Source organism: [Mycobacterium] manitobense, from assembly GCF_025821665.1.
GTDB classification, from domain to species: Bacteria; Actinomycetota; Actinomycetes; order Mycobacteriales; family Mycobacteriaceae; genus Mycobacterium; species Mycobacterium arseniciresistens.
This window is the reverse complement of the sequence record NZ_JACKSJ010000093.1, coordinates 1-55705: the sequence shown is the minus strand read 5'-3', so window position 1 is coordinate 55705 and position 55705 is coordinate 1. Positions and strand designations below refer to the sequence as shown.

The window sequence follows — 55705 nt, the reverse complement described above, 5'->3', positions numbered from 1 at the left end:
TCGGCCTTTTTCTTCTTTCGGTCCGCGGCCGGGGCCGCGTCCGACGTCGCGCGCTCGGTTCTGGAACGGATCTGGTCCGTGGCTCTTTCGACGCGGTTCTTGATTCGCGTTCGAAGGTCCTTCGCCGGCTTCGCCGAATCGTCGGCCTCGCGCGCCGCATCCGCTCGGCCGGTCAACGACTTCTTCGTTTCGGCTGCGGCGCCGCGAAGTTCGTCCCGCGCCTGCTTCAGATTGCTCCTGACCTCGCCGATCACGCCGGCGGGGCGCAGAAGCTGCTTCTCCGTCTTCGGCGTCGAGGGCAGCGTGGGTGCGGGTGCGGTGTCGACGGGTGCGCCATCGAGCACGGCCGGGCCGATGTCGAGTTGCGGATCGGCCGCAGCCGCCGGCTCCGGCGTGACTGGATCGACGACGGTTTCGACGCTCGTGCCGGGTTGCGCGTCGACCAGAGTCCCGGTCGGTTCCGCCGGATCGATGGCGACGTCTTCCTTGGCCGTCGGCGCCACCTCTGTCGTCGCCAGGCTCACGTCGACCAATGTCGATCCCACCGGTGGCCGCTCTTCATCGTGATACGGAAGCAGATCCGACAGGTCGCCGAGGAAATCCCGCACCGAAGTACGAAAACCCTCATACCCCTCGGCGAATTCCGTCGACCCGGGAAACGGCGGAAGCGGGGGCAGGTTCGGCAGGAAGAAGTTCAACTCGTCGATCCCCAGCTGGATCAGCGCGTCCAAGCTCCACGACAGGCCCTCGGCGAGGTTCTGCCCGAAGCTGCCGTCGCCGTCGATCCAGTCGAGCGTGTTGTGGACGATCGCATGGACGATGCGCTCGCCGAAGTTGTAAAGGATCATCACTTGGGGTGCGAGCCACCCGACGTACGGGATCCATCCGACCGCGTACTCGCCGAGTTCGAAGCCGTACCGGACCCACGGCTCGATGATGTGGTACGCCTGCTCGAGACCGTCGGCCACAGAACCCGGCGTGGGCAGCGGCCCAGTAACCGGCGGCTGCGGTACCGGACGGGATGCGCTGGGCCAGAATGTCTGCTGCCACCACTCGTACAGTTCCGGGAACTGGCTCGTCTGCGCGGCGGGCCGGACGTCGGCCACGTACCGCACGGCGGCTGTTTCGGTCACGGGTGGCGTCACCGTCGGCGATGCGACAAGTGCACTGATTCCGACGACGGCCACTCCGGTGCAGATCGATCTTGAGACAAGCGTCATGATTGCTCCTCAAATTGACGCCGATGCAGGAAACTTAGCCCTCGACCCGGGAACATATGGCAATTGCATGAAATTGCTTCGGTCAATCGGTGACCGGTTTAGTTAGCTGCTCTCGCCGGAACGCAGCATCGGCCGCAGCCGCTCGGTCTTCTCCGGCGTCCACCCCGGCGGCTGCATGATCGCCGCCCACGCGTTGGCGACGTCCCTGACGTAGACGTGACCGTGCCCGTCGGGCACGTCGATCGCCACCGCCATGTCGGCCGAGACCTGCAGGAACGTCACCACCGGGATCCACTTCATCCGGGCGGTGCGGTCGTAGCCGGGCGGTTCCTCGAGCCAGTCGGGCCGGGCGAACAGCAGATCCGGGTTCCACCACGAGATCGGGTCGGAGGCGTGCTGCAGGTACACCGCCCGCGGCACGCCCCACGGATCGGCTGGCCGCTCGAGGTTCTCCGGCCGGGCGGCGAACCGGACGTTCTCGCCCTTGTCGTAGATCGGCAGCCACTCCGGCGATCCGGCGTCGCGGTTGAGCGTCAGGTCGGTCCAGATCGTGTTGTTGAACGTCGGCCCGCTGAACAGCGCGCCGTCGGTGCGGGCGACGAGGTTGTTCAGCGCCAGGAACGGCGCCTCGCCGCCGAAGGAACCGAGGCTCTCGCCGAAGACCACCAGTCGTGGCCGTTGCGCTTCGGGCATCTCCCGGATGAGGGCGTCGACGGCTTCGAACAGCGCCTGCCCGGCCTGGCGGGCGTTCTCCTTGTCGACGAGGAACGACAGCCAGCTCGGCAGGAACGAGTACTGCATCGAGACGATCGCGGTGTTGCCGTTGAACATGTACTCCAGCGCGGCGGCCTCCGCGCCGTTGATCCAGCCGGTGCCCGTCGAGGTGGCCACCGCGACCACCTCGCGGTCCAGGCCGCCGGTGCGCAAGAGTTCCTGCGCCGCGAGTGCGGCGGTCGCCTTGATGCCGTCCGCGGAGTTCAGTCCGGCGTAGGCGCGGATCGGCTCGACGGCCGGTGTGCCGTTGAACCGCGTGAGCCTCTCCGTCGGCGTCGCGCCCGAGACGAACACCCGCCCCTGGTGGCCCAACGACTCCCAGCTGACCAGTGACTGCGGGCCGCCGGACTGCAGTGTCGACGTGGGCGCCGCGAAGTCGGGGTCGGTCTCGTCGTTGACCGCCTCGAAGGTGTTGTTGATCGTGCTCATCGCGAAGCGCACGACCACGCCGTTGAGGATGGCGATCGTCAGCACCAGCAGCAGTGTCACCGTGACGACGGCCGAAACGCGGGGTGGGGCAACGCGTTCGAGCTGGCGCATCAGGAACAGGATCAGCCTGCGGATGAGCTGACCGACCTCCACGAGGGCGAACAGCACCACGACGGACAGCACCGCCGTCAGCGGATGGTCCCAGAATCCCAGCCGCGGCACCCCCATCAGGTCCCGGACCTGGTCCTGCCACACATGGAAGTACACGATCATCAGCACCTGGCCGATGACGCCCACGACGAGCAGCGCCAGCCACGCCCACGCCGGGGCACGCGGACTGGAGTTCCGCGAGAGCATGAAGCGGACCAGCCACACCCCGAACACACCGAGCGCGTAGCCGAATGCGCCGGCGCCGCCACTGACGAGGCCCTGGAACAGCGGCCCGCGCGGCAGCAGCGACGGGGTCATCGAGAACCACAGGAACACCAGACCGAGGGCGGTGCCGAAGAAGGTGTACCTGCGTAGCCACCAAGGTCGTTTGGCGGGCGGCTGCTCGTCCTGCGGAGGCGCCTGCGGTTCGGCCTCCGCGGTCTCGGTCACCAGAGCACTTTAGCGATGGGTGAAGTTCGGCGGGCGCTTCTCACTGAAGGCCGCCATCCCCTCCTTCTGGTCGGCCGTGGCGAAGGAGGAGTGGAAGAGCCTGCGCTCGTAGAGCAGGCCTTCGGCCAGTGAGGATTCGAACGCGCGGTTGACGGCCTCCTTGGCCATCCTGGCGGCGTTCAGTGACATGCCCGCAATGGTCTTCGCGACGGCGTTGGCCTCGTCGAGCAGCGTGTCGGCAGGGACGAGCCGCGACACCAGGCCGCTGCGCTCGGCCTCCTCGGCGCCGATCGTGCGGCCCGTCAGGATGAGGTCCATCGCCTTGGCCTTGCCGATCGCACGGGTGAGCCGTTGCGAGCCACCCATTCCGGGCAGCACGCCGAGCTTGATCTCGGGCTGGCCGAACTTCGCGGTGTCGGCGGCGATCAGCACGTCGCACATCATCGCCAGCTCGCACCCGCCGCCGAGTGCGTAGCCGGCGACGGCGGCGATGGTGGGAGTGCGGGTCGCAGCGAATGTGCCCCAGGGAGCGAAGAAGTCGGCTGCGAAGACGTCGGCGAATTCGAGGGTCGCCATCTCCTTGATGTCGGCGCCCGCGGCGAAGGCCTTCTCGTTGCCGGTGACGATGATGGCGCCGATGCCCGGGTCCTGGTCGAGTTCGATTGCGGCGGCGCCGACTTCGGTCATCACCTGGCTGTTGAGCGCGTTCAGCGCCTTCGGCCGGTTCAAGGTGATGGTGCCGACGCGGTCGTCGCGGGTGACGAGGATGGTCTCGTAGGACGTCACGGTTGTTCCTCCGGGAAGGTCAGGTCGGGGTCGGCGGGGGCGAAGTAGGCTTCGACGTCTTCTTCGGTGACGTCGGCGATCGAAGGTGGCGACCACTTCGGGTTGCGGTCCTTGTCCACCAGCTGCGCACGGATGCCTTCGACGAGGTCGTGGGATCGCAGCGAGCCGCACGACGTCCGGTACTCCTGGCGCAGCACGTCCTCCAGGGTGGCGAGTTCGCCGGCGCGGCGCACGGCTTTGAGCGTGACGGCCAGTGAGACGGGGGAGCGGCCGCTGATGAGGTCGGCCGCTTTGGCGGCCGGTTCGGCGCCGTGATCGCGCAGGGCCGCGACGATGTCGGCGATCGTGTCCCCGGCGTAGCACTCGTCGATCCACTCCCGCTGCTCGAGCAGGGGGCTCGCCGGCGGCTCGACGGTGTGGGCCTTCAAAGCGGCCTCGACCCCGTCGGCCACGAGTGTTTCTGTGAACGCTCTCAGTGAATCGTGCGGGATGTAGTGGTCGGCGAACCCCATTGCGATGGCGTCGGCGCCGGAGAACGGCGCGCCCGTCAATGCGGCGTGCAGGCCGAGCAGGCCCGGCGCGCGGGACAGCAGATAGGTGCCGCCGACGTCGGGGATGAAGCCGATGCCGACCTCGGGCATTGCCATCTTGGTGGTGTCGGTGACGACACGGACGTCGCCGTGCGCGCTGACGCCGACCCCACCGCCCATCACGATGCCGTCCATCATCGCAACGTAGGTCTTCGGATAGCGGCCGATCACCGCGTTGAGCTGGTATTCCTCGTACCAGAACTGGCGGGCCTCGGAGCCGTCGGCCTTCGCGCTGTGATAGATCGCGACGACGTCACCACCGGCGCACAGACCTCGTTCACCGGCGCCGGTCAGCAGCACGGTGTGGACGGCGTCGTCGTGTCTCCAGGCGTCGAGCGCCTCGGCCAGGGCCGTGACCATGCCGTGGTTGAGCGAGTTGATCGCCTTCGGCCGGTTCAGGGTGAGCAGGCCGACGCCGTTCTCGACGGTTACTAGGACATCCTCGTTTTCTGCCACGGGTAGCAATCTAGATCGTCGCCCGCCTCTCACGTCCGACGGGTAATGTTTTGCCACGAACCGGCCACAGGAAGTTCCCAGGATCCCTTGTCATCTCGGGAACCAACTCGGCGCCGGTGATCGTTGAGAGTGTGTTCGTCACTCGAACCACAGCACAGGAGAGGATCCGACGGTGCGCGAGAGCAGCAACCCGGTATTCCGCTCGCTGCCCAAGGGGCAGCAGGGCGGATACGCGTCATTCGGTACCGGAGCCGCTGGCTACGGTGCCCAGCAGGTACACGCTGAGCCCTATACCGCTCAGTACCCCGAGCAGACGGGCGTCGCCCGGCCGCTGACCATCGACGACGTCGTCACCCGCACCGGCATGACGCTGGCCGTGCTGACGGTCTCGGCCGTGGTCTCCTTCTTCCTGGTCACCCAGAACATCGGGCTGGCCATGCCGCTCACCCTGATCGGTGGCCTCGGCGGCCTGGCGCTCGTGATGATCGCCATGTTCGGCCGCAAGCAGGACAACCCGGCCATCGTGCTGAGCTACGCGGTGCTCGAGGGCCTGTTCCTCGGTGCGGTGTCGTTCCTCCTGACCTTCAACATCCAGGGCGCCAGCGCCGGCGGGCTGATCTCGCAGGCGGTGCTCGGCACCTTCGGCGTGTTCTTCGGCATGCTGGTCGTCTACAAGACCGGCGCCATCCGCGTGACGCCGAAGTTCACCCGCATGCTCGTCGCCGCCATGATCGGCGTGGTCGTTCTCGCCCTCGGCAACTTCGTCTTCGCGATGTTCACCGACGGTGCCGGCCCGCTGCGTGACGGCGGCCCGATGGCCATCATCTTCTCGCTGGTGTGCATCGGCATCGCGGCGTTCAGCTTCCTGCTGGACTTCGACTCCGCTGACCAGATGATCCGCGCCGGCGCGCCGGAGAAGGCCGCGTGGGGCATCGCCCTCGGCCTGACCGTCACGCTGGTCTGGCTCTACCTCGAGATCCTGCGGCTGCTGACGTACTTCCAGAACGACTAGCAGCCTTCGCGAGGGAAGCCCGGCACCGGACGAGGTGTCGGGCTTTCTGCGTTGTGGAGGCGCTTTGCGTTGACTCTGCGTACTTTGCGTACTTTGCGTGCAGGGTGGTCGCTACTCGCACTTCGTCGCCTTGAGCGCAGAGTCGCGAGGGTGGGCGGTATTCAACAGAGGGCGATCCGTCCACAGGCGGGATCGCCGCGGCAGATCAGAGGTCCTAATTGTCGGCTGCCGTCGTGACCCTGCATTCATGGACGGCGAACCCTTCATCGGCTCCGAGGCGCTCGCGGCCGGCCGACTGACCCGCCACGAACTCCGCCGGTATCACCGAGCGGTGATGCCCGACGTCTACGTCGAGCGGCGGGCCGAGCCGTCGTTGCATCGACGGACAACGGCGGCCTGGTTGTGGACGCAACGCGAAGGCGTCATTGCGGGGCTGGCGGCCGCATCACTGCACGGATCCAGATGGGTCGACGACGACGTACCCGTCGAGTTGATCTGGCGAAATGCACGCACACCAACCGGTGTCATAACCCGCGCCGACACGTTGATCGAGGACGAGGTGCTCACGCTTGACGGTCTTCTCGTCACCTCTGCCGCGCGGACGGGTTTCGATCTGGGCCGCCGCGGACCGTTCGTGACGGCGGTAGCCCGGCTCGACGCGTTGATCCGAGCGACGGACATCAAGACCGTCGACATCGAGATTCTCGCTGCAGCACACCGGCACACGCGCGGGCTGCGCCAGCTCGAGAGAGCCCTCGACCTCGTGGACGCCGGTGCCGAGTCCCCGCAGGAGACCAGGCTGCGACTCCTACTCATTCGCAACGGCTTTCCGCGACCGCGCACGCAGATCCCGGTGCTGAGTCCCGGTGGCTACAGGACCTACTACCTCGACATGGGTTGGGAGGACCGCAAGCTGGCCGTCGAGTACGACGGCGATCACCATCGCACGTCGAAAGAGCTTTACGCATACGAGATCCGGCGCGCCGAGGACATCGCAACGATGGGTTGGCACGTCATTCGCGTGGCGGCGCGCCACTCAGAAGTCGACGTCATTCAACGCGTGGAGCGCGCATGGCGGCTCTTGTCCCGTTGACTCTGCGGCCAGGGTGCTCAACACTCGCACTTCGCCGCCGTGAGCGCAGAGTCAACGGCAAGAAATCAGGAAAGGCGCTCCACGATCATCGCCATGCCCTGGCCGCCACCGACGCACATGGTCTCGAGGCCGAACTGCTTGTCGTGGGTCTGCAGGTTGTTCAGCAGCGTGGCGGTGATGCGGGCGCCCGTCATGCCGAATGGGTGGCCCAGTGCGATCGCGCCGCCGGACACGTTGAGACGCTCCTCGTCCATGCCGAGCGCGCGCGCCGAGCCGAGGACCTGGACGGCGAACGCCTCGTTGATCTCGTAGAGGTCGATGTCGCCGATGCTCATGCCCGCGTTGGCGAGCGCCTTCTTCGACGCCTCGATCGGGCCGAGGCCCATGATCTCCGGCGAGAGCCCCGACACCCCGGTCGCGACGATGCGCGCCAACGGCTTCAGGCCCAGTTCGCGGGCCTTTTCGTCGGACAGGATGACCACTGCCGCGGCGCCGTCGTTGAGCGGGCAGGCGTTTCCGGCGGTCACCGTGCCGTTTGGCCGGAACACCGGCTTGAGCTGGCTGATCTTCTCGTAGGAGGTGCCGGCGCGCGGGCCGTCGTCTTTGCTCACGACGGTGCCGTCCGGCAGCGTGACCGGCGAGATCTCCCGCTCGAAGAAGCCGCTGTTGATGGCCTCCTCCGCCCGGTTCTGCGACCGCACGCCCCAGTGGTCCTGGTCTTCGCGGCTGATGCCGGTGTGCAGCGCGACGTTCTCGGCGGTCTGGCCCATCGCGATGTACACGTCGGGCAGCGACCCGTCCTCGCGCGGATCGTGCCACTCGTCGCCGCCGGCAGCGGCCTGGTTCGAACGTTCCTGAGCCTCGGCGAACAGCGGGTTCTTGGTGTCGGGCCAGCCGTCGGCGTTGCCCTTGGCGAACCGCGACACCGTCTCGACGCCCGCGGAGATGAACGCGTGGCCCTCGCCGGCCTTGATCGCGTGGAAGGCCATCCGCGACGTCTGCAGCGACGACGAGCAGTAGCGGTTGACGGTGGTGCCGGGCAGGAAGTCGTAGCCGAGGGCGACTGCCACCGCGCGGCCGATGTTGAAGCCGGACTCGCCGCCGGGCTGGCCGCAGCCCATCATCAGGTCGTCGATGTCGTGCGGGTCCAGTGACGGGACCTTGTCCAGCGCAGCGCGGACCATCTGGGCGGCCAGGTCGTCGGGTCGCATGTCGACCAGCGACCCCTTGTTGGCGCGGCCGATCGGCGAGCGGGCGGTGGCGACGATGACGGCTTCAGGCATGACGGCTCCTCAACTTGCTGGTCACCGAAGAACCTAGCTGGCGGGCCCGACGATCGGCGCGGGCACCCCGGTGGTGGGCCGGCGCCACAGCCGTGAGACGCCGCCGATCCGCTCGAGCAGCGAACTCCCCTCGGGGGCGCGCGGCTCCAGCGCCGTGTCGGTGTCCGCGGTTGAGACGCCCAGCGCGGCGCACAACGCGGGCAGCAGCTGATTGCCCGCCAGCGCATAGCCGTCGGCGGACGGGTGGAACATGTCGTCGGAGATCATCAGGTCCGGTGCGTTGAGGAACTCGGGTGACAGCAGGTCGGCGAACGGCACCGGCATGCCGCCGGCCGCCCGCACCGCACCGGCCTGTGCGCGCGCCAACCGCAGGCCGAGAGTGCGGGTCACCGTGCGCAGCGGCTGCGGGATCGCCGTGAGCACGCCGAAGTCCGGGCAGGTGCCGACGACGACGACTGCGCCCGCGGCCCGCAACCGTCGCACTCCGTCACCGAGGCGGCGCGCGGAGGCCCTGATGCCGTTGGGCCGCGTGATGTCGTTGGCGCCGATCATGATGACCGCGGCGTCCGGCGGTGGCCCGGCGACGAACATCGCGTCGATCTGGCCCTGCAGACCCTTCGACGTGGCGCCGACGATGGCCTTCGTGCTCAGCCGGATCCGCTTACCCGACGCTTCGGCCAGCCCGCGTGCGAGGAGGACTCCCGGCACTTCGTCGGCCACCCGGCAGCCATAACCGACGGCTGTGGAGTCGCCGAAGATCATCAGGTGGATGTCGAACGGCACCCCACGCGTCCACTTCTCGACCGGTCCGCCGCCGGGGGAGTAGACGCCGTCAGCGCGCGGCGGGATGTCGAAGGCCTTCGGGATGGTCTGACGTGCCTGATCGGCCTGCCCGATCAGCAGATTGCGGGCTCCGACATAGGCGGAGCCCGTCGATGCGAGCGTGGCCGCAGCGGCGAGAGCGACGGTCGTTTTTCGCGGTGCACGTATGCCCACGCGGCCAGTTTAGGTGCCGAATCGGTCATTGACCGCGTGGCGGCGCCTACTGGCAGTCACGGTGCGGTATCAACTCCGGTACGAAATTGGTTTAACAGGCTAGGAAATCGGATACAGGTGTCAAGCTAAGTCACCGGGATTGGCTGACACAACATGCCCCCCGGGGCACTACAACGGCGTAGGAAGTGGTGGCGATGACCGCACCTAGTAAGGTTCCCAGCACTCCTCGTGCTGCCATTCATGCAGCTAGAGCCAATAAACCGCGTCGATATCCGGTCAGTGACGGGGCGCCGGTCGAGGTGCTCGAGGACGGTCCCAGCCTCGCAGGACGGCTGGTCGGACTGGTCGCGATGGCGACGATCAAGCCAACTCTGGCCATCGGTAGCTACGCCCCCAAGATGCCCTGGCCCTGGGGAATGGTGGATTTCGCCTGCCGGATCTTGCGGCCGCCGCCGGGCACGGTCCGGGCGACGATCGGGTTGACGAACTGCAATGCACAGCTGGTGCGGGCGCCGGGTGTACTGCCCGCCGATGGCAAGCGCAGCGTCATCCTGTACCTGCACGGCGGCGCGTTCATCACCTGCGGGGTGAACAGCCACCACCGCATCGTCAACTCGTTGAGTGGCTACGCCGACAGCCCCGTGCTGGTGGTGAACTACCGGATGATCCCCAGGCACTCGGTGGGCCAGGCCCTCGACGACTGCTATGACGCCTACCAGTGGTTGCGGCTCAAGGGCTACGAGCCCGACCAGATCGTGCTGGCCGGCGACTCGGCGGGTGGCTACCTGTCGCTGGCGCTCGCCCAGCGTCTGCTCGCCGAGGGCGAGGAGCCGGCCGCGATGGTAACGATGTCGCCCCTGTTCGAGATCGACAACGAGCGCCGAGCCGAGCACCCCAACGTCCGCAGCGACGCGATGTTCCCGGCGCACGCGTTCGGAGCCCTGGTCGACCTCATCGAGCACGCCAATCGGCGCAATCCCGTCGATGGCGCGGCGCCGGAGATCTACGAACCGCTCGACCACATCGAACCCGGCCTGCCGCGCACGCTGATCCACGTGTCCGGCTCGGAGGTTCTGATCAGCGACGCGCGAAAGGCGGCCCGGCTGCTCGCCGAGTCGGGTGTTCCCGTCGAGATCCGCATCTGGCCTGGTCAGATGCACGTTTTCCAGATCGCGGCTCCGATGGTGAAGGAGGCGACGCGGTCGCTGCGCCAGATCGGCGAGTACATCCGTGAGGCCACGTGGTGAGCTGACCGCGGGCCTGACACGATGGACTCATGCGCATCGCCCGGCACGTCAGTGAGCTCATCGGCAATACCCCTCTGGTACAGCTGAACTCCGTTGTCCCTCACGGCGCTGGCACGGTCGCCGCGAAGATCGAGTACCTCAATCCCGGCGGCAGCTCCAAGGACCGCATCGCGATCAAGATGATCGACGCCGCCGAGGCCAGCGGCGAGCTCAAGCCCGGCGGCACCATCGTCGAACCCACCTCGGGCAACACCGGCGTCGGCCTGGCGCTGGTCGCCCAGCAGCGCGGCTACAAGTGCATCTTCGTCTGTCCCGACAAGGTCAGCGAGGACAAGCGAAACGTGTTGCGCGCCTATGGCGCCGACGTGGTCGTCTGCCCGACGGCAGTGGCGCCCGACGACCCGGACAGCTACTACAGCGTCTCGAACCGGCTCGTCACCGAGATCGACGGCGCCTGGAAGCCCGATCAGTACTCCAATCCGATGGGACCGGAGTCGCACTACGAGACGACGGGTCCGGAGATCTGGGCCGACACCGACGGCAAGGTGACGCATTTCGTCGCGGGCGTGGGCACCGGCGGCACCATCACCGGCGCCGGTCGCTACCTCAAGGAGGTCTCCGGCGGGAAGGTGAAGATCATCGGCGCCGACCCCGAGGGCTCGGTCTACTCCGGCGGCACCGGCAGGCCGTACCTGGTCGAGGGTGTCGGCGAGGACTTCTGGCCCTCGGCGTACGACCCCGCGGTGCCCGACGAGATCATCGCCGTCTCGGACGCCGACTCGTTCGAGATGACCCGGCGGCTGGCCCGCGAAGAGGCGCTGCTGGTCGGTGGATCCTGTGGCATGGCAGCGGTCGCCGCGATCCGGGTCGCCGAGCGGGAGGGCCCCGATGCTCTCGTGGTGGTGCTGCTGCCCGACGGCGGCCGCGGATACCTGTCGAAGATCTTCAACGACGCCTGGATGTCGTCCTACGGCTTCCTGCGCAGCAGGCTCGACGGGTCGATCGAGCAGTCGACCATCGGAGATGTGTTGCGCCGCAAGTCGGGTGCGCTTCCCGATCTGGTGCACACCCATCCGTCGGAGACCGTACGCGATGCGATCGGCATCCTGCGGGAGTACGGCGTATCACAGATGCCGGTGGTCGGCGCCGAACCGCCGGTGATGGCGGGCGAGGTCGCGGGCAGCGTCTCCGAGCGCGAGCTGCTCTCGGCGGTGTTCGAGGGCCGTGCCAAGCTCGCCGACGCCGTCGCCGACCACATGGGTCCGCCGCTGCCACTGATCGGCGCCGGCGAACTCGTCAGCACGGCGGCCAAGACGTTGCGCGAATGCGACGCGGTGATGATCGTCGAGGACGGCAAGCCGATCGGCGTGCTGACGCGTCATGATCTGCTCGGTTTCCTGTCCGAGGGCAGCGGCCGCAGGTAGGCTTCGCCGCCCAGAATTCGAGCCCGGCAAACCGATACCCGGTGGTCGTTGCCCGCTGTACCAGCAGCTTCAAGATCTTGCGAGAAACGCTGCTCAAGGCGGTATCTCAGGTACTGTTAGCTCGCTTGTCGTCGGCTACCTCACCTGGAAGGTGTTCATGAGCGAACAACCGCCGCCGTCCTCTGGAAACCTCCCACCTCCACCACCGCCGGGTGGAAACTACCCACCGCCCCCGCCGCCGCAGGGTGGTGGATACCCGCCTCCGCAGGGCGGGTCCGGGTACCCGTCGCCACAGGGTTCGGTACTGCCGCAGGAGGCCTACACGTCCTGGGGAACCCGCGTGCTGGCATGGCTGATCGACTACGTGCCGGTCATCATCCTGACCGGAATCGGGTACGGGCTGCTGATGGGCACTCGGGAGACCGAGTGCATCACCGACAGTTCCGAGTACCAGATGGGCGAGTTCTGCGCCGAAGGCGCGTCGACGCTCGGCCAGCTGTCGTTCGGCCTGTTCGGCGTCCTGCTGCCGCTGGCCTACGGCGTGTGGAACTACGGCTACCGCCAGGGCACCACCGGCTCGAGCATCGGCAAGTCGGTGATGAAGTTCAAGGTGGTCAGCGAGAAGACTTGGCAGCCCATCGGTTTCGGGCTTTCGCTGGTTCGCGAGATCATCTACTGGGTGGCGTCGGCGGCGTGCGGCGTCGTCTGGCTCGTCGCCGTTCTTTTTCCGCTGTGGGACCCCAAACGGCAATCTCTTGCTGACAAGATCATGACCACCGTGTGCGTACCGCTCGACCAGACACCCGGCCAACCCACCTACTGATCCCGGAGGACACATGACTGAACAACCACCTGGCGACTACCCGCCGCCGCCTCAGGGTGGCGGGGGATACCCGCCCCCGCCCCCGCCGCCACCCGGCGGTTACCCGCCGCCTCCGCAGCAGGGTGGCTATCCGCCGCCTCCGCAGGGCGGTGGCTACCCCCCGCCCCCGCCGCAGGGCGGCTATCCGCCGCCCCCGCAGGGCGGTGGCTACCAGGGTCCGCAGGGCGGATTCGGTGGACCGCAGGGGTATCCGTCACAGCACGGTCTCGGAGTCGGTGCCATGCCGGCGGAGGCCTACACCTCCTGGGGCACCCGCGTGCTCGCCTACCTGATCGATTACATTCCGGTGCTCATACTGTTGGGCATCGGCTACGGCATCGCGTTCGCCACCGCCGACAACAACTGCTACGGCGACACCTACGGCTACGGCGGCGGTTGCACATCCGAGTTCTCCGGCATCGGCTTCGCCCTGCTGGCCCTCACGTGGATCGCCGGTATCGCCTACTGGGTCTGGAACCTCGGCTACAAGCAGGGGACGACGGGCTCCAGCATCGGCAAGGGCCGGATGAAGTTCAAGATCGTGAGCGAAAGCACCGGTCAGCCCGTCGGATTCGGCATGTCGTTCCTGCGCGAGGTGCTGTACTGGGTGGCCTCCGCGGTCTGCGGCATCGTCTGGATCGTCGCCGTGCTGTTCCCGCTGTGGGATCAGAAGCGGCAGACGCTCGTCGACAAGATCCTGAACCACGTCGCGCTGCCGCTGTCCGGTCAGGAGCAGGGCTTCCAGAGTCAGCCGGGGCAGCAGTACGGCGGACCTCAGCAGTAACCAGGACGGTTCATCGGAAGGCGCTGACGCCCGTCAGCGCCTCTCCGATGACCATCTGATGCACCTCTGAGGTGCCCTCGTACGTCAGCACAGATTCCAGGTTGTTGGCGTGCCGCAGTACTGGATACTCCAGCGTGATGCCATTGGCGCCCAATAGGGTTCGACACTGGCGGGCGATCTCGAGGGCCTCGCGCACGTTGTTGAGCTTGCCGAAACTCACCTGCTCGGGCCGGATGCGGCCGGCGTCCTTCAGCCGCCCAAGATGCAGCGCCAGCAATTGCGCCTTGCCCAGTTCGACGGCCATGTCGGCGATCTTGACCTGGGTGATCTGGTAGCCAGCCAGTGGCTTGTCGAACACCTCGCGGGTGCCGACGTAGTCGATCGCGGTCTGCAGGCAGTCGCGGGCGGCGCCGACGCTGCCGAACACGATGCCGAAGCGGGCCTCCGACAGGCAGGCCAGCGGACCCGACAACCCGCGCGCGCCGGGGAGCCGGGCGTCCTCGGGCAGGCGCACGTCGTCGAAGCTCAGTTCCGAGGTGTTCGACGCCCGCAGCGACAGCTTGTGCGTCATTTTGCGCGCCGTGAATCCATCCGTACCGCCCGGCACGACGAACCCCAGGATGCCCTCCTCGGCGCGGGCCCAGACGATCGCGACGTCGGCCTCCGAGCCGTTGGTGATCCACATCTTCGACCCGTTGAGGATCCAGTCGGAGCCGTCCCGGCGAGCCGTGGTGCGCATCCCGGACGGGTTGGATCCGAAGTCCGGTTCGGTCAGCCCGAAGCAGCCGATGGTGTCGCCGGTGGCCATCCCGGGCAGCCACTGCTGGCGCTGCTCCTCGCTGCCGTGCCGGTGGATCGCGAACATCGCCAGCGAGCCCTGCACCGAGACCATGCTGCGCAGCCCGCTGTCGACGGCCTCGAGTTCCTGGCACACGACTCCGTAGGCGGTGGCGCTGGACTCTCCGCAGCCGTAGCCCGTGAGGTGCATGCCGAGCAGGCCGAGCTTGCCGAACTCGGTGGCCAGCTCGCGCACCGGCACCTCGCCGGCCTCGAACCACTCCGCGATGTGCGGCCGCAGCCGCTGTTCACCGAACTCACGCACGGTCTGCCGGATCGCCAGTTCCTCGGGTTCCAGCATCTGGTCGATGTCGAGCAGGTCGTCGATACGCGTCGTCATGATCCATGTCTACACCCGCTCACCGCGGGCGCGGACGGGGATAGGCTCGACGCGTTATGAGTGCACACAGCAAGTGGCAGGGCCTGGCCACGACGGCCATTCACGCCGTACGGCCCGATGCCCGAACCGGCGCCGTCAACGTCCCCATCTACGCCAGCTCGACGTTCGCCCAGGACGGCGTCGGCGGGCTGCGGGACGGCTTCGAGTACGCCCGGACCGGCAACCCGACCCGCGCGGCGCTGGAGTCGGCGCTGGCCGCGGTCGAGGGCGCGGCACACGGGCGGGCGTTCAGTTCGGGGATGGCCGCCACCGACTGCGCGCTGCGGGCGCTGCTGCAGCCGGGGGATCACCTCGTCATCCCCGACGACGCCTACGGCGGCACCTTCCGGCTCATCGACAAGGTGTTCAGCAAGTGGGGGATCAGCTACACCGCGGTGGCGTTGTCGGACCTGGACGCGGTGCGCGCGGCGGTGACGCCGCAGACCCGGCTGATCTGGGTGGAGACGCCGACCAACCCGCTGCTGTCGATCGCCGACATCGCGGGCATCGCGGAGCTGGCGTCGACGTCGGGAGTGAAGGTGTTGGTGGACAACACGTTCGCCTCACCCGCACTGCAGCAGCCGCTGTCGCTGGGCGCCGACATCGTGCTGCACTCGACCACCAAGTACCTCGGCGGGCACTCCGACGTGGTGGGCGGTGCGCTGCTGACCAACGACCAGGAGCTCGACGCGGCGTTCGCGTTCCTGCAGAACGGGGCAGGCGGCGTGCCGGGACCGTTCGACGCCTACCTGACGATCCGCGGCCTGCGGACACTGGTGCTGCGGATGCAGCGGCACAGTGAGAACGCCGCCCTGGTGGCGGAGTTCCTGGACGGCCACGCGGCGGTCAAGACCGTGCTCTACCCGGGGCTGCCCGGCCATCCCGGACACGAGGTCGCCGCCCGGCAGATGAGCGGCTTCGGCGGGATGGTGTCGCTCCGGATGCGCGGCGGTGCGCAGGCGGCACGCGACCTGTGCTCCCGCACAGAGCTTTTCATCCTCGCCGAGTCGCTCGGTGGGGTGGAGTCGCTGATCGAGCATCCCGGCGCGATGACGCACGCGTCCACCGCAGGCTCGCAGCTGGAGGTGCCCGACGATCTGGTACGGCTGTCCGTCGGCATCGAGCATCCCGCCGACCTGCTTGCCGATCTGGAGCAGGCGCTAGCGTAACGCCGACCGCAGTGCCGACGCCGTGACGGCCAGGTTCATCTCGGGCAGCGCCGACGAGGACTCCTCGACCCAGCTGCCCAGCGCGATCTCGCCGGCCCGGCCGTGCACCCAGCGCCAGCCGCGGTCGTTGAGGCTGAGCAGGGCGCCGAGACCGTCGACGGCGTGCAGCAGGAAGATGATCGCGGCGGTGGACGGCGCCGGTGCGGTGCGGTCGAACAATGCCGACAACACCGCCGCCCTGGCGTGGCCCACCCGGTCGCGATTGAGCAGCGGCCACGCGTAGGCGTGCCCGAAACCCTTGGCGGGCAACTCGACCCGGTCGATCTGCCCGGTGCGGTGCAGGTACTCGGCGAGGTTGTCCTCGGTGTGCTTCCGCAGCTTGCCGACCACGGCGGCCGGACGCATCGGCCGCTGCTGAAGCAGCCGGAAGGCGGGCTCGGTCACCGGATCGAGCGGCGCGTTGGCCGTCAATGCGATCAGTCGGCCCTCTTCGACCGGTTCGCCGGGCATGGTGGGCCGGATGTGGCAGGCGTACGCCAGATCGAGCAGTACGGCGGCCGTCAACACCCGCTCACGGCGCGCACGGTCGAGCCCAGGCTGGCCGGACGCGTTGTCCAGCAGCAGGAGAAAGAGGTCCTCGGCGATCTTCGCCACGGTCGGAGGGTAACCCGGCACGTACGCGGCCCGCGATCCCGAGCGGATGCGCCGGCGTCGTCGTCAGGAGTGGTAAGGCTCGGCCTTGACGAGGGTGACCTTGACGGTCTTGCCGCTCGGCACCGTGTATGAGCGCGTCTCGCCCTCTTTGGCATCGAGCAGGGCGCCGCCCAGCGGCGACACCGGCGAGTAGACCTCGAGCTTGCCGTCGTTGACGCCCTCCTGCCGGGTGGCGATCAGGAACGTCTCCTCGTCGGACTTGTTGCCGTCGTAGTAGACGGTGACGACCGAACCCGGCAGCGCGACGCCGGACTGCTTGGGGGCCTCGCCGACCTTGGCGTTGTTGAGGAGCTCCTGCAGCTGACGGATGCGGGCTTCTTCCTGGCCCTGCTGGTCACGTGCGGCGTGGTAGCCGCCGTTCTCGCGCAGGTCGCCCTCTTCGCGGCGGTCGTTGATCTCGGCCGCGATCACCGGCCGGTTGGCGATGAGCTGGTCAAGCTCGACCTTGAGCCGGTCATAGGACTCCTGGGTCAACCACGTGACCTGGGTGTCAGTCATGTCCTCGCGCTCCTGTCGTCGTTGTCTCGCGCTGTTCGCATACGAAGTTGTGGGGTTCGCCGGGATTCACACGCGTATCGCAGCGCTTCGCGAGCCCTCGAGATATCCCCCCGCAAATGCAGCAATACACGGTCCCAGCGGGAACCGTGTACCGACCGATCATACCACCGGCACGACGTGTGGTTTTCACGAATTCGCTGGTTGGCGTTTGTTGCGGGGCCCGATCGGCGGTGTTCTAGGACGCCTTCAGGTAGGGCGGGACATCGGTGCCGCAGCCGTAGACGTCGCCGACCGCCGGCGTGCGCGTCGACTTGACGATCGTCGTCACCTGCACGGTGGCCTGCGACGATGGCAGGATCAACACCTCGCGCCGGCCCGTCTCGCCACCGTCCTTGGCGCGGGCCCGCACGATGCACACCGCGGGCAGCGACGGATCGGGGCGGGTGACGCCGATGGTCACCTCGACGGTCTCGTCGTCGATCAGGCGGTAGGCGCTGAGTTCGCCCTCCACCTCGTTGGATCCGAACCGCGCAAACGCCACCAGAGCGACGATCACGCCGACCACGAGTGCTCCGGCCAACGCCGCGACGCCGAGCCAGCGGCGGTTGCGGCGCGGCGACCGCTGCCGCCCGTAGCGGTCGGCGGGACGTTCGATCATCTCGTTTTGGCAGCCCGTCGGTCGGAGAGAACAATCAGAACTGGAACTATAGGGCGACAGAAGTGATCGACACCGCGGCATAGGTTCGCCGGCGCCGTAGTTAGATGAGATGAGATGAGTGAACTGCGGTTGATGGCGGTGCATGCGCACCCCGACGACGAATCCAGCAAGGGCGCCGCGACGATGGCGCGCTATGCGGACGAGGGCGCGCGCGTGCTGGTGGTCACCCTGACCGGCGGCGAGCGCGGCGACATCCTCAATCCCGCGATGGACCTGCCCGAGGTGCACGGCCGGATGGCCGAGATCCGGCGCGACGAGATGGCCCGCGCCGCGGAGATCCTCGGCGTCGAGCACCACTGGCTGGGTTTCATCGATTCCGGTCTGCCGGAGGGGGACCCGCTGCCGCCGCTGCCCGAGGGCTGCTTCGCGGCTATCCCGCTGGACGGGCCCACCGAGGCGCTGACGAAGGTGATCCGCGAATTCAAGCCGCATGTGATGACCACCTACGACGAGACCGGTGGCTATCCGCATCCGGACCACATCCGCTGCCATGAGGTGTCGGTCGCGGCGTACGAGGCGGCCGCGGACTACCGGTTGTTCCCCGACGCCGGCGAGCCGTGGGCCGTGTCGAAGCTGTACTACAACCACGGCTTCCTGCGGCAGCGGATGCAGCTGCTGCAGGACGAGTTCGCCAGACGCGGGCTCGAGGGGCCGTTCGCCAAGTGGCTGGAGCACTGGGACGCCGACAAGGACATCTTCGCCGACCGGGTGACGACGCGCGTCGAGTGCGCGAAGTACTTTTCGCTGCGCGACGACGCGCTGCGCGCCCACCAGACGCAGATCGACCCCACCAGCTTCTTCTTCGCCACCCCGATGGATTGGCAGCAGGAGTTGTGGCCGACCGAGGAGTACGAGTTGGCACGCTCGCGCGTCCCGGTCGAGCTGCCGGAGACGGATCTGTTCGCCGGGATCGAGACGGACGGATGACCGACACCGTGCTGCTCGCCATGACCATGCTGGCCCAGGAGCAGCCGCGGGAGACCGGGCCGGACTTCGGCAAGGCCAGCCCGTTCGGCCTGATCGTCGTGGTGCTGCTGCTGATCGGCACGTTCCTGCTGGTGTGGTCGATGAACAAGCACCTCAAGCGGCTACCGGAGTCCTTCGACCCAGAGCACCCCGAGCCCGACCAGGCCGTCGACGAGGGCACCGTCGACCTGGGCCCGGAAGGCCAGCCGCGCACCCAGGAGCCTCCCGGTTAACCGTCTCGCCGACGCGACCAGCCCGTATCTGCGCCAGCACGCCGACAACCCGGTGCACTGGCGGGAATGGACGGAGGACGCGCTGGCGGAGGCGGCCGAGCGTGACGTGCCGATCCTGCTGTCGATCGGTTACGCGGCCTGTCACTGGTGCCATGTGATGGCGCACGAGTCGTTCGAGGACGACGAGGTGGCCGCCGCGATGAACAACGGCTTCGTCTGCATCAAGGTCGACCGGGAGGAACGGCCCGACCTCGACGCTGTCTACATGAACGCCACCGTCGCGCTGACCGGGCAGGGCGGGTGGCCGATGACGTGCTTCCTGACCCCGGACGGCAGGCCGTTCTTCTGCGGGACGTACTACCCGAAGGCCGGCTTCCTCGAGCTGTTGGCGGCGGTCGGCGACACGTGGCGGTCGCGGCGCGCGGAGGTCGAGGAGGCATCCGACCACATCGCGGGCGAGCTGCGGGCGAGGGCGGCGGGACTGCCGGGCGGTGGCCCCGCGGTGGAGGCGGGCTTGTGCGACGCGGCGGCCTCAGCGGTGCTGGCGGACTTCGACGCGGTGCGCGGTGGCTTCGGCGGAGCCCCGAAGTTCCCGCCGTCGGCGTTGTCGGAGGCGCTGCTGCGGCATCACGAACGAACGGGGTCCGCCGAGACGCTGGCCGCGGTGGAGCGGACATGTGACGCGATGGCCCGAGGTGGCATCTACGACCAGTTGGGCGGCGGCTTCGCGCGCTACAGCGTCGATGCCGCGTGGGTGGTGCCGCACTTCGAGAAGATGCTCTACGACAACGCGTTGCTGCTGCGGCTGTATGCGCACTGGGCCCGGCGGACCGGTTCGGCGTTGGCCGTACGCGTCACCGCGGAGACAGCCGGCTTCCTCATTGACGCGCTGGGTGACGGCGGGATGTTCACGTCGTCTCTGGATGCGGACACCGACGGCGTCGAGGGCTTGACGTACGTGTGGACGCCGGCGCAGTTGACCGAGGTACTCGGGCCCGACGACGGCGCATGGGCGGCGGACGTTCTGGGCGTGACGGCGGAGGGGACGTTCGAGCACGGCGCGTCGGTGCTGCAGCTGCTCCGTGATCCGGACGACGTCGAGCGGTTCGCACGGGTACGGGCGGCTCTGGCGGCGGCGCGTTCGGAGCGGCCGCAGCCGGGGCGTGACGACAAGGTGGTCACCGCGTGGAACGGGTTGGCGATCACGGCGCTGGCGGAGGCGTCGGTGGCGCTCGGGCGTTCGGACCTCCTGGACGCGGCGGTGGCCGGCGCCTCCCGTCTGGTGGAGCTTCATGTGGTGGACGGCCGGTTGCGGCGGGCCAGCCTTGGCGGCCGGGTGGGGGAGAGTGCGGGCATCCTCGAGGACCACGCGATGCTGGCGACGGGTCTGCTGACGCTGTACACGGTGACGGGCGAGCCGTCGTGGCTGCGGGCGGCCTCGCGGCTGCTCGATGTGGCGGTCGAGCATTTCGCGGATCCCGAGGTGCCGGGCCGGTGGTTCGACACGGCCGACGACGCGGAGAAGCTGATGGTGCGGCCGTCGGACCCAATGGACGGGGCAACGCCGTCGGGGGCGTCGTCGATGGCGGAGGCCCTGCAATTGGCGGCGCATCTGACGGGTTCGCCGACGTATCTGGAGGCGGCTTCGGAAACTCTGGCATCAGCGACGCCGATCCTGGCGAAGGCGCCGCGGGCAGGTGGGCACTGGCTGACGGTCGCGGAGGCGGCGGTGCGCGGTCCGATCCAGATCGCGGTGGCGTGCGATCCGGCGTCGTCGGAGCTGTTGGGTGCCGCACGGAGGCTGGCACCGGGCGGTGCGGTGGTGGTCGGCGGGCCTGCGGATTCGTCGGAGTTGCTGGCGGGTCGGGACAGGGTGCGCGGTGCCGACGCGGCGTACGTGTGCCGGGGGCAGGTGTGCGACCTGCCGGTCACGACCACCGCGGAATTGGCTGTTGCGCTGGGTGTTCCCGTGTAGCTTCGAGCCCATGTCGAGTGCCGAGCACATCACCGAAACCGTCAACCGCTACCTCGAATTGGTGGCCAAGGGCAACGCCGACGGAGTGGCGGAGCTGTATGCCGACGACGCGACGGTGGAGGACCCGGTGGGCGGCGAGGTGCACATCGGCCGGCAGGCGATCCGCGGGTTCTACGGCGCGGTCGAGGGTGTGAAGGCCGAGTCCGAGCTGCTGACGCTGCGGGTAGCCGGCCACGAGGCGGCATTCCATTTCCGGCTCACGCTCGACTTCGGCGAGACGCAGATGCAGGTCGACCCGATCGACGTGATGGTGTTCAACGACGAGGGCAAGATCCAGGCCATGAAGGCGTACTGGACGCAGGAGCACATGAAGCAGCTCTGAGCGCTGTGGGGCGGTTGGGACGCTTGGGGCGCCGGATTTGGTGCTCCTGAGGTGTGATCAGCTCCGGTAGCATTTGCTATCGAACTGGTGAAGGGCTGGTCATACGCGATTTCGCGTGGGTCAGTCGCGATCTGAAGGCGGGGGCTAGCGGTGTCCGGTGAGCTCAGGGTCAACCCGGGGGAGCTGAGGAACGGGGCCACCGGACTGGAGAGTGCGGCGGACGGTATTCCGGACCCGCTGCCGCAGTTCTCGGGTGGTGGAACCGATGCACTGTCGACGGCGGCAACCAGTTATGTGCAGGGCTTCGAGGCCCCGATCGCGGAGAATCTGCCGAAGACGAAAGACGAAGCTCTCGCCGCGGCGCGCAACATCCTGAAGGCTGCCGGCCTGTACGAGCAGGCGGATCAATTGGGCGCCGAGGGTGTTCAAGGGGCGTCATCGCAGTCGGCCGCAGGCGGCTCGTCACCGGCAGGTGGTGACCCGTCGAGTCAGCTCAGCCAGATGATGAGCATGCCGATGCAGATGGCGCAGATGGCCGGCCAGATGGGTGCGCAAATGGCGCAGATGGCCGCGTCGATCCCGCAGGGAATCGCCCAGGGTGTGTCGCAGGGGATGCAGCAGATCAGTCAGCTGGCTGGTGCGGGCGGCAAGGGCGGCGACCTCGGCGAGGCGGGCAAGGTGCCCGGCGCGGAGGATGCGACACCCGGGGACGAGCGGTCCGAGGAAGAACGCCGTGGCGAGCGGGACGAGGACAAAGAGAAAGACGAGAAGAAGGACTCGACTCAGGCCGGTGCGCCCGGGCAGCCAGGTGCAGAGAAAGCGCCGGTGGGGACGCCGCAGCCGGGTCCGGGGCAGGACGCGCCGCAGTCCGGCGCGGTGCCCGAGGCGGCACCAGCGCCCAAACCGGCGCCGACCCGTCCGGCGGGCTCTGATGCTCAAATAATCGTGTGACTGTGATGCCGATCGACGTGAAGGTGTGCCGATGACTTTGCCTCCCCCGCCGGATCCGTACGGTTCGCAGCCGCCTCATGGCGGAGGGCAACCGGGCGGTGGGGTGTCGCCGCAGTGGGGGAGTCAGCAGGGTGGGGTGCCTCCGCAGGGGTTTGGCGGTGGTTATGGCCCGCCGCCGCAGGGGCCGTGGGGACCGCAACAGCAGTGGCCGGGCGGCCCGGGTGGTCAGCCGCCGAAGAGTGGCCGGGGGAAGTGGATCCTCGGAGGTATCGCTGTCGTGTTGGCGATCGCTTTGGCGGTGGTTATCACGGTGCTCGTCGTGCGGCCGGCCGACGGGGGCGGGGGGAATGGTGACCCGACCACGCAGAACGGTGACTCGGAATTCGCGAGCGCGGATGACACCGGGCCGGTGAACATCATCACGGAAGATCCGACGTGTGCGGCGTGGCTGAAGATCGCCCGGGCTTACGCCGAGAAGACCGCGGCAGTGAAATGGATTGACAGAGATCAGTCTGTGCCCGCCAGCCGTTGGACGCCAGAGGACAGGGCAATGTACGAGACGGCCAGCAATGCGTTATCGGAGGCCGCCACTTCTACCGTGCGCCTCGCGCAGCAGACTCCACATCGTACCGTGCGAGAATTATATCAGCAATTCGTTGTTTATTCGCGGGCCTTCGTCGACAGAATTCCGTCATACACTCCCGCAGACGGGCCGTTATCAGATGTGGCTCATTCGATAGCCAATGCTCTGGCTAATGCCTGCTCGGCGATCAATAGTAATGCGGCTGATGCGGTTGCGCCTCTGATTTCCGTTGCGGAAGGTCCCGCGACCGTTCCTCCGCCCAGCACCATCGACGACGTGGAGCGGGTGCTTCCGGGGCAGAAAATCTGCAGCGAGTGGGAGCAATTAAGTGTCCGCTTCAGCGAAGACACGGCGTCGTGGCGCGCCTTGGATCCGAAGATCCCAGCAAGCCAATGGACGACAGAACAGCGCAACATCAACGACGCGGCGGCGTCGGTGATGTCGGCGAACGCTGATGAGATGGAGCGCCTGGCGCGCAACAGTGGAAATCCCGTTGTGGAAGACATCGCATTACTTGCCGCGCAGTATCGTCGCGGATTTGCCGTAGCAATACCCGACTATGCTGCAGCGGACAATTTTTTGTCAGAGACATCAGTATTTCTAGCGAAGACTATCGACTGGTCATGTAGGGCGGCGCAATGATCGGTGCTGGAGTTTCGCGTGCGAACGGCGACAAGCCGTCGGGCGAGTATGCAGACGATATGACGAGTGCGGGCGCTTGGCCCGAAGCCGATGAGTCAGCATTCCAAAAGCAAGGAGAACAACATAGAGCTAATCTCACGAAACTTAACGCTGCAATCTCTTCGTGGAGTGCCCAACAGGCTCTAATTTTCAACGGTTCCTACGTATGGTCCGGTCCGAGCTCTGTCAGTGCTGCGGGGATTGTCAGCGCAGTCTCTCAAGCTCTGTCAAAGCACAAAACCCAACTCGAAGAGGCTATTGCCTCCTGTGAAAACGCAGCAACTACCATCTCCAAAGCAAAGGATGAAATTTGGAGCGCGGTAGAAGGCGCGCAAAACCGTATAACCACAGTCCGAAACAACGCCGCAGAGGACGAAGCGGATCCAACTGACGCCATCCACGCCATTGTCAACGAAACATGGGCAGCCAACAAGGGTACTGTTGATAACGCGGCAGTGAGCCTGGGAGGGCGGGCCGGTGCACCTGAAGCACCGCCGTACCCGGACGATGCCGACTCGAATGAGGCGGCAGCTCGTGACACCGGTGATAGCGCGCCATTCTCGGCCATGAGTAGGACGGATCAGCCCGCAGGGGCGGTGGGCGATAAGCCAGGCTTGGATGTCGCGGACGCAGCCCTCTCGACGACTCCAGGTGCGCCCGACGGACAGGGCGAAATTGTTACGGCTTCGAATTCAGTTCGAACTGATCAATTATCCGGGGGGACGACTGGTGTGTCTGTCACAACAGAAGAATCCCAGCCGAACGCTGCAGTAGAAGTAACACGAACCGACCAGACCCAGATGACGCCCGGGATCGTAAATGCAGCGACTGGGCAACAATCGACCGGATCACATCCCGCGAGGACTTCACCTCCGCCGGCTTCCGTCTCCGGAGATTCGGCGGCGGGGAACGGGTCCAATCCCTCAACGTCAAGTAATGCGGGCCTAGCCGCCACTAATTCGGCTGGCACGTCACTTGGCGGAAGCCAAACATCTGACGCTTCTTGGTCGGATGCGACAACAGGGTCCGATTCTTCAACGGCGGAATCGTCGTCTACCAACGCAAGCCAAGCCGGCCACACACCGACGAATCCGGTCGAAGCATTTATGCAGGGATACGCGGAGGCTGAGCCTTCGATGAACCCGGCGTCGGCGGGCAGTTCGCCAACTGCGCCGGTCGCTCAGACGGCGCCCGTTGCGCCGGATCCGACGAACACCTCAACTCAGGCAGCCGGACACAATCCATCGACCAATCAGCCGAGCAACGTTGCGCCGGTTGGTCAGTCGGCCCCTGCCGCTCCGCTGAACGCTGGCTCGCCGATGACCGGTGGCGGCATGGGTGGTATGCCGCTCGCTCCACCGCCTACAGTGTCGCCCGCTGCACCGCCGCCGATGGCTCCGCCATCCGTGGCGCCGGCCTCGGCGCCGCCGGCCGCCGCCGCGGCTGCAGCGCCCATCCCGGTGTCGACAGCTCGGCGCGAACGTGACGCCATCGCAGCGGTAAGTCGTCGCGGCAATGATCCGTCCCAAGTGGCGACGCGAATTGCTGCTGCGCTCAACGCAATTCCGACGCAGGACTTCGGCTTCTACTGGGTGACGGCGCTGACTGTCGACGGCACGATCGTGGTCGCGAACAGCTACGGCATCGGCTACATCCCCGAGGGCGTCAATCTGCCCGAGCAGGTAAAGATGGCCAGCGCCGACGAGTCGATCCCGGCGGTCGACCGTGGCAAGTGGGCGACGTATCCGATGTTGACGCTCAAGGGGTGGGCAGAGGAGCACAGCACCACTCTGCGGATGGTCATAGCGACGGAGTCACAATTCCAGGGCTTCGACCCCGGTGCGGCGAAGATGATTCTGCAACCCGACGACATCCCCGAGAACGGGCAGATGCAGGGCCGCTCGCGCCTCGAAGTGATTGCGCCTCAGGCGGCGGCGCAGTTGGCGGCGGTCAGCGACGCTGACCTTCCTGAGTTGTTGCCTGTCGCGCCGGCCGACGGGACGCCTCCTGCTGATGAGACGTTCCAAAAGTGGTTCAGCGTGATGAAACCGATGATGAGCCAGTCCGACGAGCGTGGGCAGTTCCACCTGAAGGCCTTCATCGAGTACGCGAACTACTCACAGGAGAAGGCGTTGCACTCGGCGCACACCGCCGCCGACGCGACAACACTGCGCGCCGCCATCGCCGACTGGATTTACTGGCAGCACCTCGGAGTCCTCACCTCGGATGCACTGTCCGAACTTCAACCCTCGTAAACAGGTGCGCTTCCTCCGCGGTAGCCGTTGCCTGGATCCCTTCGTTCCGCGCCAATGATTGCGTGACCGTGATGCCGATCAAGACGTGAAGGTGTGCCGATGACTCTGCCTCCCCCGCCGGATCCTTTCGGTTCGCAGCCGCCTCATGGCGGAGGTCAGCCGGGTGGTGGGGTGCCTCCGCAGTGGGGGAGTCAGCAGGGCGGGATGCCGCCGCAGGGGTTCGGCGGTGGTTATGGTCCCGCGCCGCAGGGGCCGTGGGGTCCGCAGCAGTGGTCGGGCGGTCCGGGTGGTCAGCCGCCGAAGGGTGGCCGGGGGAAGTGGATTCTCGGAGGTATCGCTGTTGTTCTGGCGATCGCTTTGGCGGTGGTCATCACGGTGCTCGTTGTGCGGCCTGCTGATGGTGGCGGCGGGAATGGTGATCCGACGCAGCAGAACGGTGACTCGGAGTTCGCGAGTGCTGATGACACCGGGCCGGTGAACATCATCATGCAGGACCCCACCTGTGAGGCGTGGGGACGAATCGCCCGCACGTACGCGGACCGAGTTAAGGCGGCAGGTTGGGGCTCAAGAGATCAATCGCTGGCGGGCAGCCAGTGGACAACGGAACAGCGCTCCATGTACGACACAGTCGGCCAAGCTATGCTCGCCGCCGCGGAGACGGCTGAGAGCTTAATAATGCATACCCCGCATCGTGTGATGCGCGAGCTGTACGGCCAGTTCGTCGCCTATGCGCGCGCCTTCGTGGACCGCATACCGTCTTATAAGCCTCAGGACGATGCCCTGGCGGTTGTTACCGACACCATCACGACAGCAACTGCCGACATCTGTTCGGCGATCGATTATGGAAGTGCAGAAGAGGTGGCACCGCTGGTCTTGCCGCCGGCAGAACCTACGTCGCTCAGTGATGCCAACGACCTTGGCGAGCCCGCCATCTTTCTCCCATCAACGAATCCTGTGTGCGTTCAGTGGGAGGAATTGGGAGCTAAATTCGCCGCTGACAGTTCGGCATGGCGTGGCATCGACGCGAACATTCCCTCAACGGCATGGAGTCCCGAACAGAGGGCGACGAACGACGCCGTCGCTCCGATCATGACCGCAAATGCCAATGAAATTGAAGGTCTTGGCCGCCAGAGCGGAAATCCGATACTGGAGGATTTAGCCGTTCTAGCCGCGCAATACCGGCGAGCCTACGTCGCAGCCCTTCCGACCTACTCCCCAGCAGATAATTTCTTATCCGAGTCGGCATCGCGGTTGGTCACTACTGTTTCCACGGCCTGTAAGGCCGCCACTTCCTAAAAGACCGCAAACCACATCGCGATGTAGTGACAGATCGCGGCGACGGCCGTGCACGCGTGGAAGAACTCGTGATGCCCGAACGTCGTCGGCCAGGGGTTCGGCCACTTCACCGCGTAGAGAACCCCACCGATCGAGTAGAGCGCGCCGCCGACGATCAGCAGCACCACCGCCGCCACACCCGCGCCGTCCATGATCGGCCCGATGAACCATGCCGCCACCCAGCCCAACAGGATGTACAGCGGAACCCCGACCCACGCCGGCGCCGACGGCCAGAACATTTTGAGTAGCACCCCGGCGAGCGCCCCGCCCCACACGATCGCCAGCAGCACCACCCCGCTGCGCTCCGGCAGCGCCAGCATCGCGAACGGCGTGTAGCTGCCCGCGATGAAGATGAAGATCATTGAGTGATCGGCCCGCTTCATCCATTTGCGAGCCGACGGCGACGTCCAGTTCACCCGGTGGTACGTCCCGCTCACCGTGAACATCGCCACGATCGTGAACGTGTAGATCAGCGTCGCGATCCCGGCCCGCAGCGATTCCAACGACCAGGACACCGACACCAGCGCCGCGCCGGCGATGAGCGCCACGATCGCCGAGTACACGTGGATCCACCCGCGCGCCCTCGGCTTGCCGATGAAGTGCGCGACCTTGTCGACGACAGCCTCGGGGAAGTCCTCCGCATACACCCGCGGCGGCTGTTGCTGGGCTTCGTCAGCGGTATCGATCTGTGCCATCTCACCTCCACCAATGCCATTGGAGTACCCGAACGTCACAGTAGTCTTGATCGTCGTGGACATCATTCCCCCGCGTCTCAAGGAGCCGGCCTACCGGGTCTACGAGATGCGGTTGCGCCAGGAGCTGGCGCGGTCCAAATCCCAACTGCCGCGCCATATCGCCGTTCTGTGCGACGGCAACCGCCGCTGGGCCCGTGACGAGGGTCACGACGACGTGTCCTACGGCTACCGCATGGGCGCGGCCAAGATCGCCGAGATGCTGCGCTGGTGCCAGGCCGCCGGCATCGAGATGACGACGGTCTACCTGCTCTCCACCGAGAACCTTCAACGCGATCCCGCCGAACTCGGCGAACTCCTCGAGATCATCACCGACGTCGTCGAAGAGATCTGCGCCCCCGCCAACAAGTGGAGCGTTCGCACCGTCGGCGATCTCGGCCTGCTCGGCGAGGATGCCGCCCGCCGGCTGCGCGACGCCGTCGAATCCACCAACGGCAACGGGAGCGGCTTCCACGTCAACGTCGCAGTCGCCTACGGCGGCCGCCAGGAGATCGTCGACGCCGTCCGCGCCCTGCTCGGCAAGGCGCTCGCCAACGGCGCCCACGGCGAACAGCTCGTCGACGCCGTCACCGCCGACGCCATCTCCGAGAACCTCTACACCTCCGGCCAGCCCGACCCCGACCTCGTCATCCGCACCTCCGGCGAACAACGGCTCTCCGGCTTCCTGCTCTGGCAGAGCGCCTACTCCGAGATGTGGTTCACCGAGGCCTACTGGCCGGCCTTCCGCCGCGTCGACTTCCTGCGCGCCCTGCGCGACTACACCCAACGTCACCGCCGCTACGGCAAGTAACCCGGCGGTCTGCTCTTCGCTCAGGCACTCATCGCCGTGACACACTGATCACATGGCTGCGCTGTCGGCAGTGGTCTTCTCGCTGAGCTGGTGGCTGGGTCTGTACCTGCTCGCCCGCGACCCCCGCAAGCCCGTTCTCGTGCTCGCCGCTCTGGGTCTCACCAGCTTCGCCGTCGTCGTCGCGCTCGACGCCGTCCGCGTGCTCACCGGGTCCGAACTGCTCGGCCGCATCGAGATCTACCTCGTCGCCTTGCCGGGCATCGCCTGGTTCGCCGTCGTCGTCGAACTGTCCCGCCCGATCGAGACCTGGCGCGGCCGCGCCGGTGAACTCGCCGCCGTCACCGTCATCGCCGCGCTCGCCCTCGTCGGCGCCGACCTGGCCGACTCCGTCGACGGGCCGCTGAACTCCGGCCACTGGATGATGTTCGCCGTTGTCAGCGTGTCCTCCCTGGGGGCGATGATCCGCGCCGTCCTGCAGGGCGTCCGGCCCGTCCCCGTCGTCGGCTTCCTCGTCATCGCCACGCTCTTCTTCGCACTCGGCAACGCGATCCTCATCATCCCGCTCGGCCTGGTGCCCAGCTGGCTCGCGCTCGCGTCCACCGGCTTCGACGTCGCTCTCCTCGGCATCGCCGTCGCCATCTGGGACGCCTTCGACGAGGGCCAGGCGCTGCGCGCGGACATGCTGCGCTCATTCACGGCCACCGCCGTGGTCGCCTTCCTGTTCGGCGGGCAGGCGCTGGTCGGCCTCGCCGCCACCGACGGCGCCGCCACCGCGCTGACCGTCCTGCTGTTCACCAGCCTCGCCATCGCCATCTCCATCAACGTGCTTGCCGACCCGCTCGCCGGCGTGCTCGACCGCCTCGCCTTCTCTCGCTCACCCGACCTGCGCGCCGATCGCGCCGCCCTGCGCCGCACCGAGGCCGCGCTGCCCCTGCGGTCGGCCAACCCACTCGACGACGTCGACGACGACACCTTCGCCCGTCTCACCCGCCGCGCGCTCGGCCACTACGGCGACCTGTCCAAGCTCGTCGCCAGCCCACTCACCGCGCTGCCCGTCATCGACGAGCGCCTCGCCGCCCGCGGTGCACCCGACCAGCCCATCGAACGCGCCAACGAACTGCGCGCCCTGCTGGCCGACCGCATCGCCGCCCTGAAACCGCGCGACGGCGGCGACTTCGGCACCACCGAACACTGGCGGCACTACAACTCGCTGTACTTCCCCTACGTCGTCGGCGTGCGCGCCTACGCCCAGAACGCCACCGCCTCAGGGCTCGACCCGGTCGCCCGCAAGGCCTGGCAGTGGTTCGTCACAGAGGTCCCGCAACGCTCCCTGCACAACTGGCAGAACGCGGCAGCCCGCGTCATCGCCGCCGATCTGCGCGGCACCCTCGTCACCGCCGACGACTGACACGCCCCTGACCTGCGGTTGGCAGCGCCTGGCAGTAGCAGGCGTCGATCTGGCAGTGCCTCGGAAGCAACATCAGTGGTGTTCCACCCCGACCTCAACGCCGAGGAGCCCGCAATGGCCACCATCACCAACCGACCACTGTCCGATTCCACCGACTCGCTACTGCGCTTCGCACTCCGCGCCGACGCCACCCTCACCGGCGTCGCCGGACTGCTCATCGCCGCCACCGCCGGCCCGACGGCCTCGCTCACCGGATTGACCGGCGCGCAGACCTACGGCCTGGGCGCCGCCCTGGTGTTCTACGGCCTGATCGTCTACGCGCTGGCCGCGGTGGAGTCGCTGCGCGGCGTGGGCATCGGCGTCGCGATCGCCAACGTGGCGTGCACCGTCGCCGCCATCGCCGTGGTGGCCGCGGGCACGCTGTCGCTCACCCAGGCCGGCGTCGCCGTCACCTTCGCGATGGCCCTCTACACCGCCTTCTTCGGCGGACTGCAGTACCTCGGAGTGCGCCGCCTCTCGGCGTGACTCCCTCCCCGCCGGTGCGGGGCGCCGCCGCAAGAGGTTACGGCGCGCCGCCCCGCACCGGTCTTCATCCGATAATCCCGAAAGGAACTGTCATGACCGCAGTCTCGACCACCACATCCGACTCCCTGCTCCGCTTTGCGATGCGTGCCGACGCCATCCCGGTCGGTGTCGTCGGCATCGTCTTCGCCGCCGCCGCACAGCCGCTGTCCCCGCTGCTCGGCCTTCCCGTCGCCGCCGCGTACGGCCTGGCCGCGTTCTTCATCGCCTGGGGCGTCATCGTCACCTGGCTGGCCTCGCGGCCGGCCGTCCGCACCGCCGGCATCGGCGCCGCGATCGCCAACGTCATCTGCACCGTCGCGGCGGTCGCCGTCGTGCTGACCGACGTGTGGCCGCTCACGACGCTCGGCGTGGTGATGATGCTCGCCAGTGGCGTCTACACCGCGGTGTTCGCCGAACTGCAGTACGTCGGCGTCAAGCGCATCGCGGCCTGATCCGCCCGACTTCGGCGCGCTCCCGTTCGCTCACCGAACGCGAGCGCGCCGAAATCGCTGGGCCGGTCAAAGCTTGCGCAGCCGCAGCCGGTTGATCTTGTGGTCGGCGTCCTTGCGCAGCACCAGCGTCGCCCGCGGCCTCGTCGGCAGGATGTTCTCGATGAGGTTGGGCCGGTTGATCGAATGCCAGATGTCGCGGGCGGCGAACACCGCCTGCTCGTCGGTCAGCGTCGAGTAGTGGTGGAAGTGCGACTTCGGATCGGCGAACGCGCCGGCCCGCATGTTCAGGAACCGCGAGATGTACCAGCCCTCGATGTCCTCGATGCGGGCGTCGACGTAGACCGAGAAGTCGAACAGGTCCGACACCATCAGCGCCGGGCCGGTCTGCAACACATTGAGGCCCTCGAGGATCAGGATGTCGGGGTGGCGGATCAACTGCTTCTCGCCCGGCACGATGTCGTAGATCAGGTGCGAGTACACCGGCGCGCACGCCTCGTCGGCGCCGGCCTTCACCGCCGTCACGAACCGCATCAGGCCTCTGCGGTCGTAACTCTCGGGAAAACCCTTGCGATGCATCAGGTTTCGCCGGTGCAGTTCGGCGTTGGGATACAGGAACCCGTCGGTGGTGACCAGGTCGACGCGGGCGTGGTTGCCCCAGCGGGCCAGTAGCGCCTGCAGCACACGCGCGGTGGTCGACTTGCCGACGGCCACACTGCCCGCGACGCCGATCACGAACGGCACCGGCCGGTCCGGATTCTGCTGCGGCTCGCCGAGGAATTCCGCGGTGGTGGCGAACAGTCGCTGCCGAGCCGCGACCTGCAGATGGATCAGCCGGGCCAGGGGCAGGTAGACCTCTTCGACCTCGAGCAGGTCGAGCTTCTCGCCGAGGCCGCGCAACTGCGCGACTTCCTGTTCCGTCAGCTTCAACGGCGTCGACATGCGCAAGTCGCGCCATTGACCCCGGTCGAATTCCACATACGGACTCGGCTCGCTCAGCCGCGGCATGGGGCCAGTCTTGCAGCACGCGCGCGACCCGTCAGAGCCTGGGTAGCGTTGACGGCCATGGAGGCCGATACGCTCATCCGTGAGTACCTGCTGCTGGGACTGCGCTTCGACCGCATCGAGGACGGCTACGTCGACTCGTTCACCGGCGATCCGGCGCTGCGCCGCGCCGTCGCCGACGAGCCCCCGCCCGACCCCGCCGACCTCGCCCGGCAGGCCCGGCGCCTGCTCGCCGAGATCCCGCAGAGCGGGGGACTGGAACAGGCGCGCGCCGACTACCTGGCCGCCCATCTGCGCGCGCTGGACTGTGCGGGCCGCAAGTTCGCCGGCGAGCAGGTCGGCTTCGTCGATGAGGTCGAGGCCTACTTCGACGTGCGCATCGGCAAGGGCGACCCGTCCCGCTACGAGGCCGCCCACGCCAAACTCGAGGAGGCACTGCCCGGCGACGGCCCGCTGGCCGAACGCGTGCAGGCCCACCGCACCGCCGACGAGATCCCGCCGGAGCGGCTCGAAGAGTGCATCCACGCGTTCTCCAGCGCCCTGCGCGACCGTGTGCGCGCCGACTTCCCGCTGCCCGACGCCGAGACCATCAACTACGAGGTGGTCACCGACAAGCCGTGGTCGGGCTTCAATTACTACCTCGGCAACTACACCTCGACGGTCGCGGTGAACGCCGACCTCAAGCAGCAGATGGCCAACCTGCCGCGACTCGTCGCCCACGAGTCCTACCCGGGCCACCACACCGAACACTGCCGCAAAGAATTCGGATTGGTGGCCGGCCAAAATCAGGTCGAGCAGACGATTTTCCTGGTGAACACTCCGCAGTGCCTGATGGCCGAGGGTCTGGCCGACCTGGCGCTGCACGCCGCGATCGGCTCCGGCTGGGGAGTGTGGGCGTCCGAGATCTACGCCGATCTTGGGCTGCGGTTCGACGGCCATCGGGCCCAGGCGGTGTCCGAGGCGACGGCCGCGCTGGCCGACGTCCGCCAGGACGCCGCGCTGATGCTGCACGACGAGCACCGCGACGTCGATGACGTCGTCGACTTCCTGCGGCACTGGCTGCTGGTCGACGACAAGCGCGCCCGGCAGACGCTGCGCTTCCTGTCGTCGCCGCTGTGGCGGGCCTACACGTCGACGTACGTGGAGGGCTACCGGTTGCTGCGGGGCTGGCTGGACGCCCGTCCCGCCGACGTCAGCCTCACCCAGCGGTTCGGCCGGCTGCTCGACGAGCCGCTGATCCCGTCGTCGCTGCGGGCCGCCTGACTTCTTCGCGTCGGCGCGCCGTCAACACATGTTGACGCGTGCGGGAGGACACGCTCTCCCGGCCAGGGACGGGTGTGGCGCATGTGAAACACCCGCGCGCCGAACGCGCGCCCAGTGCGAAAAAGCGGCGCGAATCTCGCAGTGACCGCACGTTCGTGACGCGTGGGTGGCCGGTACCGGACTGACGGCCCGCCCGACTACCCTCGACACCATGACTGCAGATCCTCTGACCTCGTCGGCAGCTCCCGGAGCCGAGTACGCCGGAACCGCCAGCGCGGCCTACCGGTCGGCGCTCGAGGTCATCGAATCGGTCGAGCCCCGCATCGCGGCGGCCACCCGGCAGGAGCTCGCCGACCAGCGTGACTCGCTGAAGCTGATCGCCAGTGAGAACTACGCGTCGCCGGCCGTGCTGCTGACGATGGGCACCTGGCTGTCGGACAAGTACGCCGAGGGCACGATCGGCCACCGCTTCTACGCGGCCTGTCAGAACGTCGACACCGTCGAGTCCATCGCCGCCGAACACGCCCGCGAGCTGTTCGGCGCGCCCTACGCCTACGTCCAGCCGCACTCCGGCATCGACGCCAACCTGGTGGCGTTCTGGGCCATCCTCGCCACCCGGATCGAGGCCCCGGGGCTGGCCGAGCTCGGCGCCAAGCACGTCAACGACCTGTCCGAGCAGGACTGGGAGAGCCTGCGCAACAAGCTCGGCAACCAGCGGCTGCTGGGCATGTCGCTGGACACCGGCGGCCACCTCACCCACGGTTTCCGGCCGAACATCTCCGGCAAGATGTTCCACCAGCGCAGCTACGGCACTGACCCCCAGACCGGCCTGATCGACTACTCCGCCGTCGCCGCCGCGGCGCGGGAGTTCAAGCCGTTGATCCTGGTCGCCGGCTACTCGGCCTACCCGCGGCGGGTGAACTTCGCGAAGATGCGCGAGATCGCCGACGAGGTCGGCGCGACGCTGCTGGTCGACATGGCGCACTTCGCCGGGCTGGTCGCAGGCAAGGTGTTCACCGGCGACGAGGACCCGGTGCCGCACGCCCATGTCACCACCACCACGACGCACAAGTCGCTGCGCGGTCCGCGCGGCGGCATGGTGATGGCCACCGAGGAGTACGCGCCTGCCGTCGACAAGGGCTGCCCGATGGTGCTCGGCGGGCCGCTCAGCCACGTGATGGCGGCCAAGGCCGTCGCGCTGGCCGAGGCGCGCCGCCCGGAGTTCCAGACCTACGCCCAGAACGTCGCCGACAACGCCAAGTCGCTCGCCGAGGGCTTCCTCAAGCGCGGTGCGAACCTGGTCACCGGCGGCACCGACAATCACATCGTGCTGCTGGACGTGCAGTCGTTCGGGCTCACCGGCCGCCAGGCGGAATCGGCGCTGCTCGACGCGGGCATCGTCACCAACCGCAACTCGATCCCGAACGACCCCAACGGGGCCTGGTACTCCAGCGGCATCCGGTTCGGCACGCCGGCCCTGACCACGCGCGGCTTCGGCGCCGACGAGTTCGACCGGGTCGCCGAGCTGGTGGTCGAGGTGCTCAACAACACCACCCCGACGCAGGCATCGTCCGGTCCGTCGAAGGCCAAGTACACGATCGCCGACGGCACGGCCGCGCGGGCGCACGCCGCGTCGGCCGACATGCTCGCGGCCAACCCGCTGTATCCGGGCCTGACGCTCTAGCCGCGACGCGCGGACGTGGGAATTTTACGATTCCCACAGGATTGGGTTAATGTAACCCCATGGCACAGATACCTGTCCCTAACGCGTTCCTGCTCGAGCTGGAGCCCGTGGTCAGCCAGGAGTTCCGTCGGCACATCGACACCGAGGACGTCTGGTACGGACACGATTACGTGCCGTTCGACCAGGGCGAGAACTTCGTCTTCCTCGGCGGCCGCGATTGGGACCCGTCACAGGTCACGCTGCCCAAGCACGTGACCGACGCGGTCGAGATCCTGCTCATCACCAAGGACAACCTCGCCGGATACCACCGCGAGATGGTGTTCAACTTCATCCTGCAGGACAAGTGGGGACGCTGGATCGGCCGCTGGACCGCCGAGGAGCACCTGCACGCCGTCGCGCTGCGCAACTACCTGGTGGTGACTCGCGAGGTGGATCCGACGGCGAACGAGGACGTGCGCGTCGAGCATGTGATGAAGGGCTACCGCGCCGAGGGCCACTCGCAGATCGAGACGCTGGTGTTCATGTCGCTCTTCGAGCGGGCGCACGCGGTGTTCACCCGCAACCTCGAGGCGCAGATCGACGAGCCGGTCCTCAAGGGCCTGATCGGCCGCATCGCCGCCGACGAGGAACGCCACGAACAGTTCTTCTCGAACCTGGTCGCCTACTGCCTGGGATCGATGCGCGACGAGACCATCCCCGCGATCGCGCGCATCGCCGGCGAGATGGACGTCGTCGGCGGTGACATCGACGCCTACCAGGACAAGGTGGCGCAGGTGGCCGAGGCGGGCATCTTCGACAAGGCGACCCTGCGCAAGGTCATCGCCGACCGCATCTCGGCGTGGGGTGTGGCCGACGAGCCGAGCCTCGCGCAGTTCACCTAGGCGTAACCCGGCGGGCAACCGACACGCGGCGCGCCGAAAGGCACGGATGCCGTTGCGGGAGTAGCGTCGCAGTCGATGGCTAGCGACATGCTCTGCTATCCGGGCGGTACCCGATGAGAGGGCCGGCCCCGGTCCTGGGACCGCAGTGTCCGCCGAGAGGTTCGTGCGGGGTCGCGCGGACTCGAGGAGCGCCACGTGACTGATTCCTCCACCCGGACCTACGTGCTCGACACGTCCGTTCTGCTGTCCGATCCGTGGGCGGCGACGCGATTCGCCGAGCATGAAGTGGTCGTCCCGCTGATCGTGATCAGCGAACTGGAGGCCAAACGCCATCACCACGAGCTGGGCTGGTTCGCCCGCCAGGCGCTGCGGATGTTCGACGACCTCCGGCTGGAACACGGACGCCTCGATCAGCCGATTCCGGTTGGGACACAGGGCGGCACGCTGCACATCGAGCTCAACCACAGTGATCCTGCGGTACTGCCCGCGGGCTTCCGCACCGACAGCAACGACTCGCGGATCCTGACCTGTGCGGCGAATCTCGCCGCCGAGGGTAAACGGGTCACGTTGGTGACCAAGGACATTCCGCTGCGTGTGAAGGCGGGCGCCGTGGGCCTGGCCGCCGACGAGTACCACGCCCAGGATGTCGTCACTTCCGGCTGGACCGGGATGACCGAGCTCGACGTCACCGCCGAGGAGATCGACACGCTCTTCTCCGACGGCGAGATCGACCTGACCGCGGCACGAGATCTGCCGTGCCACACCGGTATCCGGCTGATCGGCGGCACTTCGAGCGCGCTCGGGCGGGTCAACGCGGCCAAGCGGGTCCAGCTGGTGCGCGGTGACCGTGAGGTGTTCGGGTTGCGTGGCCGCTCCGCCGAGCAGCGCGTCGCCCTCGACCTGCTGCTCGACGAGTCGGTGGGCATCGTCTCGCTGGGCGGTAAGGCGGGCACCGGCAAGTCGGCGCTGGCACTGTGCGCGGGCCTGGAAGCGGTGCTGGAGAGGCGCACTCAGCGCAAGGTCGTGGTGTTCCGTCCGCTCTACGCCGTCGGCGGGCAGGATCTGGGCTACCTGCCGGGCAGTGAGAGCGAGAAGATGGGCCCGTGGGCGCAGGCCGTCTTCGACACGCTCGAAGGCCTGGCGAGCCCCGCGGTGCTCGAGGAGGTGCTCTCGCGCGGGATGCTCGAGGTGCTGCCGCTGACCCACATCCGCGGGCGTTCGCTGCACGACTCCTTCGTGATCGTCGACGAGGCGCAGTCGCTGGAGCGCAACGTGCTGCTGACCGTGCTGTCCCGACTGGGCGCCGGGTCGCGGGTGGTGCTCACCCACGACGTCGCCCAGCGCGACAACCTGCGTGTCGGCCGGCACGACGGCGTGGCCGCGGTGATCGAGAAGCTCAAGGGTCACCCGCTGTTCGCTCACATCACGCTGCTGCGCAGCGAGCGCTCGCCGATCGCCGCGCTGGTCACCGAGATGCTGGAGGAGTTCAGCCCCGGCGCCCTGCCATGACCTAGCGATTTCGGCGCGCTTTCGTTCGGTGAGCGAACGGGAGCGCGCCGAAATCGCGGTGCTCTTGACACGTTGACACAGAAGCCTAGTCTTTGTGTCAACGGGTCGAGGGGAGTCGTCATGACCGAGGCAGTGGCAGCGCGGGTGCGCGAGGTATCGGAGGACGCGACGGTCCGGCCGTGGGTGATGCGGCAGTTCCGCAAGCACAGCGGCAGCGTGCTCACCGGCGTCTTCGGCGCGGCGGCCTTTGACGAAGTCGCGCTGGTGCCGGTCGCCGCAGCCGTCGACCGGACCGGCCGTTTCGAGAGCAACTTCGCCGATCGCGGTGTGCGCAGCGGTTTCTCGGCGCTGTTGGCGATCTGGGGCGATCCCGCCGACCGGGAAGCCGAGGGCGAGCGCCTCAAGACGATGCACCGCGAGGTGCGCGGACGCGGCAAGGGTGACTTCGCCGACACCCGCTACAGCGCACTCAACCCGGACCTGTGGAACTGGATCGCGGTCAGCGGCATCTTCATCACCCTGAACTCGTTCACTCCGGCCACCGGCATCACGCTGAACCCGGCCGAACGCGAAGCCGCCTACCAGCAGCTCCTCGAGGCTTTCAGGTCCATCGAACTGCCCGGGAAGGCCGGCCGACTGCCCGCCACGCACGCCGACGCGGTGAGCTACTACGACCGCATGGTGGCGACCGAGCTCGCCGCCAACCCGTTCCTGGACCGTGTCGTTGACAACCTCACCCGGTTGCCGCTGCCGACGCTTCTCCTGCCGCCGCCACTTCGGGCCGGGCTGACGCCGCTGTGGGCTGCCGTCCGGCCGGTCGCCGGGCGCGTGGTCAAGGTCTGCTCGTTCGGCATCATGCATCCTGGCGTCCGCGAGCTCACCGGCTTCGACTGGCAGTCCCGCCACGACGCCGAGTTCGCGGTGTACACCCGGGTGCTGCAACTCATCTGGCGCACGCTGCCGGACCGGCTGCTGCTGATCCCGCTGGCCTACAACCGGCTGCAGTACGAGAAGCTGGTCCGGCTGCACCGCTCGGTGTCCCTCGACTCGTTCGGGCCGCCGAGCGGATGTCCCGTCGGGTGACACACTGGTGACGATGGCCCGTTCGCGCAGCACCGCCACCCCTTCCGAGCAGGAGGACGCGATCCTCAAGGCCGCCGCGGAAGAGGTCGCGCTCGTCGGCATCGGCCGCGCCAGCATGGACGTCGTCGCCCGGCAGGCCGGTGTCAGCCGCAGCACGCTGTACCGGCGCTTCCCGAGCCGCGACCTGCTGATCACCGAACTCGGCAGGCGCACGTTCGAGGCCGCGATGGTCCGGCTGCGCACGGTCGGCATCGACTCCGGTCCCAAAGACGTTGCGGTCGCGGCCTTCTGCGAGGGGTTGCGGCTGATGAGCACCGAACCCGTCATCCAACGTTTTCTGCAACCCGACACGGAGATGACCTCGGTGGCCGGCGTCTACGCCGAGGCCGTCACCTTCCTCACCAGCGCGTCCACCGCGATGGCCAAGGCGCTGCGCGCGTCGGGTGCCACGATGCCCGACGCCGACCTGCAGGCCGTCGCCGAATTGCACATCCGGCTGGCCTGCTCGCTCGCCCAGGTGCCGACGCCCGCCCTCGACATCCGCGACGACGACGCCGTGCGCTCCTACGCCCAGCGGTTCCTGGTGCCCCTCGTCTGGTGAGGGGTTGAGCCGCGGCGCGACGGGTATGGCAGGACCATGGCTACACGTGTCGTGATCACCGGTGCCAGCGGCAACGTCGGCACTGCTCTGTTGACCGCCCTCGCCGAAGCCGGCGGCTACGACGTCACCGGCATCGCCCGCAGGCGACCGCCCGACTCTGGCATCTACCGCTCGGCGACATGGCACCAGGTCGACCTCGCCGAGCGGGATGCCACGCTGCGGCTGCAGCCGATCGTCAAGGACGCCGACTGCGTGGTGCATCTGGCGTGGGGCTTCCAGCCGACCCGCAACATCGAGTACCTCGAGGCCCTCGGCGTGGGCGGCACCCGGGCCGTGCTGACCGCCGCGGACGCCGCCGGTGTCGGTCACCTACTGCACATGTCGTCGGTCGGGACCTACGCGCCCGGCCGCTACGGCCAGTACGTCGACGAGTCGTGGTCAACCGCGGGCGTCCCGTCGTCGGCCTACAGCCGGCACAAGTCCGCCGCCGAGGCCCTGCTCGACGGGTACGAGAAGCACAATCCGGACGGTGTGACCATCACCCGGATGCGGCCCGGCTTCATCGTGCAGCGCGACGCCGCAGGCGGATTGCGCCGCTATTCCCTGCCGGCATTCATCGAGCCGAGCTGGCTACGGTTCCTACCCGTGCTGCCGCTCGACCGTTCGCTGGTGGTGCCGATCGTGCATGCCTCGGATGTCGCCGCGGCGTATGTCGCTGCCATCGACCGCCGCGCGGCGGGCGCGTTCAACCTGGCGGCCGAGCCGCCGGTGCGCCGCGACGACGTCGCCGAGGCGCTCGGCGCCAAGCCGGTGCACGTCCCGTCGGGCCTGCTGCGCACCGCCGTCGCGCTGAGCTGGCGGGCGCGCCTGCAGCCCATCGACGAGGGCTGGCTCGACCTGTCGTTCACCGTGCCGCTGCTCGACACCACCCGCGCGCGAACCGAACTCGACTGGACCCCGCGGTACTCGTCGGCCGAGGCGATGGCCGACATGGGCGACGGCTTCCTCCACGGTGGGCAGACGGAGAGTCCGGTGCTTGAGTACCGGTCGATGCTGGCCAACCTGCGGCGCGACCTGACCCGCGGCCCGATCACCGACCGCCGCGTCCCCTAGCGGTTTCGGCGCGGAGACGTTCGCTCAGTGAACGTGAGCGCGCCGAAATCGCGTTGGGAGGGCTCAGTCGCCGTCCTTGACCTTCGCCATCGCCAGCACGTCGAGGCGCTTGTCGAGCTCCTCGAGTGACAGCTTGTCGCCGATCAGGCCGCGGTCGATGACCGTTTGGCGGATCGTCTTCTTCTCCTTGAGCGCTTCCTTAGCGACCTTGGCCGCCTCCTCGTAGCCGATCGCGGAGTTCAGCGGTGTCACGATCGACGGCGACGACTCGGCCTGCTCGCGGATGTGGTCCTCGTTGGCGACCAGGCCGTCGACGCACCGCTCGGCGAACAGCCGCGACACGTTCGTCAGCAGCTTGAACGACTCCAGCAGGTTGCGGGCCATCATCGGGATGTAGACGTTCAGCTCGAACGCGCCGGACAACCCGCCGACGGCGATGGCCGCGTCGTTGCCGATGACCTGCGCTGCGACCTGCGTGACCGCCTCGGGCAGAACGGGATTGACCTTGCCGGGCATGATCGAGCTGCCGGGCTGCAGGTCGGGCAGCTGGATCTCGCCGAGACCCGTCAGCGGACCGGAGCCCATCCAGCGGATGTCGTTGGCGATCTTGGTCAGCGACACCGCGATGGTCTTCAACGCGCCGGATGCCTCGACCAGCCCGTCGCGGGCGGCCTGCGCCTCGAAAGAGTCCTTGGCCGTGGTCAATTCGGCCACTCCGGTCTGGTCCACCAGCACCTCGACGACCTTGGGGCCGAATCCGTCGGGGGCATTGAGTCCGGTGCCGACGGCGGTGCCGCCGATCGCCAGTTCACCCAGCCGGGGCAGCGTCGCCTTCACCCGTTCGATGCCGGCCTCGATCTGGCGGGCGTAGCCGCCGAACTCCTGGCCGAGCGTCACCGGCACCGCGTCCATCAGGTGCGTGCGGCCGGACTTGACCGCCGTGCGCCACTGTCGCGCCTTACCGGCCAGCGACTCGTGCAGCACCTCGAGTGCCGGGATCAGATGCCGCACAGCGGCTTCGGTCGCGGCGATGTGCGTGGCGGTCGGGAAGGTGTCGTTGGACGACTGCGACATGTTGACATGGTCGTTCGGGTGCACCGTGACGCCGTTCTGCGCCGCGATGCTCGCGATCACCTCGTTGGTGTTCATGTTGGAGCTGGTGCCCGACCCGGTCTGGAACACGTCGATCGGGAACTGGTCGTCATGGCGGCCGTCGGCGATCTCAGCGGCGGCGGCGATGATCGCGTCGGCCTTCTCCGGGTCGAGCAGCCCGAGATCCTTGTTCACCTGCGCGCAGGCGCCCTTGAGCAGCCCCAGCGCCCGGATCTGGGTGCGCTCCAGGCCACGGCCCGAGATCGGGAAGTTCTCCACGGCGCGCTGGGTCTGCGCACGCCAGAGCGCGTCGATCGGCACCCGGACTTCGCCCATGGTGTCGTGCTCGATGCGGTACTCGACGTCTTTGTCGGCCATTGTGTGATGTGTCCCTTGGGTTGTCGGAGTTCTTACGGCAGGGGATAGGCGGCGGTGCTGTCGCCGGTGAAGTCGACAGCGGAGTACTCGTTGAGCTTGGACAGCCGGTGGTACGCCTCGATCATGCGGACAGTGCCGGACTTGCTGCGCATCACGATCGACTGGGTGGTGCAGCCGCCGCCGGAGTACCGCACACCCTGCAGCAGGTCACCGTCGGTGACGCCGGTGGCGCAGAAGAACACGTTCTCCCCGGACACCAGGTCCTCGGTCTTCAGGACGCGGTCGACGTCGTGTCCGGCGTCGACAGCCTTTTGCCGTTCCGCGTCGTCCGTCGGCGCCAGCTGGGCGTGGATGGCGCCGCCCATACAGCGGATCGCCGCCGCGGTGATGATGCCCTCGGGCGTGCCGCCGATACCGGCGAGCATGTCGGTGCCGGAGCCGGGCCGGCACGCCGAGATCGCGCCCGCGACGTCGCCGTCGGAGATCAGCCGGATGCGTGCCCCCGCGGCCCGGACGTCGGCGATCAGCTGTTCGTGCCGCGGCCGGTCCAGGATGCACACCGTGACGTCGCGCACCGACAGCCCCTTGACCTTGGCGACCGAGCGGACGTTCTCGCCGATCGGCGCGGTGATGTCGATGGCGTCGACCGCGTCGGGCCCGACGGCGATCTTGTTCATGTAGAAGACGGCCGACGGGTCGAACATCGCGCCGCGCTCGGCCACCGCGAGCACCGAGATCGCGTTCGGCATGCCCTTGCTCATCAGCGTGGTGCCGTCGACCGGGTCGACGGCGAAGTCGCAGTCCGGGCCGTCGCCGTTACCGACCTCCTCGCCGTTGTAGAGCATCGGCGCGTTGTCCTTCTCGCCCTCGCCGATGACGACGACGCCGCGCATGGACACCGAGTTGACCAGCTCGCGCATCGCGTCGACGGCCGCGCCGTCGCCGCCTTCCTTGTCGCCGCGGCCCACCCAGCGGCCCGCCGCCATGGCACCGGCCTCGGTGACGCGGACGAGTTCGAGGGCGAGGTTGCGGTCGGGGGCCTCTCGGCGGCGATCAGGCATGCGGTGATTGTCCCAGAAGGGGATGCACCGGTGGGAGCTGGGATACTGGCAGCTATGACGCAGCCGCAGCCCGCTCCCAAGGAGCCGAAGTCACGGCTGCTCCACGACGGCCGGGACATGTTCTGGTCGATAGGCCCGCTGGTGCTGGCGTGCGTCGTGCTGGCCGGTGTGCTGGGCATGTGTTCGTTCGCGCCCGCCGGCCCGGGCGAGGGCCGCGTACCGAACTTCGACGCGCCCGCTGCGCTGCGCGCCGATGCCGACGCGCTGCGCATTCCGGTGCGCGTGCCGGTGCTTCCGGAGGGCTGGCGGGCCAATTCCGGTGGCCGCGAGGGCATCGACGGCGGCCGCACCGATCCCGCGACCGGGCAGGCCGTGCGCGCCGTGGCGACCAGGGTCGGCTACCTGGCGCCCACCGGCATGTACCTGAGCCTGACGCAGAGCAACGCCGACGAGGACGCGCTGGTCGGCTCGATCAATCCCGACGCCTACCCGAGGGGCACCCAGGACGTGGCGGGCCGGTCGTGGGTGGTCTACGAAGGCGGCGAGGACGCGGAGCCGGTGTGGACAACCAGGCTTGACGGCGCGGGCGGGCCGGCTCAGATCGCGATCACCGGCGCGGGTGGTACAGACGAGTACCGTACGCTGGCGCAGGCGACGCAGAGTCAGCGGCCGCTGACCGTCCCCTAGCCCCAGGAGCAGCGATGACCGCGCCGGAATCGAATGTCCCCGCCGGAGCGGCTCCGGAAGCCGACCTGACCGGATGGAGCTGCGAGCCGTTCACCGCGGCGGGCTACACCCACGACGTTTACCGCAGGGGCGAGGGCCCCGGTGTGGTGCTCATTCCCGAGATGCCCGGCCTGCACCCGGGCGTGCTCGCGCTTGGCAACCACCTCGTCGACAGCGGCTTCACCGTCGCCGCGCCGTCGCTGTTCGGCACGCCGGGGAAGCCGGCACTCGGTCCCGGCGCGGTGCCCGTGCTGCTGAAGGGCTGTGTGTCCAAGGAGTTCGCGGCGTTCGCGACCAACGCCGACCGGCCGGTGGCGCACTACTTGCGCGCACTGGCCCGTGACCTCAACGGCCGCACCCCCGGCCCCGGTGTCGGCGTGATCGGGCAGTGCTTCACCGGCGGCTTCGCACTCGCCGCCGCCGTCGACGACAGCGTGCTGGCCCCGGTGCTCAGCCAGCCCTCGGTGCCGCTGGCGCTCACCGGCAGGCACAAGCGCGACCCGGGGCTCTCGGAGCGCGAACTGCGGATCGTCAAACAGCGCGCCGACGAGGACGGGCTGTGCGCGCTGGCGCTGCGGTTCAGCAAGGACCCACTGGCGCCGGGTGAGCGGTTCCGCACCCTCAAGGACCGGCTGGGCGACGCGTTCGAGGTGATCGAGATCGATGCGGGGAAGGGCAACGAGCACGGCTTCGGCGTGATGTCGCATTCGGTGCTGACCCGCGAGGTCCGCGAGGTCGACGGGCATCCGGCCTACGAGGCGCGCAAGCGGGTGGTGGAGTTTCTCACCCGGCGCCTGAAGTCGGGCTAGTTGTTCAGCTGCCAGACGGCGAAGTTCAGGGCCAGCGCGAACGTCGACCACAGCAGATAGGGCACCAGCAGCGCGCCTGCGACCACCGAGCGCCGCCAGAACAGCGCGACGGTCGCGACGAGGACGACCAGCAGCACGGTCAGTTCGGCGAATGCGACCCCCCGCCATCCCAACCCGAAGAACAGCGGCGTCCACGCCGCGTTCAGCACGAGCTGGACGGCGTACAGCGTCAGCGCGCGGCGGGTCTGCTCGGACGGCCCGGTGCGCCAGACCAGCCAGGCGGCCAGCGCCATCAGGCCGTAGAGCACCGTCCACACCGGACCGAACACCCACGACGGCGGCGCCCACGAGGGCTGCTCCAGCCGTGCGTAGTCCTGCGCCGAGGTGGCCGAGGCCAGCCCGCCGATCACCGACGCGGCGACCACGGCCAGCACCGAGATCGCCAAGGCGAGTGCCGCTCTGCTCCGGGGTGCGGCGGTGTTGGTGACCATGTGCAGGCAGACTACGCGCGCGGTTCGGCGGGCCGGGCCGGCTCGGGTGCGGGACCGTCGGCGCCGTCGTCCGCGTCGTTTTCCGGCTCGGCGGCGGGCGCCTGCCTGCGGGCGCGGGTGAGGAGCTTGCGCAGCCTGCCCGGCTTCTTCTCCTCGCCCTCCTCGTCGAACTGGTCCAGCGGCACGCCCTTGTACACCGCGAGGTAGACGGTGACGGTGGTGACGACGACGATCATCACCACCGGGCCGATCACGATGCCCCAGAAGCCCCACATGGCGATGCCGGCGAACACGGCCAGCAGCATCAGCGCGGAGTCCAGCCGGGCCTGACGCGGGACGAGGATCGGCCGCAGCACGTTGTCGATGTTCGTCACCACCAGCAGGTGGAACGCGATGACGAAGATGCCGCCGAACACGTTGCCGAACAACATCATTCCGATGCCGACCGGGATGCTGAGGATGCCGCCGCCGAGCGGGATCACCGACAGCGCGGTCAGCAGGATGGCGAAGATGAAGAACCCCTGGTGGAATCCGGCTATGTAGATCGACACGGCGCCGGCGAAGCCCTGTGCCAGCGCGATCACGAACTGGCCGAAGACGGTGCCGCGCACCATCGCGCCCATCTTCTCCAGGTAGAGGTCGGTGATCTCCTCGCCCAGCGGGTTCAGCTTGCGGATCACCATGATGACCCTGTCACGGTTGGTCAGCAGCGAGATGAACACGTAGAGGAAGAGGACGGCCGCGGTGACGCCGCCGACCAGGCCGCCGACGGCGCCCTGCAGGATGCCCAGGAGGTACTCGCCTGCGTGCTGGGCGACCGTGGCGGTACGTTCCTGCAGCAGGTCGGGCGTCACCCGGAAGTCGTCGAGGAGCGGAACTCTGGCCAGCGCTCTGTTGACCACGTCGATCGCCCTGGTGCCCAGGGCGCCGAGGTCGGTTCTGGCCATCCACGCCGACACGCTGGTCACCATGCTGGTGATCTGGACGACCGCGAAGAACACCAGCCCGCTCACCGGGACGATGATCGCGGCGATCACCGCCAGCAGCGTCAGGGTCGCCGACAGGCCCGTGCCGAACCGTCGCCTGCACCGCTCGTAGAGGGGGTTGAACAGGTAGGCGACGACGGCCGCGACCACGACGAGGATGAAGAAGGTGCGCAGGAAATAGGCGGCGAACGCCAGAGTGATCACCGTTGCGATCGCCAGCGCCCGCTTCTGCGAGTCGGTGAACTCGTGACCCCCGGTCGTCGCCATCAGTGCGCCTCGGCGAGTCTCATCACGTGGCCGAGCACGTCGGGGTAGCGCTTGAGATGCGCTCCGCCGTTGAGGTCGAGGACCTCCCCGGTCAGCCAGGACGCCTGCGGCGAGCACAGGAAGACCACGGCCGCCGCGATGTCCTCGGGCGTGCCTGCCCGTCCCAGCGCGGTGTTCTCGATGTACTCCTCGACGACGCCGGGGATCGACGCGGCGGGCTGCGTCAGCGGGGTGTGCACGAATCCCGGTGCGACGGCGTTGACGCGGATGCCCCGCGGGCCCAGCTCCAGCGCGGCGACCTGGGTGAGCATCGACAGCCCGGCCTTGGCCGCGCAGTACGCGCTCATCGCGGCGGCCGGCTGCCTGCCGTTGAGCGACGAGATCGACACCAGCGCGCCGCCTTCGGTCAGCCGCCGGCCGGCGTGCTTGGCGACGATGAAGGCACCGGTGAGGCAGACGTCGATCACCGACCGCCACTGCTCCACCGGCATGTCGACGATCAGCCCGACATTGCTGAACCCGGCGCAGTTCACCACGACGTCGACCGCGCCGAGATCGTCGAACAGCCGCTGCACCGACCCCTCGTCGGTGACGTCGACGGTCGCCGCGGTGTGCGGCTCGCCGAGCTCACCGGCCCGGTCGCGCGCGCCGTGGGCGTTCAGGTCGGCGAGCACCACCTGGCAGCCGTCGGCGGCCAGCGCCTGTGCGGTGGCCCATCCGATGCCGGAGGCGCCGCCGATGACGACGGCGGTGCGGTGCTCACTCACGAGTGCTCCTGTCCGGGCCTGCTCGGCCCCCTTGACCAGCGCTGCGTCCGAGATCGGCCTGCCCGCAGAACTGGAACGTGTTGCAACAGTAGCGAACGCGGCGACGGTCGGGGAGTGCTGCGATGGATGGCCGATCGCGGCTGGCCGTTGTTAGCCACTGCGCGGACGGCGGCCGCCGCGTACGGACATCTGTGGTGGCAGGGGCCATGGAGGCGTCGTAGGCGGAGTTTGCTCGAATTGTGCGAACGTAATTGTCTAGTTATTGGTCGGCCTGTGCGAAAAGGGAAATCACCGCTTTGGTATTTGCGTGGAATCATTACCGCCTGCGTCTCACGTCAATTTCTGTGATGTACTTCGAGGTGGTCGGGGCACTATTGGGAGGTTGTGATGACTGCGAACATCGACGAGGCGGCCAGCGGTAACGGCTCTTCCGACATTGCCGTCGACACCCGCGTGGTGGTGCATCCCGGAACTGATCATGAAATGCACGGCGTGGTCGTCGAGGATTTTGCTGATCTCGCCGGAATGGCGGTCGACGTCGCGGAGAACAGGATCGTCGAGGCGGCGCGCAGGTGGGCGGTCAGCCTCGATGACGGCGGCCTGGTGTTCGTCGACAGCGACAGTCTGGTCGCTGAGACCGCAGAGACCCAGGAATAGTCAGCGCCTGACGCAGCGGAAGCCGATGTGGCTCATGCCGGTGTCCACCGGTTGTGGCCGCCGCGCCGCGGGCCGGTATCTGCTGCAGTAGCTGTCCGCACACAGGAACGAACCGCCCTTGACCACCTTGCGGGGCACGGCGAACTGTGGCTGTGCGGGATCGTAGGAATCCTCGGCGCAGCAGGGCGTCGTGGTCCGGTCGGTGCCGTACCAGTCGGCGGTCCACTCCCACACGTTGCCCGCCATGTCGAACAGGCCGTAACCGTTCGGCGGGAAGCTGCCCACCGGCATGGTTGTCCCATAACCGGTTTCGGGTAGATACGGGAACTCGCCGTGCCAGTAGTTGGCCAGCCGCCGGTCGCGGCCCTCGGGTTCGTCGCCCCAGGTGTAGGCCGCACCGATCAGTCCGCCGCGTGCCGCGGTCTCCCACTCGGGTTCTGTCGGCAGCGCCATGTCCGCCCACTGCGCGTAGGCCGCGGCGTCCTCGAAGGCGATGTGCACCACCGGATGCTGCTCGCGGCCCTTGAGCGACGATCTCGGCCCACGGGGATGCTTCCAGCAGGCGCCTGGGGTCCACGTCCACCACTGGTAGAGGTGCCGCAGGTCCACCGGGCCTGCCGTCCTGGTGAACACCATCGACCCCGGCTGCAGGTTCTGCGGCGGCGCACCCGGGAAGTCGGAGGGGTCGAGCGGCCGCTCGGCGACGGTGAGATAGCCGGTGGCGTCGACGAAGTCGGCGAAGCGGGCGTTGGTGACCTGGTGCGCCTCGATCCAGAAGCCGTCGACGTCGACTTCCCGCGCGGGCGCCTCCTCGGGGTAGTGGTCGTCGGAGCCGAGCACCACCCGCTGCGCCGGGATTCGGATCAGGTCGTCAGTCACAGGCCTCGGTGACGACGCCGCTTCCCGCGCCGGTGCCGAACACCCCGGACCAGTCGTCGCGCATGCTGATCACCGTCCAGCCGTAGGCGGCCGCGTGCTCCAGGGCACGCTCAGCGCCTGCGGTGTAGGCGAATTCGCGTTCGGCGTCGTCGTGGTTGACCAGCAGCCGCAACCCGCGGGTGTACTGCAGCATCTCGTCGTCGCCGTTGGAATTGCCCGCGGCCAGAATCGGTCGCCGCCCGATCCGGCTCCAGATCCGCACGGGCTTCTCCGGCCCGTCGTCGAAGATGTCGAGCACCGGCTCGATCAGCAGGTCGCCCTCGCCGTCGGCGCCCGCGAAGCGCAGGCCCTGCGCACTGCCCACCACCCGTTCGGGCGGGATGCCGTAGATCGCCGACGTGACCGGCCGCATGAAGTCGCGGCCGCCACCGGAGACGATGTAACAGGTGAACCCGTTCGATTCGAGGTAGCGCAGCAGCTCGACCATCGGCGCATAGGTGCACTCGAGATACGGCCTGTCGAGGGTGGGATGGCGGGCGTCGGCGAAGAAGGCCGAGACCAGGGCGGCGTGGTCCTGCACGGTCATCGTGGCGTGCAGCGCCATCACCGCGCCGGCAAGGGTTTTCAAGTCGTTGTCGTCACCCTGGTAGTGCTTGGTGATCGCGCCGCCGAACCACGCCAGGTCACCAGACACGGCCGCCTGATAGGGCTGCTGATCGGCCAGCGAGGAGTCCGCCGCCGCCTTCTCCGCGAGCCTGCGCACGATGAAGTCGAGCTGGATGTACATCGGCTTCTCGCACCACAGGGTGCCGTCGTTGTCGAAGACGGCGATCCGGTCCTCGGGCTCGGTGTAGTCCGGCGTGCCCTTGGTCGCGACGGCGTCGACGAACGCGATGATCGCCGATTTGGTCGGCCCGTCGTTCCAGTGGTTGAGCATCAGCCCCCTCGGGTCGCGAGGAACTTGTTGAGCTCCTCCACGGCGTGGTTGATGGTGAAGGTAGCGGGCTCCTGGCGCGGTGGGAACTCCTTGAAGGTTTCCAGGAACTGCGTCGCGATCGCCGACCCGTACAGCACGAGATAGATCCGGTCGATCACCCAGTCCCAGTAGGTGTTCGACGTGATGTCGGCGCGCTCGTACGGGTCGGTGCGCAGATTGAACAGCTTGGGCGCCCGCAACTTCGTGAATGGTTCGAACCAGATCTGCAACGTGCCATCACAGCGCTGCTCCTGGAAGACCACCTTCCAGTTCTCGGCCCGGATCCCGAGCACGTCGCAGTCGTCGGAGAAGTAGATCATCCCGCGGCGCGGGCTCTTGTCCACCTCACCGGTCAGGTACGGCAGCAGGTTGAACCCGTCGATGTGCACCTTGTACTCGGTCTTGCCGTCGGCGCCTGCGGTGTGGCCCTTCTTGAGTTTCTCCACGATGTCCGGATCGCCTGCGGCGGCCAGGAACGTCGGCAGCCAGTCATGGTGCTGGACGATCTCGTTGGAGACGCTGCGCGGCTTGATCTTCCCGGTCCACCGGATCATCTCCGGGATCCGGAAGGCGCCCTCCCAGTTGGTGGCCTTCTCGCTGCGGAACGGCGTGGTCGCGCCGTCGGGCCAGCTGTTGGCATGCGGCCCGTTGTCGGTCGAGTAGATGACGATGGTGTCCTCGGCGATGCCGAGTTCGTCGACCAGATCGAGCAGTGTGCCCACGTGGCGATCGTGGTCGATCATCGTGTCGTGGTAGGGCGACTGCCACCGGCCGGCCTGGCCGACGCTCTCCGGCTTGGTGTGCGTCCGGAAGTGCATGTGCGTCATGTTCATCCAGACGAAGAACGGTGTCTGCGCCTCGTGCTGACGCCGGATGAAATCGATGCAGGCGCCGGTGGTCTCGTCGTCGATCGTCTCCATCCGCTTCTTGGTCAGCGGGCCGGTGTCCTCGATCCGCTGTTTGCCCACCGGGCCGTAGCGGTCGTCGACCTCGCCGGAATCCTCGTCGGTGGCCCAGGAGTGGATGACGCCCCGCGGGAGCAGCGCACGCCGCAGTATCGGCGCCTCCTCCTCGGTGGGGTAGTCGGCGTTCTCCGGTTCCTCCTCGGCGTTGAGATGGTAGAGATTGCCGAAGAACTCGTCGAACCCGTGGGCGGTGGGCAGGAACTTGTTCAGGTCGCCGAGGTGGTTCTTGCCGAACTGCCCCGTCGCATAACCCAGCGGCTTGAGCAGTTCGGCGATCGTCGGATCCTCTTTCTGCAGGCCGATGTCCATTCCGGGCATACCGACCTTGCTCATCCCGGTGCGGTAGACGCTCTGCCCGGTGATGAACGACGACCGTCCGGCAGTGCAACTCTGCTCGCCGTAGGAATCGGTGAAAAGCATTCCCTCGTCGGCGATCCGGTCGATGTTGGGCGTGAAGTAGCCCATCATGCCGCGGCTGTAGCAGCTCAGATTCGAGATGCCGATGTCGTCGCCCCAGATGACCAGGATGTTGGGCTTGCTGTCGGGCACGGCGACTCCCTTGTCATTGACGGTCGCCTCGACTCTAGGGCGACCGGCACTCGAAGAAGGTCGACTTGCCGGTTATCGAATGTGAACAATCGACGGGTGTCGGCGCGCACACGCGCGCAGCCTCGTCGGCAGATGATCAGGCCCGCGCGGGCACCGGCTGCGCGGCCTTGAGTTCGTTGTACAGGTCGACGTAGTAAGGCAGACACTCCTGCAGCGCCTGCTCGGTGGTCACCAGCGGCCGGTATCCGAGGTCGCGCTCGGCCTTGGCGATGGAGAAGTAGTTGTCGAGGTAGAGCCGTTCCACGCCGAGCGGTTCCAGCGGTGGCTTGGCGATGCCGAGGCGGAAGTGCAGCCACTGCCAGATCGTCATCACCAGCCACACCAGCTTGCCGGGCACCCGCACCTTGGGCCATTTCTCGCCGCAGGCCTGCACCACCGGGCGGGCGAATTCGAACATGTTGATCGGCTCGCCGTCGTTGATGAAGTAGGCCTGACCGGGCGCGGTGCCGCCGGGCACCAGGTGCTGGCCGGCCAGGATGAAACCGTGAACCAGGTTGTGCACGTAGGAGTTGTCGAGCTTGACCTGCTTGCTGCCGATGAGCACCTTGACGTGGCCGGCGAGCACCCCCTCGAAGACCTTGCGGAACATCGTCTTGTCGCCGCGACCCCAGATGCCGCTGGGCCGGATCGAGCAGGTGAGCATCCCGTCGACCCCGTTCTGGGACAGCACGAACCGCTCGGCGGCCACCTTGGTCTCGGTGTACAGGTCGTTGAAGCGCGCGGTGTAGGGCAGCGTCTCCTCGCCGTTGGCGATCGGCCGGCCGCCCATCACCACGCTGTTGGACGCCGTGTACACGAATCGCTTCACACCGGCCGCGCGCGCGGCACGCACCAGGTTCTCGGTGCCGCCGACGTTCACGGCGAAACTGCGCTGCCGGTACTCCTCGGTCACCGACGCCCCGCCCATCAAGTCGATGATCGCGGCGGTGTGGATGACAGTGTCGATCCCGGCCACGGCGGCCGCGACGGTGTCCTCGTCGCAGATGTCGCCCTCGACCGTCTCCAGCCCGGGACGGCCGGCCAGCGCCGACGGCACCCGGTCGAAGGAGCGGACCTGGTGGCCCCGCTCGAGCAGCTCCGTCACCAGGTTGCAGCCCACGAACCCGGAGCCGCCGGTCACCAGCACTCGGCCCAGTTCAGTCGTCAACGATGCATCGCCCATGCGGCGACTATAACTGAAACGTGTTCTAGTTTGAAGCGCGCCGACAGAAATTCCGCCAGGATCAGGCGTCCTCGGCATCGCGGGCGGCCAGTGCGTCGGCAACCCGCTTGCGTGCGCCGGCCAGGTGCTCTTCGCAGCATTTAGCCAGCTCCTCGCCCCTTTCCCACAGCTTGAGCGACGCGTCGAGATCCAGTCCGCCCTGCTCGAGACGTTGCACCACGTCGATGAGTTCGTCGCGGGCCTCTTCGTACCCCATCTGACTAATGGGCTTCATATTCAGGCTCCTTCGGGTCCTTCGCTGACCGCCGTCACCGCGCCGTCGGCCACCCGCACCCGGATCCGTGTGCCAGCCGGCGCGTCGGCGACCGAGTGCAGCACCCGGCCGCCGGTCTGCACCACCGCATAGCCGCGGGCCAGGGTGGCCGCCGGCCCGAGCGTCTTGAGCCGGGCCGACAGGTGGCCGGTGCGGTCGCTCTCGGCCGTGATCAGCCGCCCGATGTCGCGGCGCGCGGCGGCCAGCGCCCGGTGGACCTCCTCGGAGCGGGCGTCGAGCGCCTGCAGCGGCTGGGCCAGCACCGGCCGGCTGCGCAGCTGCGCGAGCAGGTGATGCTCCCGGTTCACCCAGTTGCGCAGAGCACCCGCACTGCGCTGCCGCAGCTCGGCGACCAAAGCCTGTTCGGCGGCGGCGTCGGGAACGATGCGCTTGGCCGCATCTGTCGGCGTGGCTGCCCGCAAGTCGGCGACCAGGTCGCACAGCGGGTTGTCCGGTTCGTGGCCGATGGCGCTGACGACCGGCGTCGTGCACGCCGCGATCTCCCGGCACAGCGTCTCGTCATAGAACGGCAGCAGGTCCTCGACGCTACCGCCGCCACGGGCGATGACGATCACGTCGACGGCGGGATCGGCGTCCAGCTCGCGCAACGCCTCGACCACCTGCGGCACGGTGTTCGGCCCCTGCACTGCGGTGTTGCGGATCGCGAATCGCACCGCGGGCCAGCGCTCGGTGGCGACGGCGACCACGTCGCGCTCGGCGTGACTGGCCCGCCCGGTGATGAGGCCGACGGTGCCGGGCAGGAACGGGATCGGCCGTTTCAGCCGCGCATCGAACAGGCCCTCGGCCGCGAGCAGTTCGCGCAGCCGGGCGATGCGGGCCAGCAGTTCGCCGAGCCCGACGGCGCGGATCTCGCTGATGCGCAGGCTGAACGAGCCGTTGCGGGTGTAGAACTGCGGCTTGCCGAGCACGATCACCTGGGTGCCCTCCGACAGCGGCACCGGGGCGTTGGCCACCAGGTCGCGCGGACAGCTCACCGACAGCGACATGTCCGCCGCCGGGTCACGCAGCACCATCCAGGCCGTCGACTGGCGCAGCTTCAACTCGGTGAGCTGACCCTCGATCCAGACCATGCCGAGCCGGTCGATGTACTTGGCCACCCGGGTGGCGACTGCGCGGACCGGCCAGGGGTTCTCCGCCGACTGACCCGGCTCCGACGTGGTCACTTCGCGCTGGCGCGGGTGATCCTGTTGGCCAGCAGCGTCTGGAACGGGGCGCGCGCCTTCGTGTCGCCCTCGTAGTCGAGCAGCGCCTCGAGGTCGGCGACGCTCAGCGAAGGCAGCCGCGCGCGCAGCTGGGCAAGCGTCAGCGACTCGTAATCCAGCTCGGTCACGATGTCGGGCGTGTCCGTCCTGGTTTTCTGGGCGGCGGGCTTCTCGGGGGCCGGCGACTCCGGCTCACCGGTGCTGTAGAGGGCGAAGCGGCCCTCGGTGCGGCGCTCGCCGTCGGGGCCGGAATCTGCGGGCCCGTCGTCGGTGTCCTCGTCGAACGTCGCCCATTCGGGCTGCTCATCCTTGGGCGGGAAGATCGATTCGAGTGTCTCGTCGCCCTTGATCACCAGAGCCGCGACGTCCTGCTGCGCCTTCATCACGAGGTGCGCGACCTGGCTGACGATCGTCATGGGATACATCAGGATGGTCTGCGGCAGCTTTCGGGTCTCCTCGATGGCGGTCACGGCTGCGCCGACCAGCAGACGGACCCCATAGGGTGCGGTAGCCATGGGCACCAGCGTACGGCGGCCTCGCCAACTGGTCCGATAGCCCTGCGGGTAAGTACCCTGGAGCCATGCCGTCGACAATCAACATGGGGATTCCGGGTGCTTCCAGCTCGGTCACTGGCGGCGTTGCCGGCAAGCGGGTCCTGCTCGCCGAGCCCCGGGGCTACTGCGCCGGGGTGGACCGGGCCGTCGAGACCGTCGAGCGTGCGCTCGAGAAGCACGGCGCCCCCGTCTACGTGCGGCACGAGATCGTGCACAACCGTTACGTGGTGGACACGCTGGCCAAGGCCGGCGCCGTGTTCGTCGAGCAGACCGACGAGGTGCCCGAGGGTTCCATCGTCGTGTTCTCCGCCCACGGTGTCGCGCCGACCGTGCACGTCGAGGCCGCGGCCAGGAACCTCAAGACGATCGACGCCACCTGCCCGCTGGTCACCAAGGTGCACAACGAGGCCAAGCGCTTCGCCCGCGACGACTACGACATCCTGCTCGTCGGCCACGAGGGCCACGAGGAGGTGGTCGGCACCGCCGGTGAGGCGCCCGACCACGTGCAGGTCGTCGACAACCCCGACGCGGTCGACAAGGTCACCGTGCGCGACCCGAACAAGGTCATCTGGCTGTCCCAGACCACCCTGAGCGTGGACGAGACGATGGAGACGGTGCGGCGGCTGCGGGAGAAGTTCCCGACACTGCAGGACCCGCCCAGCGACGACATCTGCTACGCCACCCAGAACCGTCAGGTCGCGGTGAAGGCGATGGCGCCCGAATGCGATCTCGTGATCGTCGTCGGCTCCCCGAACTCGTCGAACTCGGTGCGGCTGGTCGAGGTTGCACTGCTCGCAGGCGCTGCGGCGTCACACCTGGTCGACTTCGCCGACGAGATCGACCCGGCCTGGCTGGAGGGTGTCACCACCGTCGGCGTGACGTCGGGTGCGTCGGTGCCCGAGATCCTGGTGCGCGGCGTGCTGGACAGGCTGGCCGAGCACGGGTTCGACACCGTGCAGCCGGTCACCACCGCCAACGAGACGCTCGTGTTCGCGCTGCCGCGCGAGATCCGCCCGTCGCGCAGCTGAGCTCAGCGCTCGGAGTCGTAGTCGTCCCAGCTGTGCCGCCGTCGCGGACGGGTGCGGTATTCGGTGAAGCGGTCACTGTCGTCGGCGCCGCGGTAGCGCACCCGTGACACCGGGTGATGCGTCGAACTGCCGTTGGAGCCGTTGGTCCGGTGCGGTTCGAGGGGCTCGTAGTCGTCGTAATCGCTGTAGCGGCGGCGACGCTCGGGGCGCTCGTAGGAGTCGTACGCCGACCGCCGCTCGGCGGGTGGCTCCCTGCGCGGCTCGCGGGCCGACTGGCTGCGCGGCCTGCGGCGTGGTTCGGCGGCCGGCGGCTCGGCCGACCTCGCGCTCCTGGAACGGCGCGGGCGCTCGGTGACCGGTTCGGCGATCTCGGTCTCCGGCGGACGCGTGTGCCGCGACCGCGACGGTGTGGCCTTTCTCACCGGCTT

Annotated in this window: 53 protein-coding genes and 2 pseudogenes (1 of these 55 cut by a window edge); 30 read left to right on the top strand and 25 right to left on the bottom strand. The window is 68.0% G+C overall.

Annotated features, from left to right (window positions below; translation table 11 throughout):
- From H7I41_RS12020 to H7I41_RS12005, 4 genes are all read right to left on the bottom strand, one after another.
- Positions 1–1133 carry the 5' portion of a hypothetical protein gene (locus H7I41_RS12020; protein ID WP_264012808.1) on the bottom strand. Its footprint begins 13 nt before the window's first position, so 1133 of the gene's 1146 nt are visible here — the first part of the coding sequence; its start codon is at positions 1131–1133; its stop codon lies off the left edge, out of view.
- Between the two features lie 189 nt (positions 1134–1322).
- Positions 1323–3023, bottom strand: coding sequence for an alpha/beta hydrolase (locus H7I41_RS12015; RefSeq protein WP_264012807.1), 1701 nt, complete (start codon positions 3021–3023; stop codon positions 1323–1325).
- A 9-nt stretch (positions 3024–3032) separates the two neighbouring features.
- On the bottom strand, positions 3033–3809 hold the full coding sequence (locus H7I41_RS12010; protein WP_264012806.1) for an enoyl-CoA hydratase: 777 nt from the start codon (positions 3807–3809) through the stop codon (positions 3033–3035).
- Entirely contained in the window at positions 3806–4855 is a 1050-nt protein-coding gene (locus tag H7I41_RS12005) for an enoyl-CoA hydratase/isomerase family protein (protein ID WP_264012805.1), read from the bottom strand. Before H7I41_RS12005 ends, H7I41_RS12010 begins: the two co-directional genes overlap by 4 nt.
- A 172-nt stretch (positions 4856–5027) precedes the next feature.
- Between H7I41_RS12005 and H7I41_RS12000 the strand changes: the two genes are divergently transcribed.
- Both H7I41_RS12000 and H7I41_RS11995 read left to right on the top strand, forming a co-directional pair.
- On the top strand, positions 5028–5867 hold the full coding sequence (locus tag H7I41_RS12000; protein ID WP_264012804.1) for a Bax inhibitor-1/YccA family protein: 840 nt from the start codon (positions 5028–5030) through the stop codon (positions 5865–5867).
- Positions 5868–6114: 247 nt separating this feature from the next.
- A complete protein-coding gene (locus H7I41_RS11995; protein ID WP_264012884.1) occupies positions 6115–6960 on the top strand; it encodes an endonuclease domain-containing protein in 846 nt (281 codons plus the stop codon).
- Between the two features lie 65 nt (positions 6961–7025).
- Here the strand turns inward: H7I41_RS11995 and H7I41_RS11990 are convergent, their stop codons facing one another.
- A complete protein-coding gene (locus H7I41_RS11990) occupies positions 7026–8243 on the bottom strand; it encodes an acetyl-CoA C-acetyltransferase (RefSeq protein ID WP_264012803.1) in 1218 nt (405 codons plus the stop codon).
- A 33-nt stretch (positions 8244–8276) separates the two neighbouring features.
- On the bottom strand, positions 8277–9239 hold the full coding sequence (locus H7I41_RS11985) for an SGNH/GDSL hydrolase family protein (RefSeq protein WP_264012802.1): 963 nt from the start codon (positions 9237–9239) through the stop codon (positions 8277–8279).
- A 194-nt stretch (positions 9240–9433) separates the two neighbouring features.
- On the opposite strand from H7I41_RS11985, the gene H7I41_RS11980 reads away from it, so the two are divergent.
- The 4 genes from H7I41_RS11980 (at position 9434) to H7I41_RS11965 (ending at position 13556) form a co-directional block, all read left to right on the top strand.
- Positions 9434–10486 (top strand): alpha/beta hydrolase, encoded by a 1053-nt coding sequence (locus H7I41_RS11980; protein ID WP_264012801.1) that lies wholly within the window; start codon positions 9434–9436, stop codon positions 10484–10486.
- Positions 10487–10515: 29 nt separating this feature from the next.
- Positions 10516–11910: a cystathionine beta-synthase gene (locus tag H7I41_RS11975; protein ID WP_264012800.1), complete on the top strand. Its 1395-nt coding sequence runs from the start codon at positions 10516–10518 to the stop codon at positions 11908–11910.
- A 157-nt stretch (positions 11911–12067) separates the two neighbouring features.
- A complete protein-coding gene (locus tag H7I41_RS11970; protein WP_264012799.1) occupies positions 12068–12733 on the top strand; it encodes an Rv1078 family RDD domain-containing protein in 666 nt (221 codons plus the stop codon).
- 13 nt (positions 12734–12746) lie between these two features.
- A complete protein-coding gene (locus H7I41_RS11965; RefSeq protein ID WP_264012798.1) occupies positions 12747–13556 on the top strand; it encodes an Rv1078 family RDD domain-containing protein in 810 nt (269 codons plus the stop codon).
- Positions 13557–13566: 10 nt separating this feature from the next.
- Here the strand turns inward: H7I41_RS11965 and H7I41_RS11960 are convergent, their stop codons facing one another.
- Positions 13567–14733 carry an acyl-CoA dehydrogenase family protein gene (locus H7I41_RS11960; protein ID WP_264012797.1) on the bottom strand — a complete coding sequence of 389 codons (1167 nt, stop codon included), beginning with the start codon at positions 14731–14733 and terminating at the stop codon, positions 13567–13569.
- 56 nt (positions 14734–14789) lie between these two features.
- On the opposite strand from H7I41_RS11960, the gene H7I41_RS11955 reads away from it, so the two are divergent.
- Positions 14790–15941, top strand: coding sequence for a cystathionine gamma-synthase (locus tag H7I41_RS11955; protein ID WP_264012796.1), 1152 nt, complete (start codon positions 14790–14792; stop codon positions 15939–15941).
- Here H7I41_RS11955 and H7I41_RS11950 read toward each other — a convergent pair.
- The 3 genes from H7I41_RS11950 to H7I41_RS11940 form a co-directional block, all read right to left on the bottom strand.
- Positions 15933–16595 carry a GOLPH3/VPS74 family protein gene (locus H7I41_RS11950; protein WP_264012795.1) on the bottom strand — a complete coding sequence of 221 codons (663 nt, stop codon included), beginning with the start codon at positions 16593–16595 and terminating at the stop codon, positions 15933–15935. The genes H7I41_RS11955 and H7I41_RS11950 overlap by 9 nt on opposite strands.
- A gap of 63 nt (positions 16596–16658) precedes the next feature.
- Positions 16659–17153, bottom strand: coding sequence for a transcription elongation factor GreA (gene greA, locus H7I41_RS11945; RefSeq protein ID WP_264012794.1), 495 nt, complete (start codon positions 17151–17153; stop codon positions 16659–16661).
- 235 nt (positions 17154–17388) lie between these two features.
- Positions 17389–17811, bottom strand: coding sequence for a DUF4307 domain-containing protein (locus tag H7I41_RS11940; RefSeq protein ID WP_264012793.1), 423 nt, complete (start codon positions 17809–17811; stop codon positions 17389–17391).
- 114 nt (positions 17812–17925) lie between these two features.
- On the opposite strand from H7I41_RS11940, the gene mca reads away from it, so the two are divergent.
- From mca to H7I41_RS11900, 8 genes and pseudogenes are all read left to right on the top strand, one after another.
- Positions 17926–18798, top strand: coding sequence for a mycothiol conjugate amidase Mca (gene mca, locus H7I41_RS11935; RefSeq protein WP_264012792.1), 873 nt, complete (start codon positions 17926–17928; stop codon positions 18796–18798).
- Positions 18795–19070: a hypothetical protein gene (locus H7I41_RS11930; RefSeq protein ID WP_264012791.1), complete on the top strand. Its 276-nt coding sequence runs from the start codon at positions 18795–18797 to the stop codon at positions 19068–19070. The genes mca and H7I41_RS11930 overlap by 4 nt, the downstream gene beginning before the upstream one ends.
- Positions 19069–21045, top strand: a pseudogene (locus H7I41_RS11925) (thioredoxin domain-containing protein); the annotation flags it as partial. The gene H7I41_RS11930 and the pseudogene H7I41_RS11925, both read left to right, overlap by 2 nt.
- Positions 21046–21055: 10 nt before the next feature.
- Positions 21056–21427: a nuclear transport factor 2 family protein gene (locus H7I41_RS11920; RefSeq protein WP_264012790.1), complete on the top strand. Its 372-nt coding sequence runs from the start codon at positions 21056–21058 to the stop codon at positions 21425–21427.
- A gap of 150 nt (positions 21428–21577) precedes the next feature.
- A complete protein-coding gene (locus tag H7I41_RS11915; RefSeq protein WP_264012789.1) occupies positions 21578–22378 on the top strand; it encodes a type VII secretion target in 801 nt (266 codons plus the stop codon).
- 277 nt (positions 22379–22655) lie between these two features.
- Positions 22656–23603, top strand: a complete 948-nt coding sequence (locus H7I41_RS11910; RefSeq protein WP_264012788.1) for an ESX-1 system-associated protein — start codon at positions 22656–22658, stop codon at positions 23601–23603.
- Positions 23604–25033: 1430 nt separating this feature from the next.
- Positions 25034–25897, top strand: a complete 864-nt coding sequence (locus tag H7I41_RS11905) for an EspK C-terminal domain-containing protein (RefSeq protein ID WP_264012787.1) — start codon at positions 25034–25036, stop codon at positions 25895–25897.
- Positions 25898–26101: 204 nt separating this feature from the next.
- A complete protein-coding gene (locus H7I41_RS11900) occupies positions 26102–27193 on the top strand; it encodes an ESX-1 system-associated protein (protein WP_264012786.1) in 1092 nt (363 codons plus the stop codon).
- On the opposite strand, the gene trhA is transcribed toward H7I41_RS11900, so the two are convergent.
- Complete coding sequence (trhA, locus tag H7I41_RS11895; protein ID WP_264012785.1) at positions 27190–27927, bottom strand: PAQR family membrane homeostasis protein TrhA; 738 nt, start codon at positions 27925–27927, stop codon at positions 27190–27192. The genes H7I41_RS11900 and trhA overlap by 4 nt on opposite strands.
- A 55-nt stretch (positions 27928–27982) precedes the next feature.
- Between trhA and H7I41_RS11890 the strand changes: the two genes are divergently transcribed.
- The 4 genes from H7I41_RS11890 to H7I41_RS11875 all read left to right on the top strand — a co-directional run bounded on the left by H7I41_RS11890 (position 27983) and on the right by H7I41_RS11875 (position 31198).
- Positions 27983–28774 carry a (2Z,6E)-farnesyl diphosphate synthase gene (locus H7I41_RS11890; protein ID WP_264012784.1) on the top strand — a complete coding sequence of 264 codons (792 nt, stop codon included), beginning with the start codon at positions 27983–27985 and terminating at the stop codon, positions 28772–28774.
- Positions 28775–28826: 52 nt separating this feature from the next.
- Positions 28827–30182 (top strand): hypothetical protein, encoded by a 1356-nt coding sequence (locus tag H7I41_RS11885; protein ID WP_264012783.1) that lies wholly within the window; start codon positions 28827–28829, stop codon positions 30180–30182.
- Positions 30183–30296: 114 nt separating this feature from the next.
- Positions 30297–30707, top strand: coding sequence for a hypothetical protein (locus H7I41_RS11880; protein WP_264012883.1), 411 nt, complete (start codon positions 30297–30299; stop codon positions 30705–30707).
- Between the two features lie 92 nt (positions 30708–30799).
- Complete coding sequence (locus H7I41_RS11875) at positions 30800–31198, top strand: hypothetical protein (RefSeq protein ID WP_264012782.1); 399 nt, start codon at positions 30800–30802, stop codon at positions 31196–31198.
- Between the two features lie 66 nt (positions 31199–31264).
- Here H7I41_RS11875 and coaA read toward each other — a convergent pair whose 3' ends face one another.
- Positions 31265–32203: a type I pantothenate kinase gene (gene coaA / locus H7I41_RS11870; protein ID WP_264012781.1), complete on the bottom strand. Its 939-nt coding sequence runs from the start codon at positions 32201–32203 to the stop codon at positions 31265–31267.
- 57 nt (positions 32204–32260) lie between these two features.
- On the opposite strand from coaA, the gene H7I41_RS11865 reads away from it, so the two are divergent.
- The 7 genes from H7I41_RS11865 (at position 32261) to H7I41_RS11835 (ending at position 40334) form a co-directional block, all read left to right on the top strand.
- Positions 32261–33463 (top strand): DUF885 domain-containing protein, encoded by a 1203-nt coding sequence (locus H7I41_RS11865; RefSeq protein ID WP_264012780.1) that lies wholly within the window; start codon positions 32261–32263, stop codon positions 33461–33463.
- 211 nt (positions 33464–33674) lie between these two features.
- Complete coding sequence (locus H7I41_RS11860; RefSeq protein ID WP_264012779.1) at positions 33675–35147, top strand: glycine hydroxymethyltransferase; 1473 nt, start codon at positions 33675–33677, stop codon at positions 35145–35147.
- A gap of 59 nt (positions 35148–35206) precedes the next feature.
- Positions 35207–36028 carry an acyl-ACP desaturase gene (locus H7I41_RS11855; RefSeq protein ID WP_264012778.1) on the top strand — a complete coding sequence of 274 codons (822 nt, stop codon included), beginning with the start codon at positions 35207–35209 and terminating at the stop codon, positions 36026–36028.
- 195 nt (positions 36029–36223) lie between these two features.
- Entirely contained in the window at positions 36224–37537 is a 1314-nt protein-coding gene (gene phoH2, locus H7I41_RS11850; RefSeq protein WP_264012777.1) for an RNA 5'-3' helicase PhoH2, read from the top strand.
- Positions 37538–37657: 120 nt separating this feature from the next.
- Positions 37658–38620, top strand: a complete 963-nt coding sequence (locus tag H7I41_RS11845) for an oxygenase MpaB family protein (RefSeq protein WP_264012776.1) — start codon at positions 37658–37660, stop codon at positions 38618–38620.
- A 13-nt stretch (positions 38621–38633) separates the two neighbouring features.
- Positions 38634–39221: a TetR/AcrR family transcriptional regulator gene (locus tag H7I41_RS11840; RefSeq protein WP_264012775.1), complete on the top strand. Its 588-nt coding sequence runs from the start codon at positions 38634–38636 to the stop codon at positions 39219–39221.
- A gap of 36 nt (positions 39222–39257) precedes the next feature.
- Positions 39258–40334 (top strand): NAD-dependent epimerase/dehydratase family protein, encoded by a 1077-nt coding sequence (locus tag H7I41_RS11835; RefSeq protein ID WP_264012774.1) that lies wholly within the window; start codon positions 39258–39260, stop codon positions 40332–40334.
- A gap of 63 nt (positions 40335–40397) precedes the next feature.
- On the opposite strand, the gene H7I41_RS11830 is transcribed toward H7I41_RS11835, so the two are convergent.
- The gene (locus H7I41_RS11830; protein WP_264012773.1) at positions 40398–41804 is read right to left on the bottom strand and encodes a class II fumarate hydratase; all 1407 of its coding nucleotides are present in this window, start codon (positions 41802–41804) and stop codon (positions 40398–40400) included.
- A gap of 32 nt (positions 41805–41836) precedes the next feature.
- Positions 41837–42865, bottom strand: coding sequence for a class II fructose-bisphosphatase (gene glpX / locus H7I41_RS11825; protein WP_264012772.1), 1029 nt, complete (start codon positions 42863–42865; stop codon positions 41837–41839).
- A gap of 54 nt (positions 42866–42919) precedes the next feature.
- Here glpX and H7I41_RS11820 point away from each other — a divergent pair, with 54 nt between their 5' ends.
- Positions 42920–43552, top strand: coding sequence for a DUF4245 domain-containing protein (locus H7I41_RS11820; RefSeq protein WP_264012771.1), 633 nt, complete (start codon positions 42920–42922; stop codon positions 43550–43552).
- 14 nt (positions 43553–43566) lie between these two features.
- Positions 43567–44400 carry a dienelactone hydrolase family protein gene (locus H7I41_RS11815; protein ID WP_264012770.1) on the top strand — a complete coding sequence of 278 codons (834 nt, stop codon included), beginning with the start codon at positions 43567–43569 and terminating at the stop codon, positions 44398–44400.
- Here the strand turns inward: H7I41_RS11815 and H7I41_RS11810 are convergent.
- The 3 genes from H7I41_RS11810 to H7I41_RS11800 are packed head-to-tail and all read right to left on the bottom strand — an operon-like array spanning position 44397 to position 46911.
- Complete coding sequence (locus tag H7I41_RS11810) at positions 44397–44891, bottom strand: TspO/MBR family protein (protein WP_264012769.1); 495 nt, start codon at positions 44889–44891, stop codon at positions 44397–44399. The two genes, H7I41_RS11815 and H7I41_RS11810, sit on opposite strands and share 4 nt — an antisense overlap.
- 11 nt (positions 44892–44902) lie before the next feature.
- Positions 44903–46144, bottom strand: coding sequence for an AI-2E family transporter (locus tag H7I41_RS11805; RefSeq protein WP_264012768.1), 1242 nt, complete (start codon positions 46142–46144; stop codon positions 44903–44905).
- Entirely contained in the window at positions 46144–46911 is a 768-nt protein-coding gene (locus H7I41_RS11800; protein ID WP_264012767.1) for an SDR family NAD(P)-dependent oxidoreductase, read from the bottom strand. The genes H7I41_RS11805 and H7I41_RS11800 overlap by 1 nt, the downstream gene beginning before the upstream one ends.
- 387 nt (positions 46912–47298) lie before the next feature.
- Here H7I41_RS11800 and H7I41_RS11795 point away from each other — a divergent pair, with 387 nt between their 5' ends.
- Positions 47299–47568: a hypothetical protein gene (locus H7I41_RS11795; protein WP_264012766.1), complete on the top strand. Its 270-nt coding sequence runs from the start codon at positions 47299–47301 to the stop codon at positions 47566–47568.
- Here H7I41_RS11795 and H7I41_RS11790 read toward each other — a convergent pair whose 3' ends face one another.
- From H7I41_RS11790 to H7I41_RS11760, 7 genes are all read right to left on the bottom strand, one after another.
- A complete protein-coding gene (locus H7I41_RS11790) occupies positions 47569–48447 on the bottom strand; it encodes a formylglycine-generating enzyme family protein (protein ID WP_264012765.1) in 879 nt (292 codons plus the stop codon).
- A complete protein-coding gene (locus tag H7I41_RS11785; protein ID WP_264012764.1) occupies positions 48440–49384 on the bottom strand; it encodes an HAD family hydrolase in 945 nt (314 codons plus the stop codon). The genes H7I41_RS11790 and H7I41_RS11785 overlap by 8 nt, the downstream gene beginning before the upstream one ends.
- Positions 49384–50937: an arylsulfatase gene (locus tag H7I41_RS11780; protein WP_264012763.1), complete on the bottom strand. Its 1554-nt coding sequence runs from the start codon at positions 50935–50937 to the stop codon at positions 49384–49386. Before H7I41_RS11780 ends, H7I41_RS11785 begins: the two co-directional genes overlap by 1 nt.
- Before the next feature lie 136 nt (positions 50938–51073).
- On the bottom strand, positions 51074–52159 hold the full coding sequence (locus H7I41_RS11775) for a 3-beta-hydroxysteroid dehydrogenase (protein WP_264012762.1): 1086 nt from the start codon (positions 52157–52159) through the stop codon (positions 51074–51076).
- Between the two features lie 61 nt (positions 52160–52220).
- Positions 52221–52433 carry an exodeoxyribonuclease VII small subunit gene (locus H7I41_RS11770; RefSeq protein WP_264012761.1) on the bottom strand — a complete coding sequence of 71 codons (213 nt, stop codon included), beginning with the start codon at positions 52431–52433 and terminating at the stop codon, positions 52221–52223.
- Between the two features lie 2 nt (positions 52434–52435).
- Complete coding sequence (gene xseA, locus H7I41_RS11765) at positions 52436–53656, bottom strand: exodeoxyribonuclease VII large subunit (protein WP_264012760.1); 1221 nt, start codon at positions 53654–53656, stop codon at positions 52436–52438.
- Positions 53653–54210: a lipid droplet-associated protein gene (locus H7I41_RS11760; RefSeq protein ID WP_264012759.1), complete on the bottom strand. Its 558-nt coding sequence runs from the start codon at positions 54208–54210 to the stop codon at positions 53653–53655. Before H7I41_RS11760 ends, xseA begins: the two co-directional genes overlap by 4 nt.
- Before the next feature lie 65 nt (positions 54211–54275).
- Here H7I41_RS11760 and H7I41_RS11755 point away from each other — a divergent pair, with 65 nt between their 5' ends.
- Positions 54276–55277 (top strand): 4-hydroxy-3-methylbut-2-enyl diphosphate reductase, encoded by a 1002-nt coding sequence (locus H7I41_RS11755; RefSeq protein WP_264012758.1) that lies wholly within the window; start codon positions 54276–54278, stop codon positions 55275–55277.
- A 2-nt stretch (positions 55278–55279) separates the two neighbouring features.
- On the opposite strand, the pseudogene H7I41_RS11750 reads toward H7I41_RS11755, so the two are convergent.
- Positions 55280–55705: pseudogene (locus tag H7I41_RS11750) on the bottom strand (DUF6542 domain-containing protein); the annotation flags it as partial.

Excerpts from the sequence above, each read along its gene's own strand:
- H7I41_RS11900 (WP_264012786.1), top strand. The coding sequence starts at position 26,102 with ATGCCGCCGCAGGGGTTCGGCGGTGGTTATGGTCCCGCGCCGCAGGGG.
- H7I41_RS11755 (WP_264012758.1), top strand. The coding sequence starts at position 54,276 with ATGCCGTCGACAATCAACATGGGGATTCCGGGTGCTTCCAGCTCGGTC.
- H7I41_RS11865 (WP_264012780.1), top strand. The coding sequence starts at position 32,261 with ATGGAGGCCGATACGCTCATCCGTGAGTACCTGCTGCTGGGACTGCGC.
- H7I41_RS11860 (WP_264012779.1), top strand. The coding sequence starts at position 33,675 with ATGACTGCAGATCCTCTGACCTCGTCGGCAGCTCCCGGAGCCGAGTAC.
- coaA (WP_264012781.1), bottom strand. The coding sequence starts at position 32,203 with ATGCCGCGGCTGAGCGAGCCGAGTCCGTATGTGGAATTCGACCGGGGT.
- H7I41_RS11775 (WP_264012762.1), bottom strand. The coding sequence starts at position 52,159 with ATGGGCGATGCATCGTTGACGACTGAACTGGGCCGAGTGCTGGTGACC.
- H7I41_RS11855 (WP_264012778.1), top strand. The coding sequence starts at position 35,207 with ATGGCACAGATACCTGTCCCTAACGCGTTCCTGCTCGAGCTGGAGCCC.
- glpX (WP_264012772.1), bottom strand. The coding sequence starts at position 42,865 with ATGCCTGATCGCCGCCGAGAGGCCCCCGACCGCAACCTCGCCCTCGAA.
- H7I41_RS11835 (WP_264012774.1), top strand. The coding sequence starts at position 39,258 with ATGGCTACACGTGTCGTGATCACCGGTGCCAGCGGCAACGTCGGCACT.
- H7I41_RS11885 (WP_264012783.1), top strand. The coding sequence starts at position 28,827 with ATGGCTGCGCTGTCGGCAGTGGTCTTCTCGCTGAGCTGGTGGCTGGGT.
- H7I41_RS11980 (WP_264012801.1), top strand. The coding sequence starts at position 9,434 with ATGACCGCACCTAGTAAGGTTCCCAGCACTCCTCGTGCTGCCATTCAT.
- H7I41_RS11875 (WP_264012782.1), top strand. The coding sequence starts at position 30,800 with ATGACCGCAGTCTCGACCACCACATCCGACTCCCTGCTCCGCTTTGCG.
- H7I41_RS11970 (WP_264012799.1), top strand. The coding sequence starts at position 12,068 with ATGAGCGAACAACCGCCGCCGTCCTCTGGAAACCTCCCACCTCCACCA.
- H7I41_RS11960 (WP_264012797.1), bottom strand. The coding sequence starts at position 14,733 with ATGACGACGCGTATCGACGACCTGCTCGACATCGACCAGATGCTGGAA.
- H7I41_RS11785 (WP_264012764.1), bottom strand. The coding sequence starts at position 49,384 with ATGCTCAACCACTGGAACGACGGGCCGACCAAATCGGCGATCATCGCG.
- H7I41_RS11805 (WP_264012768.1), bottom strand. The coding sequence starts at position 46,144 with ATGGCGACGACCGGGGGTCACGAGTTCACCGACTCGCAGAAGCGGGCG.
- H7I41_RS11760 (WP_264012759.1), bottom strand. The coding sequence starts at position 54,210 with ATGGCTACCGCACCCTATGGGGTCCGTCTGCTGGTCGGCGCAGCCGTG.
- H7I41_RS11845 (WP_264012776.1), top strand. The coding sequence starts at position 37,658 with ATGACCGAGGCAGTGGCAGCGCGGGTGCGCGAGGTATCGGAGGACGCG.
- H7I41_RS11920 (WP_264012790.1), top strand. The coding sequence starts at position 21,056 with ATGTCGAGTGCCGAGCACATCACCGAAACCGTCAACCGCTACCTCGAA.
- H7I41_RS11955 (WP_264012796.1), top strand. The coding sequence starts at position 14,790 with ATGAGTGCACACAGCAAGTGGCAGGGCCTGGCCACGACGGCCATTCAC.
- H7I41_RS11820 (WP_264012771.1), top strand. The coding sequence starts at position 42,920 with ATGACGCAGCCGCAGCCCGCTCCCAAGGAGCCGAAGTCACGGCTGCTC.
- H7I41_RS11995 (WP_264012884.1), top strand. The coding sequence starts at position 6,115 with ATGGACGGCGAACCCTTCATCGGCTCCGAGGCGCTCGCGGCCGGCCGA.
- H7I41_RS11830 (WP_264012773.1), bottom strand. The coding sequence starts at position 41,804 with ATGGCCGACAAAGACGTCGAGTACCGCATCGAGCACGACACCATGGGC.
- H7I41_RS11815 (WP_264012770.1), top strand. The coding sequence starts at position 43,567 with ATGACCGCGCCGGAATCGAATGTCCCCGCCGGAGCGGCTCCGGAAGCC.
- H7I41_RS11810 (WP_264012769.1), bottom strand. The coding sequence starts at position 44,891 with ATGGTCACCAACACCGCCGCACCCCGGAGCAGAGCGGCACTCGCCTTG.
- H7I41_RS11930 (WP_264012791.1), top strand. The coding sequence starts at position 18,795 with ATGACCGACACCGTGCTGCTCGCCATGACCATGCTGGCCCAGGAGCAG.
- H7I41_RS11940 (WP_264012793.1), bottom strand. The coding sequence starts at position 17,811 with ATGATCGAACGTCCCGCCGACCGCTACGGGCGGCAGCGGTCGCCGCGC.
- H7I41_RS11905 (WP_264012787.1), top strand. The coding sequence starts at position 25,034 with ATGGCTCCGCCATCCGTGGCGCCGGCCTCGGCGCCGCCGGCCGCCGCC.
- trhA (WP_264012785.1), bottom strand. The coding sequence starts at position 27,927 with ATGGCACAGATCGATACCGCTGACGAAGCCCAGCAACAGCCGCCGCGG.
- H7I41_RS11795 (WP_264012766.1), top strand. The coding sequence starts at position 47,299 with ATGACTGCGAACATCGACGAGGCGGCCAGCGGTAACGGCTCTTCCGAC.
- greA (WP_264012794.1), bottom strand. The coding sequence starts at position 17,153 with ATGACTGACACCCAGGTCACGTGGTTGACCCAGGAGTCCTATGACCGG.
- H7I41_RS11975 (WP_264012800.1), top strand. The coding sequence starts at position 10,516 with ATGCGCATCGCCCGGCACGTCAGTGAGCTCATCGGCAATACCCCTCTG.
- H7I41_RS11965 (WP_264012798.1), top strand. The coding sequence starts at position 12,747 with ATGACTGAACAACCACCTGGCGACTACCCGCCGCCGCCTCAGGGTGGC.
- H7I41_RS11990 (WP_264012803.1), bottom strand. The coding sequence starts at position 8,243 with ATGCCTGAAGCCGTCATCGTCGCCACCGCCCGCTCGCCGATCGGCCGC.
- mca (WP_264012792.1), top strand. The coding sequence starts at position 17,926 with ATGAGTGAACTGCGGTTGATGGCGGTGCATGCGCACCCCGACGACGAA.
- H7I41_RS11840 (WP_264012775.1), top strand. The coding sequence starts at position 38,634 with ATGGCCCGTTCGCGCAGCACCGCCACCCCTTCCGAGCAGGAGGACGCG.
- H7I41_RS11880 (WP_264012883.1), top strand. The coding sequence starts at position 30,297 with ATGGCCACCATCACCAACCGACCACTGTCCGATTCCACCGACTCGCTA.
- H7I41_RS11770 (WP_264012761.1), bottom strand. The coding sequence starts at position 52,433 with ATGAAGCCCATTAGTCAGATGGGGTACGAAGAGGCCCGCGACGAACTC.